Below are 57,671 nucleotides of genomic sequence, written 5' to 3' on the forward strand. Positions count from 1 at the left end.
CATAACCTGAAGGCCGCAGGTTCAAATCCTGCCCCCGCAACCAAAAGCAATTCCTAAAACGCCCAGTGATAAAATCACTGGGCGTTTTTGCGTTCCGGAAAATGCTCCCACCGGCAAGGCGGCGGAAACAGCAGCCGCCGTTTTGGCGCATCTGTTGGTTTCCCAATGAAGGTTTTCGGACCCGACTGTCCTGCCAACAGGCGCAAGCGCCCCTCGGCGATCACATTGCCACGTTCAATATTTCTTCTTGCGAACTATCTTGTTGCCGCGCGCCCCGCTGATGGTCGGGGTTCTTGCTCGATTCTCAGACACGAGGCTTTGCCACCGTTCGACGCGATCGGCGGCGATAGCGCCGCTTTTTACGGCCGCCTGAACTGCGCAGTCCGGCTCATGCGCATGGGTGCAATCGCGAAATCGGCAAAGCGGCGCAAGCTCCACGATGTCGGCGAACAGCGTGTCGATGCCATCGGTGACATCGCTGACATAGAGCGATCTGATCCCGGGCGTGTCGATGACCCAGCCGCCGCCGGGAGTGGCATGCAGGGATCGCGCGGTCGTGGTGTGACGGCCTTGCGCATCATATTCGCGGATTGTACCGGTTTTCTGCTTTGCGTCGGCCGCCGCGCCGGTCAGCGTGTTCACCAGCGTCGATTTTCCTACCCCGGAGGATCCGACGAGCGCGACCGTTTGGCCCGCGCCGCACCACGGGCTTAACAGAGTATTTGCATCGCTGGAGCGTCCGTTCAGGGCAATGACCGGCAGATCACGCTGCAGCGCCTCCGCCTGGGACTGAAACAGGCCTACGTCTTCGGCAATGTCGGCCTTCGTCAGCACGATGACCGGGTTGCTCCCAGCCTGGTTGGCCATGATCAGGTAGCGTTCCAGTCTTTCACTGTTGAAATCAGCATTGCAGGACGTCACGATTAACAGCGTATCGACGTTGGCGGCGACGAGTTGGAGACCCCGTCCTGTCTCTGGACGTCGCTGCAGAATGGTTTTTCGCTCGAGCCGGCGGACAAACATATTGGAGTGCGGATCTGCAAGCAGCCAATCGCCCACCGCGAATTCCGCCGTGTTGGCATTGGCTGGAAGCTCCAGTTCGACTGGCCCCGCGACACTGATGGCTTCGATGCGCGCCCGGTGAACCGATGCGACGCGCCGCGGCGCGAGGTCTGCTTCGTCAGGCTCGATCTGATCTTCGAAGAAGTCGGACCAACCGAGCAGTTCCAAGGCTGTGGGAAGACGGGAGTTTGTCAAATTCTGCGTCGCATTCGCTGAAGGAGTTGCAGATGGTTTTCGAAGGTTTCGCGCCTAGTTGCGCCGCGCCTCTCGCTTTGGCAAAGTATTCGCATAAGCGGCAGCCTCGCCGGGATAGGGGAAAGGCTCCAGCACCTGTCGGTCGCCGTCATAGACCTGAAAGGCGGGTCCATCGAGTTCCACGATCTTATACCCGTTCACATATTCAAACTTTGGCGTTTTCCAGCCCATAAGGGATCTCCGGTTTCGGCCCAATGTTTCAAACCTCCTGAGATGAGGTCCGATCTTCACACTCGGCAGGCTCTTGCTCTATCAGGTGTTTGCGCAAAAGACGAATTTATCTCTGCCAATCCGCTCTCCGCTGCCGATCTCAGGCAAAGCGAGGCGCGAGCCGCCGACGTGACGTGTGAGATAAAGACAATGCCGTGCAAACACCCGAAGATTGCCAATCACTGCCCCGGCCGCCGGCTTTCGCGCGCCTGCGCTATGCCCTACGATAGACGTCAGCCTGGCGCCGCGACAGGTCTTCCCAAACGGCGTGAGCGCCAAGATCCGGTTCTGTCGCCTCGGCCTGATGAGACATGGCTTTCGCAGCGGCCCTAAAATCGTCAAACCAGCCGGCCCCGACGGCGGCTGAAATGCCTGCGCCGAGCGCCGACGCCTCATCCGAAAGGCTGCGCCGTACGGGAAATCCGGTGGCGTCCGCCACCATCTTGCGCCACAGCGGGCTCGCCGCGCCGCCGCCGATGACATAGATCTCTTCAGCGCCGGGAGCGGCGGCTTGCATCAGTTTGAGCGCGCGGGCGAATTCGAGCGTGATGGCTTCAAGCGCGGCGCGATAGAGATGGCTCATCCGGTGGTTCGGCCCCAAGCCGACAAAAGAGGCGCGGGCTTCTTCGTCCCAATGCGGATCCATGCAGCCCATCAGATAGGTGCAGGCCAAAACGCCGTCGGCGCCGATTGGAATGTCCATCGCTTCGCGTTCGAGCCGCTGGAAGATCGCCGGATCGCTGCGTCCGCCGGCGAAATTGTCGATCAGCCAGTTGACGAAAAACGCGCCGGCCCGCTGTACGGCTTCCAGAAGATAACCCTCGCCCGTCGGGGAAATCAGCGTGCGCCAATAGGAACTTATCGCCGGGGTGGGCGACCAGACACCGCCGACCACAGCGGTTCCCAGATTGAGATAGACGGTTCGCGGGTCAATGGCGCTGACGCCGAGGCCAGCGCAATGGCCGTCGCCACCGGCAGCGTAGACGGCAAGACCTGAGGGAAGGCCGGTGGCCGCCGCTGCTTCTGGCGTAATCCGGCCGAGCAGCGCGCCGGGCCGATGCGCGACCGGCAGTTTTTCGAGCCCGATGCCGAGATGATCGAGGATCGGCCGCGACCATTCCTTCTTCTCGATATCGAAAATGCCGAACGGGTCGGCGCTCGTCCATGTCGCCGCCGGTTCCCCGGTCAGATGCATCACTAGAAAGTCGTGAACCGAAAGAATGTAGCGGGCTTGCTCGAGAAGCGCGGGCTCATGGGCGCGGTAGTGCCTGAGGCGAAAGACGCAGGGAATGACATCAACGGGTTTGCCTGAAACGCGATGGAGATAGTCGCGTCCAAGTTCATCCGAAAGCACATGCGTCATGTCGCGGGCGCGGCGATCCAGCCAGACGGTCGCCGGCGCCAGAGGCTTTCGATTCTCGTCCAACAGCGCCATTGTTTCGCGTTGGTTGGAAATCGCCAGTCCATCGATGCGGCTGGGATCGATCCCGGCGACGCATTTTCGCAGCGCTGTGCAGGCCGCAATCCACCACTCGCTGGAATCCTGCTCGGCGCGATAGGCGTCGGGCGTCAGCAATATGTGCGGCGCGCGGCCTTCGCTGCGTGGTTCCCCAGTTTGAGTCCAGGCGATGGCCTTGACCGACTGGGTCGACGAATCCATGCCGATGACATAGCGTTCGTTCGGATTCATGCGGCTCCTCCTTCCGCTAGACTTCCGTATGGTCGCCGACGCGGAGGCCGCGGCGGTCATCTCTCGAGCAAGGCTTCTCCCGTGGCCATGTCCGTGACCAGATGCGTTGCGTAACCGCCGGTGAGCGTGGCGAGAATCGCGTCGATCTTGCTCAATCCCCCGGCGACGCAGATGCGGTTCGGCGTCTGCTTCAGTTCATCCAGCGCAATGCCGACCATGCGGGCGTCATGCTGGCCGCCGACGCCGTCTCCCGCAGCGTTGATGAACCGGCCGATGATGACCGCCACCGCGCCGTCGCGCACATAGTCGTCGATCTCCTGCTGGCTGGCGATGCCAGATATGCGAACCGTGCTCTTTGCGCCAACATCGCCGACGCCAAACAGAATGCGGTTGGTCGAATGGATCAGGTCGAACTGTTTCTTGAGCACCGGCTCTTCCAGCAGCATGTCGCGCAATTCGCGGGTCGACAGCACGGCCGGGGCGAGCAGGTTGACGCAGCGCGCGCGGATGCGGCTCGACAACAGCGAGGTGCAGAGTTCCGGCGAAAAATCCGGTTCGCCTGTCGAACTGCCAGACACCTGCACCACGGTGAGATCATTGACGGGGTCGGGCAGGGTGATCTGGTTGGCGACCGACAACACGGTTCTCCCCCATGCGACGCCGATGACGTCTCCCTGCTTGATCTGGTCGGCCAGCACGCGGGCGCCCGCATCGCCGAGGCGGCGCACGAGGTCCCGATCTTCCCCGGTGGGAATGACCAGCGCGCCGTCGAGCCCGAAGCGGTCCATCAGCCGACGCGCGATTTCGGTGCGTCCGCTCGCCTGCGTATTGAGACGGATCGAGACGATGCCGCGTTCCCGCGCCTCTTGCAGATAGTTCACGATCGTCGCCCTGGACACGTTGAGCGCCTTGGCGATTTCGCTCTGGGTCATTTCATCCGCGTAATAGAGCCACGCCGCCCAGGTGACGGCGTCCTCGAATTCGGTCGGCTTTTCGGCCACGCCTTCCAGCATGTGTTTCCTCTAGCAGTCTTTTCATCTCCATCTGATGGCATTGGAAGACAAATGTCAATGTCGCCTGTCATCTGTGTTGACAAGTGTCACGAACTGGTGTCACTTGTATCCAAGCAATAAAAATTGGATGACGGGAATGGAAACGCTGAGGAACCGGGGCGCCGCAGATGGCGCGCCCATGGGCGGCTGGACCGCGCTTATCGATGACATCGTCGCAGGCGAATGGACCAATCCGGAAACGGGCGAACGTCCGTCCGTGCCCTATGACTCGATCGTCATCGCCGAAAGCCTTGATGGCCGGGAAGCCGAGCTGGTGAAGAGCCTCGAACTCGGCAAATCCTTCACTGTCGTTGCCGATCACGCGACCTGGGAAGCGATGGGCAGCCGCGTCGCCAAGGCCTTGGAAACGCTTGGCCCGGTCAAGACGGTCTTGCTCGATCACCCGCATGCCGACATGGCGACGGTCGCGGACTTGACGGAGCGGCTCAAGGGGGCCGAAGGGCTGGTGGCTGTTGGATCCGGCACCATCAATGACCTGGTGAAATATGTGACGGGGCTCGATGGCCGTCGTTATTGCGTGTTCGGCACGGCCGCGTCGATGAATGGCTACACGTCCACCACCGCCTCCATCACGCTGGACAGCGGGCTCAAGGTTTCCTTGCCGTCACATGCGCCGGCGGGTTTCTTTGTCGATTTGTCAGTGTCGGCTGCGGCGCCGACCTATCTGTCGGCGGCAGGATTTGCCGATTGCATCTGCCGGTCGGTGGCGCAGGTCGATTGGTGGATGTCGCACCGCTTGCTGGGTTCGGTCTACGCCAATTCGCCCTATCTGATTCAGGCCAATGACGAGATCGAACTCAATCGTCGCGCCGCCGGGATCGGCCAGGGCGATGTCGAGGCGAATGGCTATCTCTACCGCGTGCTGACGCTGTGCGGCCTCGGCGTGTCCTTCACCGGCATGTCCCATCATGGTTCGATGGGCGAGCACCAGATCTCGCATTACATCGATTGTTTTGCCGGCGACCGGCATCCGGGCACTTTGCATGGACAGCAGGTTGGCGTCGCATCCTTGACCATGGCGCGCATCCAGCGGCGCTTTCTCGACAGCGCGACGCCGCCGAGGATCGGACCGACGCGGATTGATCGCGACGACATGGTCAGGCGGATGGGCGCGGATGTGGCAAGCCAATGCCTGGCGGATATCGCCCCCAAGATCTACGATCAGCGCGCGGCGGACGAGATCAATGAACGTCTGGCCGACCTCTGGCCGACCCTGCGTCGCGAGCTTCAGGCCTTCGTCATTCCCGTCGACGAGATGACGCGCCTGCTGAAGGATGCGGGCGGCCCGACAACGGCGGCTGAGCTCGGCGTTCCCGTCGACTTTTATCGCGAAGCGGTGATCCATTGCCGGGAAATGCGCAATCGCTATTCGTTCCTCGATATCGCCGCCGACAGCGGCGTGCTCGAAGATCTCGCCGCAGCGGAGGTCTGAGCCATGCGCGCGGTCGCCGATATGCCCATCGAGACGGCCAGAAGCGTGACGACGCTGTTCGCCGATATCGACGACACCTTGACGACAGACGGACGACTGCCGGCCGCCGCCTATGCGGCGCTGGAAGCTCTTTCGGAAGCAGGCGTTTCGGTAGCGCCGATCACGGGTCGGCCAGCCGGCTGGTGCGACATGATCGCCAGAATGTGGCCCGTCGCGGGCGTAGTGGGCGAAAACGGCGCTTTCTATTTTTCCTATCATGCGAGCGATCGGCGCATGCGCCGAGTTTTCGCCACGCCCGACCAGCAACGCGCGGAAAATCGTCTGCGGCTGGAGCGGGTGCGCGCCCGGATTCTCGCCGAGGTCCCGGGGGCCGCGATCTCGGCCGATCAGCATTATCGGGAAGCCGATCTCGCCATCGATTTCTGCGAGGACGTGCCGCCGCTCGGCGCCGGCGAGGTCGATCGCATCAAGCGCATTTTCGAGGAGGAGGGCGCCGTCGCCAAAGTGTCTTCGATCCATGTCAATGGCTGGTTCGGCTCCTATGACAAGCTGACCATGACCCGGCGCTTCGCCATCGATGTGCTGGGCCTCGATATCGACGGCGCCAAGGACAGGATCGTCTTCGTCGGCGACAGCCCCAACGATGCGCCGATGTTCTCCTTCTTCCCGAATGCCTGCGGCGTCGCAAATGTGCTGAAATTCCTGGGGCGTATCGACGCCGAGCCGGCCTATGTAGCCAGCGCCGAGGGCGGGCAGGGTTTTGTCGAAGTCGCCGAACGCATTCTCGCGGCGCGATCGGGGAGGGCGGCGGCATGACGGCTCCTCTCTACGACATCGCGATTATTGGCGGCGGCATCAATGGCGCGGGCATCGCCCGTGACGCGGCGGGCCGTGGCCTCAAAGTGTTTCTTTGCGAGAAGTCCGATCTCGGCTCGGCCACATCTTCGGCCTCGACCAAGCTCATTCATGGCGGTCTGCGCTATCTCGAACATTACGAGTTCCGTCTGGTGCGGCATGCGCTGGCCGAACGTGAAGTGCTCTGGAGCATCGCCCCGCATATCATCTGGCCGCTTCGTTTCGTGCTGCCGCATCGCAAGGGGCTGCGCCCCGCATGGCTCTTGAGGCTGGGTCTCTTTCTCTACGACCATATCGGCGGTCGGAAGAAATTACCGGGGACGAAGACGCTACGCTTGAACCGCCATGAAGCGGGCGCGCCGTTGCGGGATGTCTCGTCGATCGGCTTCGAATATTCCGATTGCTGGGTGCAGGACAACCGGCTCGTCGTGCTCAACGCCCGCGACGCCGAAGAGCGGGGCGCTGAGATCCGCACCCGCACACGCTGCACCCGCGCATTCCGCGATAACGACATCTGGAAACTGTCGCTGGAAAATCTTGGCGACGGAACGGTGGAAACCATCAGGGCGAAAGCCGTGGTGAATGCCGCCGGCCCCTGGGTCGACCGAGTGCTGGCAACGGCCATCGGCCGCAATGCGCCGGGCTCCGTGCGCCTGGTTCAGGGCTCCCACATCGTCGTGCCCCGGCTCTACGACCACGACCGGTGCTACATTTTCCAGAATCCGGACGGGCGCATCATTTTCGCCATCCCTTATGAGGACGACTTCACGCTGATCGGCACCACCGATGTCGATTTCTCCGGCGATCCCTCGGCGGTGACCATCACGCAGAAGGAAATCGATTATCTCTGCGCGGCAGCCTCGTCCTATTTCAACCGCACGGTCGCTCCCGGCGATGTTGTCTGGACCTATTCCGGCGTCCGCCCGCTCTATGACGACGGCAAGGCCAATGCTCAGGAGACGACGCGGGACTATGTTCTGACGCTGGATGCCGAAGAGGGCCAGCCGCCGCTCCTCAACATTTTCGGCGGCAAGATCACCACCTATCGCTGCCTGGCGGAAGACGCCTTGGCGCGGCTTGCGGAGACGTTTCCGGAATGGAGCCGCGGTCACGGCTGGACGCGCCGACAGACTTTGCCGGGCGGCGATTTTCCCGCCGGCGAAGCCGGTCGCCTCGCTGTCGATCTCCAGCGCGACTACCCGTTCCTGACCGAGAAGCCGGCGCGACGGCTCGTCCGTCATTACGGCACGGAGGCGCGTCTCATTCTCGGCGGCGCACGGGCGGCGTCCGACCTCGGAAGAATGTTCGGTCCCGAACTGACCGAGGCCGAATGCCGCTTTCTGATGGAGCGGGAATATGCGCGGGACGCCGAAGACATCGCCTTTCGCCGCACCAAGGCAGGCATTCGCATGAGCCGCGAGGAGCTTGCCGCGCTCGGCGAATGGATGGCGACGGTAGACGACCGAATGTCGGCGCGAAAAGGCGTAGCTAATGGCTGAGACGGCGTCGCCATAGAGGGCGGCGCGCGCATGACCGGCGGACGAGGAGCCGCCGGGGTTTGAGAGGATGGGACGCGGCCTGTTTCCGCGTCCGGTCGGCATTCGCTCTTGGGAGGAGTACGGAATGTCCGTATTGCAGGTGAAACGCATCGCGATCTCGGATTCGCCATGGCCTTGGCTGGCGCCGCTTGTCGCGTTGCTCGTCGTCTTCACGATCTATCCGTTGCTCTACAATATCTGGCTGAGCTTTCACGAGTTCCTGCCGCGCAAACGCACGCTCGCTTTTGTCGGCTTCGACAATTGGATCCAGCTCTGGAACGATACGCGATTCTGGAGCGCGCTCGGCGTCACTTTCGTCTATTTCTTCATCGCCCTGATTTTCGAACTCGTGCTGGGCATGGCGATCGCTCTCTTGCTGGATGCTGAACTGCCGGGGTTCGGGGCGCTGCGCGCGGTGCTGTCGATGACGCTTGTCATCCCCCCCGCCATCGCCGGCATGATGTTCCTTCTCATGGAAGACCCGCAATTCGGCGTGATCACCTATTTCCTCAACCAACTCGGCCTTCTGGACAAGACGACGCCTATTCTCGCCACGTCCTCTTTGGCGTTGACCGGGGTGCTGGTCGCGGAGATCTGGCAATGGACGCCGTTCATGGTGCTGATTTTCATGGCCGGCCTGCGCTCGCTGCCCGCCGAGCCCTATGAGGCCGCGATGATCGACGGCGCTTCCGCCGTACAGATGTTCCGTCGCCTGACGCTGCCGATGATGAGCCGCGTCATCGCCGTCGCCATTCTGCTGCGCGGCATCGATCTGTTCCGCGTCTTCGACTATGTCTTCGTCATGACCTCGGGCGGTCCCGGCACCGCTACCTATACGGTCAGCCTGTATGCCTGGCAGCAGACCTTCAGCAATCTCAAATGGGGTTATGGCGCGACCCTCAGCCTGGTCAGCCTGCTGATCGTCATGGTCATGGCCAATCTGTTCATCAAGATCTTCAAGGTGAGGTGGTGACCATGCGCCAGAGCAGAACCGCAAGCACCGTTCGAACCATCGCCGGCTGGCTCGTTGTCGCGATCTTCTTTTTTCCGATTTTCTTCTGGACATCGGTCGCTTTCCGCGACGCTCGGGACATTTTCAGCTGGCCGCCGAAATTCATCGATTTCGACCCGACCGTGCGCAATTTCGAGAAGGTTTTCGGCATTTCGCTTGGTTTCGGCTACGGCACCCAGGAAACCGTCGATCCCGGCGGCGGCAATTTCTATATGGCCCCGCGTCTTCTCGATTCCATCATCGTGGCGACGTTTTCGACGATTCTGGCCATCGTGGTCGCCACGCTTGCCGCCTATTGCCTGTCGCGCATGCATTTCCGTGGCCGCCACGAATTCGTCAACTGGGTTTTGTCGACGCGCATGATGCCGCCGGTGGCGGTGGCCATTCCGATGTTCTTCATCTTCAAGCAGTTCAGCCTGCTCGACACCTATCTCGGCGTGATCCTCGTGCACGGGCTGATGAACCTGCCGCTCGCCGTGTTGCTGATGAAGAGTTTTTTCGACGATATCCCGGCGGAAATCGACGAAAGCGCGCTACTCGACGGCGCCTCGCGCTGGACCATCTTCCGCCGCATCGTTTTGCCGATGGCAAAGGGGGGCATCGCCGCCTCCGCCGTGCTCTGCTTCATCTTCAGCTGGACGGAGTTCCTGTTCGTCCTGACCCTGACGCAGACCGGCATCAAGACCGTTCCCGTCGTGTCCTCGACCTTTGTGACGTCGATCGGCACGGCATGGGGCAACATGGCCGCCTTGGGAGCGGCGGCCATCGTGCCAGCCTTCATCGTCATCCTGCTGGTTCAGCGGCACCTTGTGCGCGGCCTGACCATGGGATCGCTGAAGCAATGAACCGGCGGCCTGGAGGGGCCAGCCGAAACACCAATCCGGCCGACGCTTTCGTCGTTCGATAGAGGAGGAGAAGAGCATGAAAGACAGTTTGAGAAAATCATATCTGGCTTCGATCACGGACAAGTTCGTCCGCGGCCAGATGGGCCGGCGCGACTTCTTGCGCGCGGCCGGAAAGCTCGGATTGGGCGCCAGCGCGCTCGGCATGGGTTTTGGAAATCGTCCCTTCAGTATGGTTTCGAGCGCCCAGGCCGCCGAAGAACTGACGCCTAACCCGGAAATCCTCGCCTGGCTCAAGGATGTCGCCAAGCCGTTTGCCGGCACGACGCTGAAACTCGCGACGGAATCGACGCCGCCGTCCAACGCGATCAATGGCCAGCTGAAGAAGTATTTCGAGGAAGCGACCGGCATCAAGGTCGAAATCGAAGTGCTGCCGCTCGAACAGGTGCTGCAGAAGCTGACGCTCGACGTCGCCTCCTCGCTCGGCACCTATGATCTCTATTATATCGACCAGAGCTGGGCGGCGAGCTTCAGCCAGGATGTGTTCGATCCGCGCGAACAATATTCCGGCAAGGCGGACCTCGCCATGCCCAACTATAATCTCGACGACTTCCTGCCGGCGCTGGTGGACGGCATATCCAAATACGAGGATCGCTGGGTCGGCGTGCCCTATGACATCCCGATCTTCATCATGATTTACCGCAAGGACATCTACGACAAGTTCAGCCTCAAGGCGCCGGAGACGCTGGAAGAGCTGTACAGCAACTCCAAGATCATCACTGAGGAAATGGGGCCGACCGTCTATGGCACCTCCGGCCAGATGAAGTCGGGCCATTACAGTCTCGAATGCGACTGGACGGCCTGGCTCTGGGGGCATGGCGGCTCGATCTTCGGACCTGACGGCCAGTTTACCGGCAATGATGAAAGAGGCATCGCCGCGATGGAATACTGGACCAAGCTCAAGGCAACCATGCCTCCGGGCGTCGATGGTTGGACCTGGGACGGTCAGGGTCAGTCGGTGGCGCAGGGCGTTGCGGCCTCCATGTTGTCCTGGGGCGAGTTCTTCCCCTATTTCGACGATCCGACCCAGACCAAGGTTTCGGGACTCTGCGAAGTCGCGGTGCCGCCGCGCGCCTCGTCGCTGCGAACCGTCAAGGAAACCGGCTATGGCGAAATCCCCGGCGTCGGCCATCAGGGCGGCTCCTCGCTCGCCGTCTCACGGTATTCGAAGAATGTGGACGCGGCCTGGATCTTCATGCAATGGGCGACCTGCGCCGACACCCAGGCGTTGATCACCACGCTCGGCGGCGGCACAGGCCCAACGCGCGCCAGCGTCTATGACGATCCGCGCGTGCTTTCGCATGCGCGAGTCGGCGCCGGCACCACGCGCCATCTGCCGGTGGTGCGCGAAACCATTGCCAAGCATATGGGCTCGGAGCCGGATCTTCCGGAATGGGCGCAGCTGTCGAGCGACACGATCCCGGTTGGGCTCGGCAAGTATTTCGCCGGCAATTACGGTTCTCCCAAGGAAGCCATGGACGACATCGCCAAGCAGGTTGGCGAAGTCCTCAAGGGCTGATCCCGCGAAGCGGGCGCGGGGGAATTATCTCCCGCGCCCGTTCCCAGGTGTTGAACAGCAGCAATCCGAGAGTCTGACATGACAAGCAAACCTCTGATCGCCATCACTGGCGCAAGCTCCGGCATCGGCGAGGCGACCGCCAGGGCCTTCTCCGCAGCAGGCCATCCTCTGCTCCTGATGGCGCGCCGTCTGGATAGGCTGGCAGCGCTCGGTCTGCCGAATGCAGTGCTGAAGAAGGTCGATGTGCGCGACCGAACCGCAATTGCCGACGCCGTGCGCGATGCGGAAGCAATCCACGGCCCTGTCGATATGATGTTCGCCAATGCCGGCATCGCCCGGCTCGGCGACATCGCCAAGCAGCCGCCCGAGGAATGGGACGAGATGATCGACATCAACGCCAAGGGCGTGATGAACAGCGTGCATGCGGTGCTGAACGGCATGATCGCTCGCAAGACCGGCACCTTGATGATGATGAGCTCGATCGCCGGCCGAAAGGTCTATCCTGATCACACCGTCTATTGCGGCACCAAATATTTCGTCCATGCGATTTCCGAGAGCCTGCGCGCCTATCTTGCGCCGCATGACGTGCGGGTGATCGTGCTGTCGCCGGGGATCATCGACACGGAAGTGCTTGATCATGTGAAGGATGAGACGACGCTCGCCAATTACAAGGCCAACAAGGCGGCCATCGGCGGCGGCATCTCCGCCGACATCGTCGCGCAACGGATCCTTGACGCTTACCAACTGCCGCAACGGGCCATCGTGCAGGAAATCGTCATTACGCCGACCCGGCAGACATACTGACGCGCAGACCTTCTCTTTGATTGGAATTCGACATGGCCACCGTGGAATATAAGAACATAGGCAAGTCCTTCGGCGCCTTCACCATCATGCGGGATATTTCCTTCCTGATTGAAGACCACCAGTTCGTGGTGCTGCTCGGTCCCTCGGGATGCGGCAAGACCACGCTGTTGCGGATGACCGCCGGACTTGAAACGGTGACCGCCGGCGATCTGATGATCGGCGGCCGCAGGGTCAACGACGTGCATCCCCGCGACCGCGACATCGCCATGGTGTTTCAGAACTACGCCCTCTATCCGACCATGAAGGTCTATGAGAACATCGCTTTCAGCCTGGAAGTGGCCAAATTGCCGCCCGCCGAGATCAAGAAGCGGGTGGAGCGGGCGGCGGAAATCCTCAACCTGACGCCCTATCTGCAGCGCTATCCCAAGGAACTGTCCGGCGGCCAGCGCCAGCGCGTCGCCATGGGCCGCGCCATGGTGCGCGAAGCGGCCGTTTTCCTGTTCGACGAGCCGCTCTCCAATCTCGACGCCAAGCTGCGCGCACATATGCGCACCGAGATCCGCCAGCTGCACAACCGGCTCAAGACCACGACGATCTATGTGACCCACGACCAGATCGAGGCCATGACCATGGCCGACAAGATTGTGGTGATGCGCGCCGGCAAGATCGAGCAGATCGGCACGCCCGATGATGTCTATGATCGGCCGGCCAGCAAATATGTCGCCGACTTCATCGGCTCCTCGGCGATCAATTTCCTGACCGGCGTCGTGGTCTCGGACAATGGCGCGCCCGCCGTCGACACCAAAGCGGGGAGGGTGCGGATTGCGTCTTCTCATGCCGTCGAGCCCGGACGGCGCGTGGTGATCGGCATGCGACCGACCGATGTGACCGTTGACGAGGCAGGCGGGATCGCGGCGCGCTCGTTGCTCATCGAGCGCATGGGGCATGACGCGCAGCTCTGCTGCGAAGGCCCGGAGGGTCAGTTCCTCGCCATCGTCGACAAGGGCGCCCGTTTTGCCGGCGGACAGGATATGCGCTTTTCGATTGCGCCGGAGAAAGTGCACGTCTTCGACGCGGAAACCGAAAACCGGCTCTGAAGAGCCAGAAAACTGACAGTGATCCCGCCGGTCGCCGCGCGGGCAGGAAGGATATTGCCATGAAATCGAGATGGAACGACGGCGATTTCGCCTCCGTGGTGCAGGCCTATGTCGACAAGGGCGTCAATCGGGATCTCGCCATCCGCACTTATACGACGCGGCTGCTCGGCCAGGATCCTGAGCTCGTGCTGCATGGCGGCGGCAACACCTCCGTCAAGACGGTCATCGCCGATCGCGACGGCTCCGATGTCGATGTGCTCTGCGTCAAGGGCAGCGGCTGGGACATGGGCGTGATCGAACCGCAGGGGCTGCCGGCGGTTCGGCTCAAGCCGCTTCAGGACCTGGTGAAATTCGACAGTCTCTCGGATGAAGACATGGTGATGCTGCAGCGGCGGCTTCTGCTGGATCCCGCCGCGCCCAATCCCTCGGTCGAAGCCATTCTTCACGCCATCCTGCCGTTCAAGCATATCGACCACACCCATGCCAACGCCATCGTCTCTCTGACCAATCAGCCGCATGGCGAAGAGCTGGTGCGGGAGCTTTTCCCCGACAGCATCATCGTGCCCTATGTCATGCCCGGCTTCGTGCTGGCGAAAGTCTGCGACGAGGCGTTCCGCGCCCAGCCGCGCGGCGACAGCATGATCTTGCTCAAGCATGGGATTTTCACCTGGTCTGAAGATCCGCGCGAGGCCTATGAGGACATGATCGCCAAGATCGACACGGCGGAGCGCGGGCTGGCGCGCGGACGTGCGCGACCGTTCAAATCCTCTCCGGTCGTGAAACCTGTTGCGACTGCCGAGGACATTGCGCCCATTCTGCGGGGCGCTATCGCCATCGATACCGGGCAGGAAGGGGCGCCGAAGCGGTTCATCCTCGAGCACCGGGCAAACGACAGGATCCTCGACTTCTGTAACGCGGACAATGCCGGCGATCTCGTGCGGCGCGGCAACGCGACGCCCGAGCATGTGCTGCATATCAAGCGCTACGGCGTCGCGCTTCCCGCGCCGGATCCTGAAAAGCTGGACGATTGGGCGCGGGACGTCCGCGCCGCCGTCGCCCGCTATGCGGAGGAGTACAAGGCCTATTTCGAGCGCAACAATGTGCGGGTCGGCGGCATCAAGACCATGCTCGATCCGATGCCGCGCGTCTTCTATGTCCAGGGCGTCGGCCTGTTCGCCGCCGGTCAGACGGCCAAGAACGCCCGCATCGCCGCCGACGTCGCCGAAGCGACCATCGACGTGATCACCAAGGCCGAGGGCATCGAGGCGTTCGAAGCTCTGTCCGAAGAAGATCTGTTCGACATCGAATACTGGTCGCTGGAGCAGGCCAAGCTCGCGAAATCCGTCGAAAAACCATTGACCCGGCAAGTGGCGGTCGTCACGGGCGGCGCCGGCGGCCTGGGTCTTGCGATCGCCAAGGCGCTGAAAGCCGATGGCGCGGAAGTGGTTCTCGTCGACATCGCCGAGGAGGCGGTGAAAGCCGAGGCCAAAAAGCTGGGTGGGCTCGGCGTTGTGTGCGACGTGACGGACCCGGTTTCGGTGAGCACGGCGATCGGCAAGGCGGTAACCGCCTTCGGCGGCGTCGACATCGTCATTTCCAATGCCGGCGCCGCCTTCCAGGGCAAGCTCCTGGATGTCGCGGACGACATCTTCCGCAAGTCGATGGACCTCAATTTCTGGAGCCATCAACTCGTGTCGCGGGAAGCGGCGAAAGTGATGCGCAAGCAGCGCACGGGCGGCGCGATTGTCTTCAATATCTCCAAGCAGGCCGTCAATCCCGGTGCAGAATTTGCGCCTTACGGTGCGGCCAAGGCTGCGGCGCTGGCGTTGATGCGCCATTCGGCCATCGAATACGGGCCGATGGGCGTGACCTGCAACGCCGTCAATGCCGACCGCATCCGCACCGGCCTGATGACGGACGCCATGGTCGAGGAGCGCAGCCGCGCGCGCGGCGTCACGCCGCATGATTATATGCGTGGCAATCTTCTCGGACGTGAGGTGACGGGCGAGGATGTGGCGGAGGCCTTTTTGCATCTCATCAAGGCCCGCGCCACCACTGGCGCCGTCCTGACGGTTGACGGCGGCAATGTCGCCGCGATGATGCGGTGAGGCGATCATGGCGAAGATCGTAATCATCGGCGCCGGCGTCATGGGCTCGGCGCTTTCGGTCCCGGCGGCCGACAATGACCATAGTGTGACTCTTGTCGGTTCGCCCCTTGATGACGGGATCATTGACGTCCTGCGGACGCCCGGCGGCGTACATCCCAAGCTGGATGCGCGCCTGCCGGATGGGGTTCGACCGATCACGCATGCGCAACTCCAGGCGGCAGAGCTGGAAGACGCCGATGTGATCGTCGCCGGCGTCAGCAGCCCCGGCATCGGCTGGTTCGTCGATTATGTGGGACAGAGGTTGAACCGCCCCAAGCCGATCGCCTTCGTCACCAAGGGGCTTGATCTTGTCGGTGACACACTTGCGACCTATGCCGACACGTTGCCGCATCGCATGCCGTCCATGCGGACATTTATCGGCATCGGCGGGCCGTGCATCGCTCGTGAACTCGCCAATCGCCTGCCGACCTTGTCGATCTATGGCAGTGCGGATCACGAGGCGGCCAAATGGCTCCGCAGTCTGATGCAAACACCCTATTATCGGCTGGCGACAAGCGCTGACGCTACTGGTCTCGAAGCCTGCGCCGCCCTGAAAAACTTCTACGCCATCGGCGTCAGCGCCATGCAGACCCGGTATCCGGATGACAAGCGCGCGGATGGGCAGTCGAAGAACCCATGCGCCGGCGCTTTTTCCGTGGCCGTGCGGGAAATGACCGAAATTGCCGCTGCGCTGGGCGGCGACAGCGACACAGCTGTCGGTCTGGCGGGCCTAGGCGATTTGCATGTCACCGTCGGCGGCGGGCGCAACAGCAGGCTAGGACACGGTCTCGGTTCTGGCCGGACCGTCGCGGACGTTGTCGGCGCCGAATTGTCTGGAGAAACGGTCGAAGGAGTCGACACCGCCTGCTTACTGGCCCGTTGGCTGGAGAAACAGGACCGTTCGGCCGAGCGATTTCCTCTCGCCTCGGCGATCATAATGGCTGTGCTGGAAGAGCGCGCTTTCAGTTTCGATTTCGCGACGCTCCACTTGTCCGGTCCTGAGTTGTCGCCTGAAGGCTTGCTCCATGAACCGCAGGCGCCCTTGGCCAACAACTCCGGAAAATAGCCAGGATCATTGGACGTGTGGGACACAGGCATTTGCTCAGGCCCTGTTGGAACCTCGCCGGCATTATTTTCCCGATGCGTTGGCAAGCTGTTGACAAAATACGGCACATGATCAACAAATGTCAAAGTGACTGGTTGAGGAACCGCTAAAGTCACGCGTCGCCGCCGCGGGAGGAGCCGAGGGCGGCATTTCGGGAGGAGATCTCAATGACTGTGGATTCCGGTGACAAGACCGGCGCGCGTTTCGTCGTGCCGAGAAGAACGATACTGAAAGGCGCGGCGGTTGCCGGTCTTTCCGGCGCGATGTCCGCGCCGTTCATCAACCGCCTGATGGCTGCCGAAAGCCATCCGCTGGCGGGCAAGAAGATCGAGATGAACATTCTCGGCATCGCCGGCTGGTTGCCGTCTTCGCTCGGCGTGAAGATGTCGCCGCTGTTTGCCGATTATGTGAAGGAAAGATACGGTTACGACGTCAGTTTCGGCTTTGCCGAGGCGCCGTTCTCGGACCTGTTCCAGAAGGCGGCGACGTCGCTGGCGACCAAGAGCCAGGAATACAACATCATCATTTCCGACAGCCAATGGCTCGGCGCGCTCGCCAAGCCCGGCTGGATCCTGCAGCTCAACGACATCATCGCCAAGAACAAGAACCTGCAGCTCGACTGGTATTCCGACACCGTCGTCAACACCTATATGAAATATCCCGATGGCAGCGACCAGATCTGGGGCCTGCCGCAGGAAGGCGACACCAAGGCGCTTTACGTCCGCAAGGACCTCGTCGAGGATCCCAAGGAACAGGCTGCCTTCCAGGCCAAATACAATATGAAGCTCCCCTCGACCTTCGAGGAATATGAGAACCTCAACGCCGAAGACTATGAAAAGATCATGGAGTTCTTCACGCGTCCGGATCAGGGTCTCTGGGGCGCCGCCTGGCAATATAGCCGCGTCTACGATTTCTGCACCTGCCCGCAGCTCTCGATCATGTGGAGCCGAGGCGGCGACATCTGGGATCCGAACACCGGACAGGTCGAAGGCATTCTCAACACAGATGAGAACGCCAAGGCCATGGAGCTCTACAAATCCTGGCTCAAATACATGCCGCCTGGCGCGACGAACTTCGGCATCGCCGAGGAAATCGATGTCTGGACCCAGGGCAAGGTTGCGACCTGCCTGCAATGGGCGGCCGTCGGTCTCGCGATGATCACGCCCGAGAACAAGGACAAGGTGCTCGTCGTGCCGCCGCCGAAATTCGGCAAGGGCGACCAGGCCAAGCGCATCTATTGCATGGGCGGCCAGCCCTGGGTGCTCAACGCCTTCAATGACGACGAGAAGATGCGCGTCGCCATCGACTTCATGAACTGGTGGTATCTGCCCGAGACCACGCTGGAATTCGCCAAGCGCGGCGGCAACCCCACCGACAAGGCGACGCTCTCCAATCCGGATTTCGACAAGATCAATCCGTGGAACCGGGCCTACAAGTTCATGCTGGAAACCGGCCGGTCGCGCGACTTCTGGCACCATCCGCGCTATTCGGAAATGCTCGCTGTGCAGCAGGAAGGCTTCACCTCCTACATGACCGGCTCGACGGCCTCGGCCAAGCAGGCGCTCGACTATATCGCCTGCCAGCAGCAGCAGATCCTTTATGACGACGGCTTCGCCAAGGAAGGTCCCTCCGACGCCTGCTCGGCCGCAAGCCTCTGAGGTCTCGCGATCTCTGGGCATCCGCCGGTCGTCGATAGGGCGACCGGCGGACCTGGCTCTCGTTCAAGCGTCTCTCCCGGCGGCGGTCGGCATGACCTTACCGGCCGCCGCCAACCCCAACTATGAGCGCGCGCCGCGTCCTTTTCGGATCAGCGGGCGCTTGCCGCAATGGATGGAACATCATGGCGTCAACGAAATCGCCCCAGGCGTTCAAGGACGACAGGCGCGTCATCATCTTCGCGCTCCTGGCTCCGGTGCTCGCCTTCTTTATCGTGTTCAACACGATCCCGACGCTCTGGCTGCTGGGGCTTTCGTTTCACAAATTCTCGCTGCTGAATGGCACGCCGCCTGAATATTTTGGGTTTCGGAACTTTCAGGACATCTTCCGCAACAAGAACGGCATCTGGGGCGATCTCGGCCGGACATTCCTGTTCGTCGGCGTGGGCGTTGGAATACAGACCCTGCTTGGCATTCTGCTCGGTTTTCTGTTCTGGGGCTCCAAGAGCATGCCGGGCCGTCGATTGGCGCTCACTCTGCTCTTTACGCCGATGGTGCTGACCCCGGTCGCCACCGGCACCTTCTTTCGTTTCATCTATGATCCGACCTTCGGCGTCCTGAATGCGCTTGTCGGCTGGATGTCGCCGACCGGGACGATCGATTTCCTCGGCAATCCGCAGATCGCCTTTTGGGCGGTGCTCGCCGTCGACTGCTGGATGTGGACGCCGTTCATGACGCTGATGACATTGGCTGCGCTCGGCTCGGTGCCCAAGGCCGAACTTGAGGCTGCCGAAATCGACCGTCTGTCCTGGCCTAAGCGCGTCTCGCTCGTCATATGGCATCACGGCAAGTTCATTCTGATGCTCGGCGTCCTCTTGCGCACCATCGACAGCTTCAAGACGCTCGACTTGGTCATCCCTATGACCAAGGGCGGTCCCGGCCAGACGACGCGGCTTGTGGCGGTTGAGCTTAACAAGCAATCCTTCGAAAGCTTCAATATGGGCTGGTCATCCGCCTATTCGGTGCTGTTGCTGCTGATTTCGATCGCAATGACCTCGATGTTCATCTTCATACTCAATCGCCGCCGCAGAGGACGCTGACATGTCGGAAACTCTTCGCGCTCGTCTGTATCACGTCACGCTCTGGATCGTGTCGCTGCTGTTCTTCTCGCCGGTGGCCTGGATCATCCTGTCATCGTTCAAGACGCGGGAGGATATCCTTGCGACGCCGCCCAAGCTGTTTTTCTCGCCGACGCTCGCCAATTACGGCGACCTGTTCGTCACCAACACATCCTTTCTGCTGCAGCTCGGCAATTCGGTGCTGCTGTCGGCGGCGGCGGTGGTGATCGCGGTCTTCGTGTCGTTTCTCGCCGCCTTCTGCTTCTCGCGCTTCAAGCCGAAAGGCACCGATTTCCTGATGTTCCTGCTGTTGTCCATCCGCATGCTGCCGGGCCCGGCGGTCATTCTGCCGGTCTATCTCATGTATGTGGCCTTCGGCTGGAAGGACAATCATCTGGCGATGATCCTGTTCTATGCGATGTTTTCCATTCCCTTCTCGGTCTGGATTCTCAAGGGATTCCTCGACGGCGTGTCCACCCGCTTCGACGAAACAGGCCGTGTGAATGGCGGCTCCTGGGCGCATATCATCTTCCGGGTCGTGCTGCCGCAGGTGAAGCCGGGGCTCATCGCCGCCTTCATTTTCAACATGATCTTTGTCTGGAACGAGTTCCTGTTCAATTTCATCATCGGCGGCGTCTCGACGCAGAACATTCCCTATGCGCTCGCGGTCGGCGCCTATTCCGATGGCGGCCTCAACTGGACCTTCATCTCGGCGCTGACGTCGATCTACATTCTGCCGCCGGTGCTGTTCATCTACTTCTTCCAGAAATATCTGCTGGTCGGCATGACCTTCGGCACCGTGCGCGGGGAGGTGTGAGATGGAGCGCGAGGACATGAAACCCGCCAGCAGCTTTATCGATCGGCTCGAGACCGTGTTGATGGCGCTCATCCTTCTCGGCATCCTGCTGGTGGCCCAGCAATATTCGGTGCTGGTCTTCCGCATCGGCCTTGGCATCCTGGTCAGCGCGACCCTTCTGCAAATCGCGGTGGGCAACACCCCGCGCGACCTCACCGTCGCGAAAAGCCTGCTGCGCATCGTCATGCTGCTCGCGGTCGTCGCCCTCATCTTCGGTTTGGGCATTCTGCTTGCCCCCTATTTCGCTACGATCGGACGTTGACATGCATGCAGTGGAGTATCAGTCCGTCAGCAAGGCCTATCGCGGCGCATACGCGATCGACCAGGTGACGCTCGCGGTCGAGGAAGGCAGTTTCACGGTCGTTTGCGGCCCGCCCAAGTCCGGCAAATCCACCCTGTTTCGCCTGCTGGTCGGGCTGGAGCAGGTGGATGCGGGGCGCATCTTTCTCGGCGGCCGCGACATCACCCATGCGCCGCCTTCCGAGCGCAATGTCGGCTATGTGCCGCAAAGCTTCGCGCTCTATCCGCATCTCAATGTCTACGACAACATCGCCTATCCGCTTCATCTCTCGGGCGCGCCGCGCGAGGAGATCGCCCGCAAGGTGGATGCGACGGCCGGCATGCTCTCCATCACGCATCTGATGAAGAAGACGCCCGATCAGCTTTCGGGCGGTGAAAAGCAGCGCGTCGCTGTCGCGCGCGGGCTTGTGAGAGACGCAAAGGTCTTCGTGCTCGACGATCCGCTGGTCGGTCTCGACTATAAGCTCCGCGAGCGGCTGATGGATGATCTCAAGCAGCTTTGCGCGGAGCTTCGCACCACATTCTTCTACGCCACCTCGGATTCGCTCGAAGCGTTGACGCTCGCCCAATCGCTCGCCGTTCTCGACGCTGGCCGACTGGTGGAACACGCGCCCGCCGTCGATCTCTATCTCGAGCCGCAGCAGGCGCGCAGCCTGGAGATTGTCGGCTTTCCGCGCGCCAACCGGATCGATTGCGTCGCGCGAGACGGGCGCATCGATTTCGCCGGATTTTCCTTCGGCTTGCCCGCAGGCGTCTCAACATCAGAACTTCTGCTCGGCTTGCGGCCCGAACATGTGCTCGTGGGCGCGGCGGACGGTCGGGAGGGGAGGGTGACTATTGTCGAACATCTCGGCTCTGAAATCGTTCTCTATGCGGAGCTCGCCGGCGTGTCGCTGACTGCGGCCTATCCGGCTTCGGGCCAGCGCGCGCCCGAGATCGACAGCGCCGTCAGCATCGGCATCCGCGCCGAGGCCGTGATGATCTTCGATAAAAACTCCGGCCGCTTCCTCGGCCGTTGTCAGCCCCTTGCATGAGGAGAGGACCATGGCCCGCATCGTCATCGAGAACCTGACCAAAAAATTCGGCGCTTTCACCGCCATCCGCGACATGGACGCCGTCTTTGCCGATGGGCAGGTGACCTGCCTTCTCGGCCCGTCCGGCTGTGGCAAGACGACGCTCATGCGGATGATCGTCGGTCTGGAAAAGCCGACCTCCGGTCGCATCCTGTTCGACGACCGCGATATGGGCTCGCTGCCGCCGCGCAAGCGCAATGTCGGCATGGTCTTTCAATATCCGGTCATGTACCAGACCTTGTCGGTGGAAGAGAATATCTCCCTGCCGCTCGAACAGGACAAGACGCTGTCGGCGTCCGAGCGCACCCGCCGTATCGACGAGGTTCTCGACATTCTCGACATGCGCGACAAGCGCAAGCTGTTCATCGGCGATCTCGACGCCGGCAGCCGGCAGAAGGTCGCGGTCGGTCGGGCCGTGGCGCGGCGCTCCGATATCGTGCTGTTTGATGAACCCACCACCAATGTCGAAGTGCATGCCAAGCTTCTGCTGATCAGGGCGTTCAAGCTCGTGACCCAGCGGCTCAGGCAAACCATCGTCTATGTCACCCATGACCAGACCGAAGCGATGACGCTGGCGGATCGCGTGGCCCTGATGCGCGATGGCCGGATCATCCAGTATGACGCGCCGGCTCAGCTTTACGAGACGCCCGCCACCGAATTCGCCGGCTGGTTCCTGGGCAATCCCGGCATGAATTTTCCGCCGGCGCGGGTGAGGGGAGGGTGGTTGGAAACGCCGCTGGCGTCACTCCCGCTCAAGGCCGGCGAGGCGGCACCAATCGATGGCGAACTTCGGATCGGCGTCCGGCCCGAGCATGTGACCCTGTCGGGGGAGCCGAAAGCCGGCAGCGTGCCGGCGGTGATCCGCGACATGAATGTGACGATCGCCGGACGGTTCATCGTCACCCTCGATGTCGGGGGCGTGACGGTCAAGGCCAAGACCGACGGACGCCCTGATTTCGGGCGCGGCGCGACCGCCCATCTGCATGTCGATCCTGTTCATATGAGCCTTTACAGGGACGGAGTGCGGGTCGGCGCCCTGCCAGGCTATGCAGCATGACAATGAGGGCAAAACGGCGCCGGTTCGAAGCGTCGCCCGAGAGGAGGAAGCAACATGCATGATGTGTCGGTCATAGGCCTTTATATTCTGGATATTCTCGGGCGTCCCGTCGACGCTATCCCGCCGGGCGGGCAGGTCGATTTCATCGATGAAATCAGGCTGACGGTCGCCGGCACGGCCGGGGGAACCGTTGTCGACATCGCCAAGATGGGCCTAAACTGCCTGGCGGTCGGCGCTGTCGGCGACGACGAGAAAGCCGATTTCATGCTGGCGACCATGGAGAAATTCGGGATCGACATCGGCGGCATGCAGCGGCTGTCCAGCGTCCCATCCTCGGCGACCATCCTCAATGTCCGCCGCAACGGCGAGCGGCCGGCCCTTCACCAACGCGGCGCCTCCGATCATTTCGACGTGCCCGAAAGCGCGTATGACACGGTGCTGGCGCCGCCGATCATCCATCTCGGCGGCACCGGCCTGTTGCGCAAGCTGGATGGCGAGCCCAGCCGAAAGCTGCTCGCCGAAGCCAAGAAGCGCGGCCGGACCACGACTTTCGATCTCATCGCCGCCAATGCCGCGACGATTGCGGTGGTCGAGCCGCTTCTGCCCTATATCGACTATTTCATGCCGTCGATCGAAGAAGCCTGCGCCATGTCGGGCCAGAATACGGTCGAAGACGCCGCGCGCTTCTTTCTCGACAAGGGCGTGAACGCCTGCGTCTTCACCCTTGGCGGAGACGGCGCCTTCTATGCCGATCAGGCGGGCGCCCGGCTGACGCGTCCGGCCTATGCGATCGATGTCGTCGACACCACCGGCTGCGGCGACGCCTTCGACGCGGGCTATGTCGTGGCGTTGCATCACGGCATGGATCTGGAGACGCGGCTATCCTTCGCCCAGGCCTCGGCGGCGCTGGTGGCCACCGGGCTCGGCTCGGACGCTGGCATCCGTTCCTTCGACCAGGTGATGGATTTCATGAAAACTCAGCCGGTCCGCAGCGGCCGGTAGCGTGAAGGGGGCTCCCATGCAGACCAAGAAGATCATCAATGACGGCGCGAACGCGGTCGATGAAATGGTGGACGGCATTCTGGCCGCCCATCCCGAGATCCTGACCTGCGCCGAGGATAACCGACGCGCCATCGTTGCGCGCCAGGCACCGCGCAAGGGCAAGGTCGGCATCCTCATCGGCGGCGGATCGGGCCATGAGCCCACGTTTCTTGGCTTCGTGGGCAAGGGGCTGGCCGACGCCTGCGCGGTTGGCAATGTCTTCGCTTCGCCGCCGCCGGACCCGATCATGGCTTGCACCCGCGCGATCGATGGCGGCGCCGGCGTGATTTACCTCTATGGCAACTACGCCGGCGATGTCATGAATTTCGACATGGCTGCCGAAATGATGGCGCTCGACGATATCGAGGTGCGCACGGTGCTGACCACCGACGACATCGCCTCGGCGCCGCGCGATCAACGCGAAAAGCGCAGGGGCGTCGCCGGAAATTTCTTCATCTTCAAGCTTGCCGGCGCTGCAGCCGACAAGATGCTATCGCTGGACGAATGCGAGCGCATCGCGCGAAAAGCCAATGACTGCACCTTCACCATGGGGGTGGCGCTGTCGCCCTGCTCGCTGCCGCAGACGCGGAAATGGAATTTCTCCATAGGCGACGACGAAATGGAAGTGGGCATGGGCATCCATGGCGAGCCCGGCATTTCCCGCGAAACGCTCGCAAGCGCAGATGTCATCGTTGACGCCATCATGGACCGCATTCTTGCGGAAATGGGCGCTGCTTCAGGTGAAAAAGTCGCGGTGCTGATCAATTCGCTCGGCTCGACGCCGTTGATGGAGCTTTATATCATGAACCGGCGGGTCAGCCAGCGGCTCGCCGAGGCCGGACTAGAAGTCTACAAGACCTGGGTCGGACCCTATTGCACATCGCTGGAAATGGCGGGCGCTTCGGTGACGGTTCTGCATCTTGATGCCGAACTGACGGAAATGCTGGACCAGCCCTGCGACTGCGCGATGTTTCAGGTGAAGTGAGGAGTGCATGATGCAACTGACCGCCGCGGATTTCAAAGCCATGTTCCGCAAGATTTCGGCCCGCATCGAAGGCGAGCGAAATCATCTTTGCGAGCTCGACGGCCATATCGGCGACGCCGATCACGGCATCGCCATGGAGCAGGGCTTCGGCGCGATCGTCAAGGCGCTTGATACGCTCGCCGTCGACGCGGCGACGCCGACCGATGTGTTCAACACTGCCGCGAAATCCTTTCTGAACGCGGTTGGCGCCTCCTCCGGACCGCTTTACGCGACGGCCTTTCTGCGCGCCGGCGCGGCCTACAAGGGCAAGGATGCGTTGACGCTTGAAGAGGCGGCGTCGATGATCGAGGCGATGGCGCGCGGCATCGAGGAACGCGGCAAGGCCGAACTGGGCGACAAAACGATGATCGACGCCTGGAAGCCGGCCGCCATTGCGGTGGCGCAGGCGCGCGAGGCGGCGAAGCCGGTCACCGAAGCGCTGTCGGCGGCGCGCAAGGCGGCGGAGGATGGCGCGGAAGCGACGAAGGCGATGGTTGCGAGCAAAGGGAGGTCCTCGCGTCTTGGGGAGCGCTCCCTCGGTCATGTCGATCCGGGCGCGGCTTCGGCGGCCATCATCGTGGCTGAAATTTGCGAATTTCTCGATCGATAGGACCGCGCCGTCCTTGCAGGGGCTTCCATCAGGCTGCGTTTCCACGCATAGGCTTGCCGTGCAAGCGTGGGGCGGGCGCGGTTCTTTTCGGCCTGCTACTGGGAATAGAGCCTTGATGGCGGGCAGGGCAAAGGGGCGTCAAAGATAAACGGACATATATATGGCCAGGGAAAAGCCGACCGAGAGTAGCGCCTCAACAGCAATGGACATTCCGCTCCGCTTCGGGGCCGATCCCTATATCTGGGCTTGCTGGCTCTATTACGAGGAAGGGCTGACCCAAGGCGACATCGCGGCCACGATGGGCATCTCGCGCGCGACGGTCAACGCCTACCTCGCCGATGCGCGGGAGCGTGGCATCATCCAGATCAGTCTTGATCCCGCACAGCTGGCCTCCCTGCATCTCGCCCAGGAACTCAAGCGGCATTTCGGGCTGCATGACTGCATTGTCGCCCCGACGCGCGATGATGGAGATGCCCTGATCGACCGTCTCGGCGCGGTCGGCGCTCAGGCGCTCGAAAAAATCATCCGATCCGGGGATCGTCTGGCGGTCGTCTGGGGGCGTACCGTACTGGCGGTCGGCGAGCGATTAAAACTCTCGGGGCTTCAAGACGTCACGGTCTATCAGGCGACGGGCGGCACCGCCTCGACCTTGAACTCGACGCCGCAGCAATGCGCCTGGACGTTTGCCGCCGCCGTGGGCGGCCGGTGCGAAAATATCCTCGCCCCCATTCTCGTCTCCTCGGCGGAGGTTCGTCGATTGCTAGAGGAGGAGACCTTACTGAGCCAGCAACTGGCCCGGCTCTCCACCGTCAACAAGGCCATTTTCTCCATCGCCTCGCTGCGTCCGAATTCCACCGTGCATCAAAGCGGACTTCTCGACGCTCCCGGCGCGCTCCAGCATTATCTCGGCAACAAGGCGATCGGGGTTGTGGCGGGTCATTTCATCGACGAGCGGGGTCGTCGCGTCGCCGGTCCGCTGGACGAGAGGGTTATCGGCGTCTCCTTCGATCAGCTCAAATCCATTCCTGCCCGGATTGGGGTGGCAGGCGGGGCTGACAAGGTGCCGGCGATCCTCGGCGCCTTGCGGGGCCAACTCGTTACCGTCCTGATCACCGATGCGGTGACGGCCCGGGGAATTCTGCGCGCCGACGGCGTGACCGATATCGACTCCAAAATCGCGCCTCGCCAACGGATCGAGACGGGTCATGACTCGTCGCGCCGTGACAAGGTCAAGAAATTCATCAACGATCCGCAGGACGTGATCGATGAAATGGTCGCGGGCGCAATCAGCGCGCATGCCCGGCATCTGCGCCCGCTGCTCGACTATCCGCGCGCGCTGATCGCGCGCGAGGGGCCGCGCCCGGGCAAGGTAGGCATCGTGATCGGCGGTGGATCGGGCCACGAACCCTGCTTTTTCGGCTATGTCGGCAGGGGGCTCGCCGATGCGGTGGCGGTCGGAAACGTGTTCTCGTCGCCGCCTCCGGACCCCATTTTCGAATGCGTCAAGGCAGTCGATGGCGGCGCGGGCGTTCTGTTCGTCTATGGCAACTACCATGGCGACGTCATGAATTTCGACATGGCCGCCGAAATGGCGGCCGAGCATGGCGTCCCCGTCCGCACCGTCATCACCACCGACGACATCGCCTCCGCCAATGTGGAGGATCGCGAGGGCCGCCGCGGCGTGGCCGGAAATCTCTTTGCCTTCAAGGTTGCGGGCGCCGCCGCCGATCGCGGCATGGATCTCGACGCCTGCGCCGCGATTACCCGGCGTTCCAATCAACGCACTTTCACGCTGGGGGTCGCGCTTGAGCCCTGTTCGCTTCCGCAAACCCGGCGCTATAATTTCGAAATCGGCGCGGACGAGATGGAAATCGGCATGGGGATCCATGGCGAACCCGGCGTGATGCGCGAGAAGCTGAAGTCGGCCGATGACATCGTTGACATGGTGATGGACAAGATTTTCGCCGAAATGAAGCCCGGCTCAGGCGATCGCGTCGCCGTGCTGGTCAATTCCTTCGGCGCGACGCCGCTGATGGAGCTCTACATCCTCCATCGCCGCATCGAAGAGCGCCTGTCTGCCAAACAGGTGTCCATCGCGGTGAACTGGATCGGCCATTACTGCACCTCGATCGATATGGTCGGGGCCTCGATTTCCGTGTTGCATCTCGATGCGGAACTTGAGGAACTGCTGGCGCATCCTTGCGATGGCGCTGCGCTGCGTGTTTGAGATCGGCGTTCCAACATGCTGGCAGCACGCGCGGATTGCGCATGCGAAGTTCCGCCCGTCGATGACGCCTTGCGGAAATGGGCGCGATTCTAGGTTTCCGCGAGAACGAACGGCGCCACGCCGTATCATTCAAGCGCCGTCGTCGACGGATGTGACTACATCGACGCGTCGCCGATGACTGGCGCTCTCGGCTTATCGCCTTTCAACACACCGTCAATTTGACGCCGCCCAACCGCAGACTCTCCTGCAAGGCCTCTCCGGGCTGCTGGTCGGTAACGACTTCGTCGATATCGCGCCACGGCGCATAGCGGGCCGGAAACAAGCGATCCTGCTTCGAGTGGTCTGCCACGACCAGTGTGCGGGCAGCGCGCGACACCATGGCGGTATAAACCGCCCCACATTCCAGCAGGGCGTCCGAGGGGCCGTCCGGTCCCAACCCGCTGGCGCCGAGAATGGCGAAGTCCGCATAGAAGCCATTGAGAAATGAGACCGCGTAAGCCCCTACCGTCGCTCCCTCTGCGGCATGGTAATTGCCGGGCGACATCACCACTTTAATAGTGGGATTGATGGCGAGAACAGTGGCGACGCCGAAGGAATGGGTCAAAACGGTGATGTTCTTCATGTCCACTGCGATGCGTCTGGCCGTATGCACTGTCGTCGCGCCAGAGCCGATCATCAGCACCTGAGCGCCTTTGATGATTTGAACGGCGGCCCGCGCAATCCTTTCGCGTTCGGCGACGAACAGCGTGTGGCGTTCGGCGACTGCGGGTTCTGTCGACAGCGAGCGCACGGCGCCGCCATAGGTGCGGTTGAGCAATCCCTGTTCGGTTAACTCGTCCAGATCGCGACGAATGGTTTCCGTCGAAACGTCGAGGCGGCGCGCAAGTTCGGCGACGCGCAAGCTCGGGGCCTGGTTGAGTTCGGTGAGGATACGATCCTGGCGGATAGTTTTTGGTTTTTTCATTGTTGATCGCCCGCCTGCCATTTGCCGATGTTCTCGGCCACCCATTCCTGTCCGCCAGCCAGTACCGCATCATAAACCACCGCGCCGATCGCGCGACCGATATCGGTGTGGAGCCCCGCATAGGTCTGTCTTGGGCCAACGGAGGGGCAGGCGACCACAATACAGTCCGTGCCGGTTCCCGTCACCAGCAGTCCATCCCTCTTCAAGCCGAGATCGATAACCGCTGCGGTGCGCGCCTGGGCGGCGATGGACATGGCTTCGAGCAATCCGGCGTCATCGAGCGCTTGGTCGATTTGCGCGACCAGGTTGATCGTGCCGGCCTGCTCATGGCTCCTTTGGGCCGCGCCGACACGCCCCGCATTGGCCAGACCGACGGTCGCGAGGCAAAAGGCCTTTGCGGCGCCAAAGGCATGTCGCGCCTGATGGTGTTTGCGCACGTCCCGCGATGTCATCAATTGCACGGCGTCGGCGTGGCCGGCCGCTTCGAGCCGTTTTCGCAGCACGGTCGCGGGGTTGACGTCGATCGGTAGGTCGGCGTCGTCGACCTTGAGCCAGGCGACGGTGTGCGTCGTCACAGCGCCCGGTCGGGTCAGGGACCAACTCAGCATGCGCTGCCTGTCGGAAAAACGAACGGAGAGAACCCGCTCTGCAAGGGTGATTATCGGCGCGGTCATGGACGATGTTCTGTCAGGAAGGTCTCCTTGCGGCAAGTCTCTGTCTTGGGCGCTTTTCTTTATTTGCACGCATTGCAAAGTCTTCGCGGAAAGCCCGGAGATTTCTGGCGCAGCGGCCAGAGAGCGCGGAGTTTTGCAAGGCCTTGGCTTCGCACGTGGCGTCGCCGCAATTTGTTCCGATCAGGTTTCGGATCGTCTCCGGCGCAGGATCGCAATCGCCAGCCCCCCCGCCAGCAGCAAAGTCGCGGCCGACAAGGTGCTCATCGTGCCGAGCGCCGGCACCATCGGGGAGTAGCCGGCGACCATTTTCGAATAGAGCCATTTCGGAATCGTGGAATCGACGCCGGCTGTATAGAGGGACAGTGGAAAGTTGCCCCACGACAACAGGAAGGCGAACAGGGCTCCCGACCAGATCCCTGGCCACAGAATTGGGAGCGTGATCTCGCGAAGAATGAACCAGCGGCTTGCGCCGAGATCTCGGGCCGCCTCTTCGAGAGTGGGATCGAAAGAGTAAACCTGGATGGCGATTACGAGCGTCACCACTGGCGCGATCCAGACGAGATGCGCGATGACGGCCGTCTGCCAGCTCGGATTGATGCCGAGCGCGTTGAACCATAGCAACAGGGCCAGTCCCAATACGGGCTGCGGGAAGAAGACCGGCAACAAGATCGCCTTCTGGAAAAGCTTGCGTCCTTTCCAGTCATAGCGCGCGAAGGCCAGCGCGCCGAAGAAGGCGAGGACCACAGACGCCAGCGTCACGATGAAAGCAATCAGCAGGGAATTTTGAACGAGAGCCTGAATTTCGAGCGAAGACAGGGTCTTCGCCCACCATTCGGTCGAGATGACGCGGATTGGGAAGCCGAAGTAGCGGCCTTTCGACAAGCCTGCCATGGCGCCGCAAACAATGGGCAAATAAATCGCGGTGATCACAAACGCGGTCCAGAGCTTGATAAAGGCGCGCGTGCGGATCTGCGAGCGGGTTTCCATGCGCCTTACTTTCTTCCGAGAATGCGATCGAGATCGAGTTTTGACAGGACGAAAAGCGCAAGTCCGCTGACAATGGCCACGAGCAACAGCGCCAGCGCTGAACCCATCGGCCAATTCTGCGCATAGGTGAAGGCGACCTCGATATCCTGGGAAATCGGGATCACTGACTGTCCGCCGAGAATCTTGAATTCCGCAATCGCGCCGGCCGCCAACACGAAGGTCAACAGCATGCCGATCAGGATTCCGGGCATCGCAAGCGGAAGCTCGATCTCCCGCCAGATCATGATCCGGCCCGCGCCGAGATCGCGTGCGGCGTCGACCAGATCCCGCGGGATCATCGCGATCCCCAGTGACATCGGAAACAGCATGAACGGCAAATAGACATACAGCATGCCAAACAGGATCGCGCCGGGTGTATAGAGAATTTCCGGCCCGCCAGAAAAACCCAGCCATTTGAGGCCGCCGTCGAGGACGCCGTTCTTGATGAAGAACAGGACCCAGCCGTAAAGCCTGACATTTTCGGACACAAAAAGCGGAAAGACGAAGAAAACACTGACCAGGCCCGACCATTTGCCAAACAGCCGGTTCAAGCCATAGGCGATCGGATAGGCGATGACGGCAAGCAGCGCGACCGTGACCAGCGCATAGGCCAGCGACCAGGCGAAGGACATCCAAACCGTATTGGCGGGATCGAAGATGGCCGCGAAATTGGCGAGTGTGAAGGACCGAAACACATCGAAGCTTTTCGGCGCTGCAAAAGCATAGGCGGCGACGGTCAGGAGCGGCGCCAGAAATCCGAGACCGAGCAGTGTGGCGATCGGCAAGGCGGCGCGCAATCCGACCGGGAGTGACACCGGTTTCGGCTTTTCTTGCCCGGCCGAGATGGAGGCGACATCTGTCATTTCAGTCGCCCACTACGATCGCGTCACGGGCGTCCCATCCGATCGTCACCAGATCGCCGGCCGAAAGACCGGCGGACGCCGCCCGTGTGACCTCGACCAGGTAAACCCTTTGGCCTGAATGGACCTGATACTGGACGCGTGAGCCCAGGGAATATTCGTTGTAGATTTTTCCTGAAATCAGATTGTCCGCGCTGGAAGGACCGGTGACGAAGCGCATGGTTTCCGGCCGGACAATAACAGTGGCCTTGTCGCCGATGGCGTCACTCGTCCGAGTAACGACGATCGGCGCGCCATCCGCCAGGGACCAGTCGCCGCCAGGGTTGCGCCGCACCTCGAAACTGTTCACTTCGCCGAAGAATTCCGCGACGAAGCGCGTGGCGGGACGGGTGTATATTTCCTCCGGCGTTCCGATCTGCACGATGCGGCCGCGACTCATGACGCCAACGCGATCAGACATGACCATCGCTTCCTCAAGCGAATGGGTGATGTAGACAAATGTTTTGCCGCTTTCGCGATGCAAGTCCTTCAGTTCTTTCTCCAGGACTTTTTTGAGCTTGTAGTCGAGCGCCGACAACGGTTCGTCGAAGAACAGCACGTCGGGATCATAGGCGAAGGCTCGGGCGAGGGCGACACGCTGCTTTTCTCCGCCCGAGCAGCGCATGACATTCTTTGAATAGTAATGCTCCGGCAGGCGGACCATCCGCATCAGTTCGAGCGCGCGCGCCTTGCGTTCCGCCGGCGGCATCTTTCGCACCTTGAGCGGGAACTCGATATTTTCGCCAACCGTCTTGTGCGGAAACAGGGCGAGCGACTGGAAGACCAGGCATGTCGGCCGCTTGTCGGCGGGGACATGGTTGATCAGTTCGCCCCGCAGAGTGATATAGCCGTTCGACGGCGCCTCCATGCCGGCGAGCATGCGCAGAAGCGTCGTCTTCCCAGAACCGGACGGGCCGACGATGGTGACGAATTCTCCCTCCTTGATATCGACATTGACGCCGTCAACTGCGGCGAAATCGCCGAATGTCTTGCGCACGTCGACCAATTGCAGCACCGGCGCTGAAATCGTCGGCTTGAGGGCCTCCGTTTCGCGCGGCATGTCAGTCGATGTCGATGAAATCATGGCTGGGCTCATTTTCGCACTTTCCGAACAGAGTTGCGCTCAGCCGCGCAGGCGCTTGGCTGCGGTCATCAACTCGAGAGCCTTGTCGTAGTCGGGCACGATGTCGTATTCGGCTGACCGCGCCATATCTTCTTCCAGCGTGTCCCACTGAATGGCGTCCAGCTCATCCTTGGTGAACAGTTCGAAACATTTCGGATTGCCCATCTGGCTGACCGGATTGAAGGTGCCTTCCGCAAAGGCGACGGTATGAGCGATCTCGGGCGCCTGCACATATTTCAGAAACTCGATGGCAAGCGGCGACAGATTGGGATTGTTGACCGTCGAGGTGATTTCGATCCACGAAATTCCGCCCTTGCCGTCGATCGGCCCTTTCAGCGGGGTGATCGCGCGCAGGTTGGGATAGCCGTCCGCTCGGGCGGGCGATACGGAATAGGTGCCGCCGGTCATGTAGAGATCGATTTCGCCGGATACCAGGGCCTGGTTCAGCGAGGCCATGTCGCCCACCATCTTGGCGCCTTTGAACACCTTCTCCGCTGTGGTCGAGAAAAGCTTGAACTCGTCTTCGCTGTGGGACTTGAACGGGTTGATCCCCGCGATCAGGAAGATGTTGAACACATTCCAGTCGTCGGATTCCTGAATCCCGTATTTTCCCGCGATCGCCGGATCGTTGAACAGATCCCAGCCTTGTTCCTCCGCCGTCGCTTTGCTGACCTTGTCCATATTGACGACGAAACTATAGGGCCCGAAGCGCTGCGCCATGCCCAGAAGGTCGTTGCCGTCATCGCTCATCGCCCATCGATAGGGCGCCTTGAACTCCGGCAGCATGGTGTCGAAATAGGGTTCGAACTCTGCTCGCGGCAATGGCTTGATCAGTCCGGCGGGCGCCATCACCTTGCGCGCCCAGGGGTTGTTGACGTTGATCAGGTCCCAAATCTTGGTTTCGCCGGCGCGCAGGCGGTTGATCATGGTCGGATCATTGGTGAGGCTTTCCGCCTTAACCGTGGCCGTCTGGCTGGAGCGGAATGGATCGAGCACTTGGGCGGAATTGTAGCCTTCCCAGCACAGGATGTTCAACTCCTTCTCCCGAGCCGCAAAGGCGTTGGCTGCGTTGAAAAGCGGCCCGGAAAAAGCCGCCGCGCCCATCGCCTGGATCAGGTTTCGTCTCGAAATGCTCATCATCGTCGTTCCCCTGTCGTGGGGCCATCGATCCGGCCCGTGAAAAGTGATGTTGGAAGTGTGTCGCAATAATGTGTGATTTACAACATGAATTTTGTTCTTCATTGTGCATTGCGCGAAGGAGGCGCATTTTTTTCTTGGAAGAGGCTGGCGCGTCAATTGATGGGAATGTTCTGGCTAAATATCTGCAATATATGTGCATTTCTTTTGGGCAAAATCATCCGGAAGCTTGGCTACCTTTTGTGCTGAAGGTGAAAATTGGTGCATTGCCAAAAGGAAATGGTTGAAACTCCAACAATAAAGTGAGCGAAAATGTTGAAGTCACTACAAGGCAAAACGGTCATCGTCACCGGCGGCAGTCGCGGAATTGGCAAGGGTATCGCTCTCCGGTTTGGCGAGGCGGGATTGAACGTTCTCGTCGTATCGCGCAGCCAGTCCCATGCGGACACGGTCGCTGAAGACATTGGCGCCAACGCCTCCGGCTTCGCGGCCGATGTCAGCACCGAAGAAGGATGCCGGTTGATGGCCGAGGCTGCCATTGACCGGTTTGGCGGCATCGATGTTCTTTGCGCCAATGCCGGAATTTTCCCTGCGGCAAGACTCGGTGAAATGACCGCAGCCGACTTCGACCATGTGATATCGACCAACCTCAAGAGCACATTTCTGAGCGTCTCGGCGGTTCTGCCGGCTATGACGCGCGCGGGTTCTGGCCGAATTATCATCACCTCGTCGATCACGGGTCCGATCACCGGATATCCCGGTTGGGCGCATTACGGGGCAAGCAAGGCTGGCCAGCTTGGTTTCATGCGCACCGCCGCCATCGAGCTTGCGCCGAAGAACATCACCGTCAATGCGGTGATGCCCGGCAACATCATGACCGAGGGGCTGGAAGGGAACGGACCGGACTATATCGCGGCGATGGAGGCATCGGTGCCGTTGCGCCGTCTGGGGACGCCGGCGGATATCGCCAATGCAGCGCTGTTTTTTGCGTCAGAGGAGGCTGCCTATATTACGGGGCAGTCGATCGTCGTCGATGGAGGTCAGATTCTGCCGGAATCGCTGGGCGCGCTCGAGGCGATGGGCTGAGAAAGTGGGAGGGGCGGGCAAGTCTGCGCCCGACCTCCCGCAGTAGTCCAGCTTCCTCAGCGACCCCCGAGGATGTTGTCGAGGGTCGCTGTGAACAGATCGACATCGTTTCGGGCGAAACAGAGCGGCGGACGGATTTTCAGCGTCGCGCCAAATTTTCCGGCGGCGCCGATCAGGATGCCGTTCAGCTTCAACTGATTGATAACATGGGTCGCGAATACGGCGTCAGGCGCGCCGTGGACCGGCTCGACGAAATCGAGACCGAGAAACAGGCCCGCGCCTCTTATGTCGCCGATACAGGGATGTCGTTGCATCAGAGATCTGAGCGAATTGAGAAGATAGCCGCCGACATCATGGGCGCGGCCGATCAGATCTTCGTCGTCGATCACGTCCAGCACGGCCTTGCCCGCCGCAGCAGCCACGGGATTTCCGCCGAACGTGTTGAAATAGCCGGTTTGCTCGCAGAATTGCTCCAGATAATCGGGACGGGTGACCACGCCGCCCATCGGGAACCCATTGCCCATCGGCTTGCCCATGGTCACAATATCAGGCGTTAGGCCGTGGCGTTCGAAGCCCCAGAGCCCGCCACCGGTGCGACCGAAGCCAGGCTGCACTTCGTCCGCGATCAGCAGGCCGCCCGCGCGTCGGACCAGACCGACAGCTTTGGTCAAAAAGCCTGGCGGATCCGCGTAGATGCCGTCGCTCGAGAAGATCGTGTCGACGATAAGGGCAGCAAGTCCGATTCCTCGCTCCGCAAGCGCTGTGATCGCGGCATCCACCGACGCGGCGAAACTGTCTGCGACGTCGCCATCGGCGGGTGCGGCAGGCGCGGGAATGACGGCTACAAAAGGAGCGGGCTTGCGTTTGCGCAGCGACGATGGCGAGATTTCCGTCACCAGCGCCGTATTGCCGTGATAGGCCGTCTCGGTGACGATAAAGCCCTCCGCGCCCGTCACGATCCTGGCGATCCGCATGGCCAGATCATTGCTTTCGCTGCCGGTGCAAGTGAGCACTGCATTGTCGAGTCCCACTGGAAAGCGCGACAGCAGGTTTTCCGTATAGGCTTCGACGGTGCGATTGAGATAGCGTGTGTGTATGTTCAGTTGGGCGACCTGGCGGCTGATCGCCTCGACCACGCGCGGGTGGCAATGCCCGACCGACGGCACATTGTTGTAGACGTCGAGATAACGGCGTCCATCCTTGTCGTAGAGATAGGCGCCTTCGGCGCGCGCCATCTCGATGGGTTGCTCATAGAAGAGCACGGAGGACGCGCCGAAGCTCTTTTGGCGGCGTGCGACGCGTTCGGCGAGATCCGGCGGAAAGCCTTCCGCGCGTGACGCGTCGAAACGGTTGAGATCGAGTATTTCCTTGGTCGCGACGCTCATGGTCGTCCTTCAGCTTTGTGCGGCAAGATATCGCTCTGCGAGCGCCACCGTGCCATCCGTATACGCGGTCCCCATGGATTGGGCGGTCGGTGTCTCGGCATGAGAAGCGATCCAGGCCGTTAACTGCATGCGGCGCAGCATGATGAGCATCGGAAGAGCTTCTTCCTGATCTTTGTCGAACGGTGCTGTGCGCCGGTAGCCCTCCAGCCAGGCCGCCATCAAGTCGGGCACATAGGGTTCATGCTCGATGAAGCTGATGGACGCGGCGAAATCATAGGCAAACCAGGAGAGGCCGCAATCGTCGAAATCGATGACGCCGAGCCGATCGCCTTCGACCAGAAGGTTCGCCGCCCGCATGTCGCAATGAACGAGGCCGAAGCGGTCCGGTTGGTAGCCGTAGGACGATGTCTGTCGTTCAAGCAGCGCCACCGTTCGTTCCAGTGTCGCCTTGCCGTCATGCGTCAGCCCGAGCGCTTGACGCCAGTCTCCCCAATAGGCATGCGGCCCGATGATATGGTCGAAATTCCAGATTTTGCGCGCGAAAGAAGCCGGACGGATCCAGGCTCGGCTATGCACATGCAGACGCGCATTGATTTCGCCAAGCGCGCCGTACCATTTCACCAGGTCCGATTCCGCATCGGGCTCCTTGCCCGCCATATGGTCGAACGCCACCGCGTAACGTTGGGTGGCTCCATCCGAAAAGCTCTGAAGCAGACTGCCGTCGAGGGCTGTTATCGGTCTCGGCGTCTCGACCACAGCGTCTTGGCGCAGGGCGTCAATCCAGGCCAGTTCAGACAGGATTTCCTGTCGGCTGTGATAATCCGGCCTGTGGACGCGCACGATGATCTTGCGTCCCGCCTGGCTGTCCTCGACGAGAAAAGTTGCGTTTTCCGAGATTGTCAGCAGGCGCAGATCCGCTTCCCTGGAATAGCCCCATACCGGAGCCAAGCTTTTCACGCCTTCGGCGAGCCGGGAGAGAAAATCTGCATCATACAACAATTTGAGTGCCTCAATGATCCGCTTCGTGGCAAATCCAACAATATATATGTTGGAATTGCAACATGAAATCGAACCTTATGGAATATTTGGTGTGGGGATCCGGACGGAAGGCGGTAGCCAAAGTTCGTGAGCCGCCGGTCAAAGCCCTGTTGTGGGTTGCGAAAAGCCGATACGCCGCCCCGTCAAAGGAGAAGCGTCTTATGCTTTTCCTTTATGGTGACGGCGAATTTTTCCGGGCCGAGCTTCTGGAAAAAAGATCGGAACACGTCGATGAAGACCCTCAGGAATAGGGGTTTCATCGATCCGTACATATCGGCGATGATCAATGTGGGAGGCGGCAGGTCGTCGAGTATCGGCTTTCTCAGGATCGCGGGGCCATCGGCCGTGGCCCGACCGATCGGACGCATGTTCAGGATGGACATTCCGAGATTGGAGGCGACCGCCGAACGCACGGTTTCGTAAGAGCGCGTCCGGAACTTGACCTCGGGCCGCGTCGCCAGCACATCGAACAATGTGAGGAGATATGTGGATGTCTGGGGCAGGTCGAGCAGCACCAGGCGATGGTCGGCGAGATCGGAAATCCACAGAGCTTCCCGAGAAGCGAGGGGGCTGTCGGAATTGATCACCGCGTGAGCGGGCACTTTGCAGATGCGCGTGACCGAACCGATGATATCGGGACCAATGTCGTAGAGGACAACGAGGTCGACTTCGCCGCTGGCGAGCCATTCCTTCATTTGAACCTGATCGCCTTCCTGCAGAACGATGTCGACCTGGTCGCCCACCTCGTCGAGATAGACGCGCAGCATCTCTGGCATGAAGAGAGCGCCGAATGGCTCGAAACAGCCAATCCGGATCGCGCGCGGCACGCGCCCGCTGAGATCGCCCACGGCCCGACCAAATTCGGTTGCCGCGCCCAGCATGACCCGTGCCGCCTGGATATAGCGTTCACCCGAGGGTGTCACCACCACGCCGCGCGCCGGCTTGCGGTCGAAGATCTTGGATCCCAACTCGGCCTCGGCGATTGAAATGGCCGCGAGGATAGAGGATTGCGAAATGTTCAATGCTTTCGATGCGGCTTGCACGCTTCCGAGCCGGGCGACTTCGCTGACGTAACGCAACTGTCGAATGGTGAGATTCACAGAATGCACCTTACATAAAATAGATTATATTCTCTGATATTATACAGTTTATGCATTTCAGGAAAGTATGCAGACTGTCTCTATTCCAAAGCCAGCCGGCGGCCGCGGACCAGTCCAACTCGGTCAAGGTATCCCGCATGCAGTCAGTGAAATTGCCTGAGCGTGAAGGAGACGATCTGTGCCTCATGGGCGCGGAAAGCCTCGCCTCCGCTTACCGCCGGAAAGATCTGTCTCCCGTTGAGGTGGCCGCAGCCTGCCTGCGTCGCGCCGAAGAAACCAACCCTGCTCTCAACGCCTTCACCTTCATCGATCACGAAGGCGCTTTGCGCGCAGCACGGCAGTCGGAAGAGCGTTGGCTGCGCGGCGAACCGCTGTCCGAAAGCGATGGCGCGCCCACCACCCTCAAGGATATCGTCTGGGTCAGGGATTGGGTGGTCCGCTACGGCAGCGCCGTCACCTCCGCAAAACCTTACGAACAGGACGCGCCGTCGGTGACGCGGCTTCGCGACGCCGGCGCGGTGTTCATCGCGCAGACGACGACGCCCGAATTCGGCTGGAAAGCCGTGACCGACAGCAAGGCCTGCGGCGTCACCCGCAACCCCTATGATCCGACCAAGACGTCAGGCGGCTCATCCGGCGGCGCCGCAGTCGCGGCGGCCGTGGGGGCAGGGGTCTTCCATTTGGGCACCGATGGCGGCGGGTCTATCCGCATTCCCTCCGCCTTTTGCGGCGTCACGGGCCTGAAGCCGACCTTTTCTCGCGTTCCCGCCTATCCAGCCAGCGCCTTTGGCACGGTCGCCCATATCGGGCCGATGACGCGCACCGCGTCGGACGCTCTGGCGATGCTGGAGGTCATGTCGGGCCGGGATCTGCGCGACTGGAGCCAGGGCGTGGGACAGCTTCCCGAGATCGAACGCCGCCCGATCGCCCTCAAGGGTTTGAGGATCGGATACTGGACCAAACCGCCGGCTGGGCAGCTTGATCTGGAGGTCGGCGCCATCGTCGATAAAACGGTCGAGCTCCTGGTCGAACTGGGCGCCGTCGTCGAGCCCTTCGACCTTCCGAGCGTTGATCTGCTCGATCTTTTTCATCACCATTGGTTCACAGGCGCGGCCGCGAGGCTGGCGCTGATCCCGGAAGGGGAACGGCGCGACATTGATCCCGGCTTTCTCGACATTGCCGAGCAGGGGGCCCGTATGGATGCGCGCGCGCTCGTCGCCGCCCAGGTGCGTCGCGCCGAATTCGGCGCGCTGATGGATCAGGCGCTCGAAAAATTCGATTTCATCCTGTCTCCCGGCGTCACGGTTCCCGCCTTCGACGCCGGCCTCGAAGTTCCCGCTGGCTCCGGCCTGTCGCGGTGGACCGAATGGGCGAGTTTCAGCTTTCCCATCAATCTCACGCAGCAACCGGCGGCGGTGACGCCGATCGGTCTTACCAGCGCCGGGTTGCCTGTCGCTTTGCAGGTGGTCGGCGCGCGCGGCGCAGACGCTGCTGTTCTGTCATTCCTTTCCGCTCTTGAGGAGGTGCGCTGACGCCAAACGCCTTCTCGCATCCATTCATCTGAGACAACCAAATTCAAAAAAAGAGGGGTAACAAGCATGATGAATAGACGATCAGTTCTCCAGGGTTTCATGGGCGCCGGCGCTGCTGGCGCAGCGCTGCTCGCAGACATGAACAGCGAGGCGCGCGCCGCAGAAGGTGAGCCCATCGCCATCGGCTCAGCTTTGCCGATGTCTGGCATCGCTGCGGCTGACGGCATCGAGTTCAAGAACGGTCTCGATCTCGCCATCGAGGAAATCAACGCAGCCGGCGGCGTACTGGGACGTCCGCTCGAACTGCATGTCGAAGACACCAAGGAAATGGGCGCAGACCTGGTCAGCCAGGCCATGCAGCGCCTCATCGACCGGCATTCCGCGCCGCTGATCATCAATGGTTACAATCTCGGCACCAACATGATCGAGATGGACGTCGCCGCCGACAACGACGTCATCATGATGCACTACAACACGCTGATCTCGCATAACGAGAAGTTCAAGACGGATCCCGAGCGCTATTATGGCTCGTTCCAGGGCGATCCGCCGGAATATTGGTATGGTCCGGGCTGCCTGAACTTCCTGAAGACGCTTGCCGACGACGGCAAGTGGAAGGCTCCGAACAAGAAGATCGCCATCATCCCCTCGGCCAACGAATATTCCATCGTGATCGCCAACGCCATTCGCGACAAGGCCAAGGAATTCGGCTTCGAGGTCAGCCTGTTTGAGACGGTGCCGTTTCCAACCAATCAATGGGGACCGACGCTTGCGAAAATCCGCCAGGATCCGCCGGCTGCGATCATCGTCACGCATTTCCTGCCGCAGGATCTCGCGCAGTTCATGACGCAGTTTCTCACCGAGCCGACCAACAGCCTGATCTATATGCAATATGGACCGTCGCTGCCTGCCTTCCGGGAGATCGGCGGCGAGGCTGTCAACGGAGTCATCTATTCGACGGTGATCGGTTGCCTGCCGGACGAGTTCTCCAAGCCCTATCGCGAAACTTATCGCAAGAAGTTCGGTCCCAGCGCCGCCTATATCACGGGGTCGCAGACCTATGACGGCCTTTGGATGTGGGCTCTGTCCGCCGCCATTGCCGGCGGCCCCAGCGAACCCTTCAACAAGGAGCAGACGAAAAAGGTCGCGGGCGCCATGCGCAGGCTGGTCTATCGCGGCGTCAACGGCACCTATCGCGCCGATCCCGCCGGCCAGTCCTCCTATTGCTATCCGACGCAGGTGGCTGACCCCTCGCTGGGCATGCCGCACCAGTTCCTGCAGCATCAGGATTACAAGACCGATCCCAAACTGATTTCGCCTCCGCTTTACGCCACCGACAGCTTCCTTCTTCCACCCTGGATCAAGTGAGCCGAAGCGCCGCCTTCGGGCGGCGCACCAGCCTCGTTCTCAAGCGGGTCCGGTTTTTGCATCGGATCTCGACGAAGCGTTAGTGGAGTGAAATCATGGCTGAGCGAACCGCTCTGCTTGCCTGCGACACGATCGTGAAACGCTACGGTTCCCTGGCGGCCGTCGATGGGGTGTCTCTCACCGTCGCCGCCGGGGAGGTCGTCGGGATCGGCGGTCCGAATGGCGCGGGCAAGACCACCTTTTTCGACGTCGTAACCGGCGTCACGCCGGCGACGTCGGGGCAGGTCCTGTTCGAAGGCGCCGACGTGTCGCAACTAGATGCCGATCGCCTGTGCCAGATGGGCATGGCCCGGACCTTCCAGTTGAATGCGGCGTTTGAAAGCCTGACGGTCCGCGAAAATGTCGAGGTGGCCGCCTATTTCGGACGGCAACAGCGACGTTTTCCGGGGTTTCGGCTGGGGCGCGCCGCGCGCGCCGTCACGGACGAAGCGCTGGATTTCGTGGGACTGGCGGACAAGGCGGACGAGAAGGTCGGGCTGCTTCCGGTTCTCGACCGGAAACTGCTGATGATCGCCGGGGCCATGGCCACCAAACCCAAGATTCTTTTTCTCGATGAACCCGTGGGCGGATTGAATGCCTCCGAGATCGATCTGATCATCGGGCTTGTCCTGCGCATGCGCGAAACCGGCATGACCATCGTGCTCATCGAGCATGTCATGCGCTTTCTCCTCGCTTTGTCGACCCGCGTCGTCATCATGCATCATGGCAAACTGATCTTCGAAGGGCTTCCCAGCCAGGTGGCCGACGACGAAACCGTTGTCGAGACTTATCTGGGACAGGGCGCCAGAGCGCGTCTGAAGAAGTATTTCGATGCGACGCCTGCGGAGGTTCAGGCATGACGGCTGCCCCCTTGTTGCATCTCGACAATGTCAGGTCCGGCTATGATGGCGTCACGGTGCTGAAAGGCGTCGGATTTGAGATCAGGCGCGGCGAATTCGTCACCGTTGTCGGTCCCAATGGCCATGGCAAATCCACGCTGCTCAAGACCATTTCCGGTCTCGTGCCGCTGCGCGGCGGTTCGATCGAGCTGAACGGCGCGCCGCTTCCCGGCGAGGCGAGCCGCATTGCCGCATTGGGCGTGGCGCATGTTCCACAAGGCGACATGCTGTTTCCGGAAATGAGCGTCATCGAGAACCTGTTGATGGGCGCTTATCTTTCGCCGGGCCGCGCTGAGACCAACCGCAGGCTGGAGGAGGTTTTCGAGCTTCTCCCAAAACTTCGCGAGCGGCGACGGCAATTGGCCTCCACGCTTTCGGGCGGCGAGCGGCGCATGGTCGGCATCGGTCGCGGTCTGATGATGGGCGGCGAATTGATGTTGATCGACGAGCCCTCGCTCGGTCTCGCGCCGCTGATCATCGAGCAGATCTACGAGGTGATTTCGCGCCTCAGCAAATCGGGTCGCACCGTGCTTCTGGTGGAGGAGAACCCGGCCCGCGTTGCGGATCTCGCCGACCGTCTGCATCTGCTCGACGACGGCGAAATCGTCTGGTCGGGGCCGCCAGCGGAATTGCTCGAACGCGAAGAACTTCTCGCAACCTATCTGGGAGGCTGACCGTGGTCGACATTCTCTTGTCTGTTCTCGTTGCCGGCCTGACCTCAGGCGCACTGTATGCGCTGGCCACCATAGGCCTGTCGCTGGTCTGGGGCTCGATGGGCATGCTGAACATGGCGCATGCGGCGCTGCTGACGCTCGGCGGCTATGCTGCCTTTTCCGTGGTTTCCAGCCTTGGACTGCCGCCTGCGCTCGGCCTTGCCGCAGCGATTGTCGCGGGGGGCATAGCCGGCGCCGCGCTTTATTTCCTGCTGGTGCGGTTCCTGCTGAAAGCCGGAAAGGCCGAGTTTGAATCCAATGTGATGATCGCCACGGTGGGCGTCGGCATCGCCTTGGAGAACGCGATCCTGATGATCTATGGCGGCCAGCCGCTCAAGCAGCCGCTGTCTCTTTCGGGATCGCTGCGGTGGGGCGCTTTGAACATGCCCTATCAGAATATGCTGATCATCGTCGTCTCCCTCGTCGCCATGGGGGTGATCGCGCTCGCTCTCAATCACACCAGGCTCGGCCGCGCCATCCGCGCGACTGCGCAGAATAGGGACGCCGCCAGGCTGATGGGGGTTGCCGTCGATCGCGTCTATCTTCTGGTGCTGATGATCTCAGGGGCGGTCGCTGCGCTGTGCGGCGTGATGGTCAGTTCAATGACGCAGCTTTCGCCGCCGCTTGGTAATGACCCGATGCTCAAGGCCTTTATCATGTGCGTGATCGCCGGGCTCGGCAATCTCCCCGGCGCAGTCGCGGCGTCTTTCGGCCTGGCGCTCCTGGAAGCCTTTGTTCAATACGCCGCTGGCGCGCGCTGGGGCTTTCCCTCGCTGCTCTTCGTGGTGATCGCGGTGCTGATCTGGCGTCCCTCCGGACTGTTCGGACGCGCCCAGATCCGGAGGCTTTAGTTTGGCCATGACCAGCAACCTCACATTTTCGGGGAATTTAGGATGACGCGTTTATCGAACTCCGCCCGCGCCGATCTGTTGATTGCCTTGCTTCTCGTGATCGCGGCTGTGGCGCTGCCTTTCCTCGTCGACAGCCGCTATGTGATGGGGCAGGTCATTCTCGCCCTTTTCTATGCCATCATCGCCTCGCAATGGAATTTGCTGTTCGGCTTTGCGGGCGTCTTCTCGCTGGCGCAAATGGCCATCTTCGCCTTCGGCGGCTATGCCACCGCCATGCTCTGCTTTTATTTCGGCTGGAATGTCTGGGGCGCGCTTGTACCCGGCGCCCTCGGCGCTGTTGTCTTCTCGCTCGTCGTCGGCCTGGCCTGCCTGCGGTTGACCGGAGTCTATGTGGCGCTGCTGACGCTGGCGATCGCCCAGACCATGTATCTGCTGATCGTCACCGACACGGAATGCTTCGTCATGGTCGGCTCCACCTGCCGGCAGTTTACCGGCGGGGCGGTGGGCTTCGCCCGGTTCGGCGATCTCGGCACGCGGGCGCTGCTCAGGGCGCACTGGCTGGTCGGCAATTACGCCATCGTCGCGGCCCTGTTCTTCGCCACCATGGCCTTCACCTATGCGGTGGTGAAAAGCCCGATCGGGCTGGCGTTTCGGGCGCTCAAGGACAATCCGGCCTATGCAGTGGCCCGCGGCGTCAATCGCTTCCAGGCGCAATTGCTGGTGTTCGGCATTTCCGCCTTTTTCACCGGCCTTGCCGGCGGCCTCTACGCCGCGCATTTCCAGGCCATCGGGCCCGGCATCCTGTCCTTATCGCAACTGATGTTCATCATCGCCATCGCCGTGGTCGGCGGCGTCGGATCTTTCTGGGGACCGCTCGTCGGCACGATCGTGCTGGTCGCGGCCGATGAACTGATGCGCGAAGCCGGCGAATTCCGCACGCTTGGCCTCGGCCTCATCATCACCATCTCCATCCTTCTCATGCCCAAGGGCCTTACCGGACGGATCGCCGATCTCGTCCGCTGGGCGGCGCGCCGTCGAACATCGGCGCCCGCCGACCAAACGAAATCTCGGCCGGCCGAAGCCGGCGCATAATCAAGGGGAATGTCCATGTATGACACGATCATCGTCGGGGCCGGTTCCGCCGGCTGCGTGGCCGCCTATCGGCTGAGCGCCGATCCCAACCGCAAGGTTCTCATCCTCGAAGCCGGGCAAAGCGCGCCCATCGCCTCCGACATCCCGTCCGATTGGGTGACCATGTTCAACACCCGCGCCGATTGGGGTTACTACACCGAGCCTCAGGCAGGCTGCCGCGGCCGGCGCATTTTCTGGCCGCGCGGCAAGATGGTCGGCGGCTCGGGCGCGCTCAACGCCATGATCTATATTCGCGGATTGCCGTCGGATTATGACGCCTGGGAGGCGATGGGCTGCGAAGGCTGGGGCTGGAAGGACGTGTTTCCGGTGTTCCTCGCCTCAGAGAACAACGCCCATTTCCACAACAGCCCCTATCACGGCAATGATGGCCCTCTCTATATCGGCAATGTGCCCTATGTGGACAAACATGAGCGGATGTGGATCGAGGCGGCTGAAGCCGCCGGCTACGCTTTCAACCCTGATTACAATGCGGAAAAGCAGGAGGGCGTCGGCCTCTTCCAGTTCACCATCAAGGATGGCGAGCGCTGGGGCACCGGCAAGGCCTATCTCCGTCCCGCATTGGAGCGCCCCAATCTGACGCTCAAGAAGGGCGTGCTGGTGACCGGACTGATCATCGAACAAGGCCGAGTGACCGGCGTCAAATACCTCGTCAACGGCGTCCCCGAATCCGCCTATGCCAGCAGCGAGGTGGTCATGGCGGCCGGCGCCATCGGTTCCTGCCAGATCATGATGCTCTCTGGCATAGGGCCGGCGGCGGAACTGGAAGAGGCCGGCGTGAAGCCCGTTCATGATCTTCCGGGCGTCGGCAAGGATCTGCAGGACCATCTCAATATCCCGATTTCCTTCTACGCCAAGGAGCGGATGGGCATCGGGGCCTGGACGGCGGAGACGATTGAGGACAGTTTTGCGGAGTGGCGAGATTTCAAGACCGGCGTCCGAACCTCGCCCTGGGTTGCTTCAAGCGGCCATGTCTGCAGCCGCGACGGCGTCGAGCCCGACCTGCAACTTTATGGCGCCATGAGCCCGCATCGCGACTATGCGCGCTTCCTGGGCGGCCGTTCCGGCGTCACCGCGCATTGCACGCTGCAGAGGCCTAACAGTCGCGGAGAGATCAGGCTGCGCTCCGCCGATCCGACCGAACATCCCGCTATCGATCCCAGATATTTCATCTCCGATCCCGAGGGCGTCGATCTGGCGACGATGGTGGAAGGCGTCAAGATCAATCGCCGCATCCTCCAGCAGGCGCCGATCAAGGACCTGATCGATTACGAATTGTCGCCGAGCGCCGAATGCCAGACGGATGCGGAGATCGCCGATTACGTCCGTGGCCATATGACGACGCTCTACCATCCGTCGAGCACCTGCCGGATGGGCGTCGACCCGATGGCGGTCACCGACCCCGCCACGATGAAGGTGCACGGGCTCGAAGGTCTGCGCATTGCCGACGCCTCGGCGATCCCGAAAATGGTGTCCGGCAATCTCAATGCGCCCACCATCATGGTGGCCGAACGCGCCTGCCAGAAGATCCTTGCAGCCTGAGGAGCCAGTGATGACCATTGCACAAACTGCTGAGTACTGGCGCAACCAAGCCGAGGCGCTGAAATTTGAAGGACGATTGTTCATTGACGGCGATTTTGCTCCAGCCAAATCGGGCGCCGTGTTCGAAAGCATCAATCCCGCAAACGGCGGGGTGATTGCCGAAGTGTCGCGCGGCGACGCCGACGATATCGACCGCGCCGTCGCCTCCGGCCAGAAGGCGTATAAATCCGGTATATGGGCGCGCATGCCGCCTCGGCAGCGCATGGCTGTTTTGTTGCGTTTCGCCGATCTCATTGAAGCGCATGCCGGCGAATTCGCGATGATCGACACGATCGACATGGGCAAGCCGATCTCGGAGATGCTGACTGTCGATGTGCCGCTGGCGGTGCTGTGCTTCCGCTTCACCGGTGAATGCATCGACAAGGTGCAGGGCTCCGTCGGAGCGACGTCGCCGGATGTCCTGTCCTATGTTCTCAGGCAGCCGCTCGGCGTGGTCGGATGCATCGTTCCCTGGAATTACCCGCTGCTGATGACAGCGTGGAAGATCGCGCCGGCGCTGGCGGCGGGCAATTCCGTGGTGCTGAAGCCGGCCGAGCAATCGCCTTTGTCGGCCGTGTTGCTCGCCCGGCTGTTTATCGAAGCTGGCGGGCCGGCAGGCGTGCTGAATGTCGTCAACGGTTTCGGGCCGGAGGCCGGCAAAGCGCTGGCCCTCCACCCTGACGTCGAGAAAATCGCCTTCACGGGGTCGGTGGAAATCGGCAAGCTGATGATGGTCTATTCCGGCCAGTCCAATCTCAAGAAGGTTTCCACCGAATGCGGCGGCAAGTCCCCGCATGTGATCATGGCCGACGCCGCCAATCTGGAAACGGCCGCGACCTGGGCGGCGATGGGCATTTTCGGCAATCAGGGCGAAGTCTGCTGCGCGGGCTCGCGCATTCTCGTGCAGAAAAAGATCCTCGACGAGTTCGTCGATATCTTCCGGACAAAGGCTACAACGGGCTATGTTCCCGGTGATCCGCTCGATCCCTCAACCAGCATGGGGCCGATGGTTGATGTCAGCCAGCAGAAGCGCGTGCTGAATTACATCGACATCGGCAAACAGGCTGGCGCGCGATGCATTCTCGGCGGCGATGCGCCCTCGGGGCTCGAGCGTGGGGCCTTCGTAGCGCCGACCATCTTCACCGGCGTCGACAACACGATGACCATTGCGCGCGAGGAGATTTTCGGGCCGGTCGCTTCCATCATCGCCTTCGATGACTATGGCGAAGCGGTTCGGATCGCCAATGATACGAGTTTCGGTCTCGCCGCCGGCATCTGGACGTCCGATCTCGGCACGGCCCATCGTTTCGCCCGGGATGTCGAGGCCGGCATGGTCTATATCAACAGCTACATGAATGGCGACATGCAGTTTCCGTTCGGCGGCTGGAAGCAAAGCGGCAATGGCCGCGACAAATGCATGGACGCCTTGTTGTCCTATACCCAGACGAAAAGCGTATGGGCCACGATCGAGTGAGGAGAGAGCCGATGGCGACGGGTTGGAATTTCCACGAACTCTATCTGTGGCACGAGACGGGCAATGCGGCGATGTTCTTCCAGCCGTCTCTGACCATCGAGCCCGGCGAACATGCGGAAAACGCCTCGACCAAGCGGCGCTTCAAAAACCTGATGGAAGTGTCCGGTCTGACCGAAAAGCTCACCTCGGTGAAATCCGATCCGGTCAGCGATGACGATCTCGCGCGTTTTCACACCCGCGATTACATTGCGCGCATCAAGGCGCTGTCGGCGGATCGGGGCGGAGACGCCAGCTATCTCACCCCCTTCGGTCACGGCTCCTATGACATCGCCTGCCTTGCCGCAGGCGGAACCTATCAGGTCTTGGCCTCGGTGCTCTCGGGCGCGATCGCCAATGGCTATGCGCTGGTGCGACCGCCCGGCCATCACGCCGAAGCTGACAAGGGCATGGGCTTCTGCCTGTTCGGCAATGTCCCGGTCGCCATCCTCAAGGCCCGGGCGGAGCACGGCCAGGCGCGTGTCGCCACGGTGGATTGGGACGTCCATCACGGCAACGGCACCCAGGCCGCCTTCTACGCCGACCCTTCGGTGCTGACGATTTCGCTGCATCAGGAAGGGCTTTATCCGCATGACAGCGGAACCCTGGCGGAGCGCGGCGAGGGCAAGGGGGATGGCTTCAACATCAACATACCTCTCCCGGCAGGATCTGGTCACGGCGCCTATATCGCCGCATTTGAGCAGGTGGTGATCCCGGCTCTTTATCGCCACAAGCCTGATCTCATCGTCGTGCCCTCCGGTTTCGACGGCTCGGCGGCCGATCCTCTCGGGCGCATGATGCTGCATTCGGGGACCTATCGCGCCATGACGGCGATGCTGATGGCGGCGGCGGACGATCTCTGCGGAGGTCGCTTGGTGATGTCGCATGAAGGCGGATATTCCGCCGCCTATGTGCCCTATTGCGGACTTGCGGTCATGGAGCAGCTCTCAGGCGTCAAGACTGCTATCGATGATCCGTTCCTGCCGGTCTTCCAAAACTATCCCGGTCAGGAGCTTCGGCCCTGGCAGCAGAATGCGATCGACGAGGCGAGGCGCGCGGCTGGCTTGTGACGCCCGAGCTTTTTTGCAGGCGACATGCCGTTTTGGCTCCGTGCGACGAGGAAATATTCGGTCGGCGCCGCGTGCCGGCCCGGTCAATTGCCCCACACCACAGCTTCTTCATGCCGCTTGATGAGGTGTTTCAGGTTGTCGAAGCTCGCCTGAATGAAGGTTGAGAATTGTTCGACGGCGGGAGCGCGCAAAGCGTCGACGCGGCGGAGGATCGCCAAAGCGCGATCCGGATGCGGAATGCTGATCGGAAGCGCGGTGATGGTCTTTTCCTTGCGCTGGGCGAAGACGACGCTGTGCGGCATGACGGTCAGCGCATCGGCCGCCTTCAGATAGTTGACGACGCTCGCCAGCGAGCCGCCGGAATAGCGGATGCGGATTTCCGTTGCGCCGAAGGACAGCAGCAGCGCCCTGAGATCGGCCAGAAGCGGGCTGCCCGGCGGCGGCGCCACCCAGGGATAGTCCAGAAGATGGGCGGGTTGCAGACGGCGCTTCAAGAGTAGCGGATGCGTAACCCGGCAGGCGATGACATTCCTTCCCGGCAGGATCTGCTGAAAGGCGAGGCCCGAGCCTTCGTCCAGAATGTCGATCGGGCAGATAGCGAGGTCGATCTGGTCTGCTTTCAGCGCCGCGCGCAAATCTGGAAAATAGCCGTAGGACTGATCGATGCGCACTTCCGGATGGGTCGCCTGGAATTCCGCGCACATGCCGGCAATCAGCGAATCCATGAAAAACGGCGTGCCGCCGATCCTGACAACGCCGCTCTTGCCGACCCGGAAGCTCTCCATCAGATCGGACGCCTTGCGTGAGGCGGCGAGCATGACCTGGCCATGTTCGGCAAGCGCCAAGCCGAGCGGCGTTGGCTGCAATGGCCGACGGCCCCGGATGAACAGCGGTTCGCCGATACGCTTTTCGAGCATCGACAGCGTGCGCGACACCGCCGGCTGAGCCAGCCCCAAAAGGGCGGCGCCTTCGGTCACGCCGCCCGTCTTGACAACGGCGGCCAACTGTATCAGGTGCCTTTCATCGAACTTCATAACAAATCGTTATATTGATGCCGAAACAAATCATCAATCCTGCAATTCAGGCCTGCTAGTGTCTTCTCGACCAGCAATGCGGATTTGGGAGGAGATGCATGTCGCGGGCCGTCGAACTCATCACCTTCAACGAGACGACCTCGGCCGAGGCCTTCGCCAGCCGCTTCGCGGCGCCCGATGACGCCACCGCGCGTCTGCTGGCCGCCGTCGTTTCCCATGTGCATCTGTTGATCAAGGAATTCCGCCCGTCACAGGATCAGTGGCGCAAGGTGATCGAATTCCTGACCGATGTCGGCCATGCCGCCGACGAACGCCGCCAGGAATGGGTGCTATTTTCGGACCTGATCGGGGCCTCCGCCCTGGTCGAGGACATCAATACGCGTCGTCCCAAGGGAGCCACGCCGAATACGATCCGCGGGCCTTTCTTCCGGTCTGACACCCCTGAACGCGCCCCAGGCAATTCGATTTCGCTGGATGGGATCGGCGAGCAGCTTCTGGTCGAGGGCAGTGTCGAGGATCTCGACGGTCTGCCTGTTTCAGCCGCCGAAATCATCACCTGGCAGGCCAATGCCGAAGGTTTTTACGAGAACCAGCAGCCGGATCTTCAGCCAGAATTCAATCTGCGCGGACTGTTTCGCGTTGATGAGACCGGCCGCTTCCATTACCGAACCGTTCGGCCGGCCGGCTATGGCGTGCCCGATGACGGTCCCGTGGGGCGGCTTCTGACGCAGGCCGGCTATCCCCTGCGTCGGCCGGCGCATCTGCATTTCCTCGTGCGCGCGCCGGGCTTCGAGACCATCACCACGCATATCTATGATGCTGATGATCCCCGGCTTGGAGAGGACGCCCTGTTTGGCGTCCGTCCCGAGCTTGTCAAAACTTTCGAGCCGACCGAGATCGACGGACGCGCCGCATCGCGCGTCACGATCAAATTCGTCATGGTCAGGGCTCGGCCGGGGAGGGGAAAATGAAGGATTTCAGCTATCGCGGCAGTTCCGCTTGTATCGTGTTCGGCGCTGGCCGAAGCGCCGATGTGGCGATGTTTGTCGAGGCTTTGGACTGCAAGCGGGCGCTGGTGCTTGCCACCCCGCATCAGAAACAGGATGCGGAAGCGCTCTCCGTGCGGCTCGGCGCCCTGTCCGTCGGCGTCTTCGCCGGCGCCGTTATGCATACGCCGGTGGAGGTCACCGAGGCTGCGTTGCAGGTTGTTGCGGACACTGGCGCGGATTGCGTCGTCTCACTCGGCGGCGGCTCGACGACCGGCCTCGGCAAGGCGATCGCCTATCGGACGGACCTGCCGCAGATCGTGATCCCAACGACCTATGCCGGATCCGAGGTCACGCCCATCCTGGGTCAGACTGAAGCCGGCCGCAAGACAACGGTGCGACATGACCGCATCCTGCCCGAAGTGGTGATCTACGATCCCGACCTGACGCTCGGCCTGCCCACGGCCATGAGCGTGACCAGCGGCCTCAACGCCATGGCGCATGCGCTGGAAGGGCTCTATGCACAGGATCGCAATCCTGTCTCGACGCTGATGGCGGTCGAAGGCCTGCGCGCCTTTGCCGACAGCCTGCCCGTTTTCGTGAAAAGCCCCGGAGACGCCAAGGCGCGGGCCGAAGCGCTGTACGGCGCCTGGCTGTGCGGCACGGTGCTTGGCGCTGTCGGCATGGCGCTGCATCACAAGATCTGCCACACGCTGGGCGGCTCCTTCGACACGCCGCATGCCGAGACGCATGCGGTGATGTTGCCGCACACCGCCGCCTTCAATGCCGAGGCTGCGCGCGAGGAGCTTGCGCCGGCGGCGGCTATTTTTGGCGGCTCCATCGGCGGCGGTCTCTGGGATTTCGCCAAATCGATTGGCGCGCCGCTATCGCTTCGGGATTTCGGGCTCACCGAGGCCGATCTCGACCGCGCAGCCCTGATCGCCACTGAAAATCCCTACTGGAATCCGCGCCCGATCGACCGGACATCGATCCGGACGCTGCTGCAGCAGGCCTGGGAGGGCGTGAGGCCCGACTGATCGAGACATCTGACGCGCGAGGCGCGCTCTTTGGGAGGAGAGACGATGATGGGAGGAAACATGTTTACCAGACGCAAGTTCCTGAAAACGACGGCAGCCGGCGGCGCCGTTCTGGCCACATCGGGTTTGGCGGCGCCAGCGATTGCCCAGCAGGCGGCAGTCAAGCTCGGTTATGTCAGCCCGCAGACCGGTCCGCTCGCCGGCTTCGGCGAGGCTGACAAATTCGTGATCGACAGCTTTCTGGCTGCCACCAAGAAGATGGGCCTGAACTACGAGGTCGTCGTCAAGGACAGCCAGTCCAACCCCAACCGCGCCGCCGAAGTCGCCAAGGAACTGATCGTCGACGACGAGATCAATCTGATGCTGGTGTCGTCGACGCCGGAAACCACCAATCCGGTCTCGACCACCTGCGAGGCGGAGCAGGTACCGTGCTTGTCGACAGTCGCGCCCTGGCAACCCTGGTTCATCGGCCAGCAGGGCAATCCTGGCGATCCCGCCAGCTGGAAGCCGTTCAACTACGCCTATCACTTCTTCTGGGGGCTGGAAGACATCATTGCCGTGTTCACCGGCATGTGGAGCCAGATCGACACCAACAAGAAGGTTGGCGGCCTCTTCCCCAATGACGGCGACGGCAATGCCTGGGGAGACAAGGTCGTCGGCTTCCCGCCGGTTCTCGAAAAGCTCGGCTATGGCCTTACCGACACCGGCCGCTACCAGAATCTGACGGACGATTTCTCGGCCCAGATCAACGCATTCAAGCAGGCGGAAACGGAGATCCTGACCGGCGTGATGATCCCGCCGGATCTCACCACCTTCTGGAATCAGGCCAAGCAGCAAGGTTTGAAGCCGAAAATCGCCTCGATCGGCAAGGCGCTGCTGTTCCCGCAGACTGTCGAGGCGCTGGGCGACGCCGGTCACAATCTCTCGACGGAAGTGTGGTGGACGCCCTCGCATCCCTTCAAGTCGTCGTTGACGGGCGAGAGCGCCGCTGATGTCGCGAGCGCCTTCACCAAGGCGACAGGCCGGCCCTGGACGCAGCCGATCGGCTTTGCCCATGCGCTGTTCGAACTCGCCGTGGACGTCATGAAGCGGGTCGAGGATGTGGCTGATGGCGACGCCGTCGCCAAGGCCATCGGCGAAACCAAGCTCGACACGCTTGTTGGCCCGATTGCCTGGAACAGCGACAAGCTGCCGCCCTTCGCCCAGAAAAACGTTGCCAAGACCCCGCTCGTCGGCGGCCAGTGGCGGCTGAAGTCCGGCGGCGGCTACGATCTCGTCGTGGTCGAAAACGGGCTGGCTCCGAATGTGCCGCTCGGCGGCAAGATGGAAGCGCTGGGGTGATGATGGGTGGGGTCTCTGCGGATGCAGCACCCCCCTCTGTCCTGCCGGACATCTCCCCCTCAAGGGGGGAGATTGGCTGGCGGCGCCAGCTTCACTTACTCTCGACGCCAGTTGCTGGGCGTTCGTCTCGCCTCTCTGCAATCTCCCCCTTGAGGGGGAGATGTCCGGCAGGACAGAGGGGGGTGAACTCCAAAGCGCCCACACCAATCTTCTAACTGAGAAAGCCGACCATGCCGATCCTTGAACTCAACGGTGTTTCCAAATCCTTCGGGGCCCTGGTGGTCGCCGAGGATATCGGTTTTGCCGTCGAGCCCGGCGAGGCGCTGGGGGTGATCGGGCCGAACGGGGCGGGCAAGTCGACGCTGTTCAACCTGATCACCGGCAATCTGTCGGTCGCCAAGGGCGTCATTCACTTCGACGGCCGCGACGTGACCACACTGCCGCCGATGCAACGCTGCTTTGCCGGCATGGGCCGCACTTTCCAGATCCCGCAGCCATTCGAACGGTTGACAGTCTATGAGAATCTGCTGGTTGCCGGCGCCTTCGGCAGCGAGAAGACCGAGGCGGAAGTTGCCGATCTCTGCGCGGAAATTCTGGTCGAGACCGGGCTGATTGGCAAGGCGAACAAGCCGGCTGGCAGCCTGTCTCTGCTCGGGCGCAAGCGGCTGGAGCTGGCGCGCGCGCTGGCCACCCAGCCCAAGCTTCTGCTGCTCGATGAAATCGCCGGCGGCCTGACCGAAGGCGAATGCCGGCAGTTGGTCTCCACCATCAAGCGGGTGCATGAGCGGGGCATGACGATCATCTGGATCGAGCATGTGCTGCATGCACTGACCGCGGTGGCGGAGAAAATCCTGGTGCTCAATTTCGGCCGGGTGATCGGTCATGGCGATCCGCAAGCCATCATGAATTCGCGCGAGGTGCGCGAGATCTATCTGGGCATGGAGGTCTGAGCGATGAGCCTGATCGAGACGAAGAACCTCATGGCTTTTTATGGCGACTTCCAGGCCCTGTTCGGCGTGAACATCATCCTTCATCCCGGCGAAACCATCGCCGTGATCGGCGCAAATGGCGCAGGAAAATCGACATTGATGCGCTCGATCGCCGGCGTGCTGCGCAACGAGCCGGGCGCGATCCTGCATCGCGGCGAGACGATCGGCGCGCTTTCCGCGCCGGATGTGATGGCGCGCGGCGTGGCGCTGGTGCCGGAAGGGCGGCGGCTGTTTCCATCGCTGACCGTCGAGGAAAACCTGCTCGTGGGGCGTCATGGCCGCAAGGTCGATGGCCCCTGGACGTTGGACGGCGTCTACCAGTTGTTTCCGATCCTGAAGGAAAGGCGATGCAAACCCTCGACGGCGCTGTCGGGCGGGCAGCAGCAGATGGTGGCGATCGGTCGTGCGCTGATGTCCAATCCGGAAGTGCTGCTCTGCGACGAACTCAGCCTCGGGCTGGCGCCGGTGGTGATCAAGGACATCTACGCCGCCTTTCCGCGCATCCGCGAGACGGGAGCGGCCATCGTCATCGTCGAACAAGATATCGCCCAGGCGCTGAAAGTCGCCGATCGCGTCTATTGCATGATGGAGGGTCGGGTGACCCTTGAAGGGCGGCCGGGCGAGCTCGATCGCGCCGACATTCACGCGGCCTATTTCGGAGCGGACACCCATGAACTGGCTTGACACCATTCTCCAGGGCATTCTGCTCGGCGGGCTTTATGCGTTGTTTGCGGCTGGGCTTTCGCTCGTCTTCGGCATCATGCGGCTCGTCAATCTCGCCCATGGCGATCTGATCGTGCTGGCGGCCTTCCTCATCCTCGTGCTCGTTTCGACGCTCGGGCTCAATCCGTTTCTGGCGGCGCTGATCGCCGCGCCCTTGATGTTCGGCGCCGGCTATCTCCTGCAATATCATCTGCTCAATCGCACGCTTGGCAAGGACATCCTGCCGCCGCTGCTCGTGACCTTCGGTCTATCCATCGTCATCCAGAACGGCTTGCTGGAAAGCTTCACCGCTGACAGCCGGCGCATTTCAGCCGGCGCCCTCGAACAGGCGTCGATCTCGCTCGGTGGTATCAATGCCGGCGTCATGCCGCTCATGACCTTCGCCTCTGCGATCCTGGTAATCGTCGGCCTCAATCAGCTTATCTACAAGACGGCGCTCGGTCGGGCCTTCCGCGCCACCTCCGACGATGTGGTGACGGCGGGGCTGATGGGCATCCGGCCCAACCAGATCTTCGCCATTGCCACCGGGCTCGCCATGGTCATCGTCACCATCGCCGCACTCTATCTCGGCACGCGCGCCAATTTCGATCCGACCTCGGGTCCCGCACGGCTGATCTACGCTTTCGAGGCGGTGATTATCGGCGGGCTCGGTTCGCTCTGGGGAACGCTGGCTGGCGGCGTCATTCTCGGCGTGGCGCAGACGCTCGGCGCCGCGATCAATCCGGAATGGCAGATCCTGTCAGGCCATATCGCCTTCCTGCTCGTTCTGTTGTTCCGCCCCCGGGGTCTCTTCCCCCGAGCCGTCGATTGAGGCTGAGATGACCGTCCAGACCGAAACCCTCCCGAAGATGACGAGCCGACCGCAAGCCTGGCGGGTCGAGACACGCACCCGCGTCTCCCTGCTGTTTTCGATCGCCGCGATCCTTTTCGTGCTGTTGCTTGCGCTGGCGCCGTTCCTCGTGTCGCGCGGCGTGGTCCAGGATCTGTTCTTTATTTTCACCATGCTGGCGCTCGCCCAATGCTGGAACCTGCTGGCTGGCTATGCCGGTCTGATCTCCGTGGGACAGCAGCTTTTCGTGGGCTGCGGCGCCTATGCCTTGTTCGGCTTCGTGATCCTGTTGGGCCTTGATCCCATCCTGGCGATCCCCCTTGCTGGCCTGTTCGCCATGCTCATCGCGCTGCCAACCGCCTTCTTCGCCTTCCGGCTCTATGGTCCCTATTTCGCCATCGGCACCTGGGTCATAGCCGAGGTCGGCCGGCTGCTTTTTGCGCAATGGAAAGCGCTTGGCGGCGGCACCGGCACGTCGCTGCCGCGCGAGGCGACGCGAGACATGTTTGGTGTGTCGCTGCTCAAGGATTGGTTTAGCATGCGGCCTGCCGCTGCCTCAGACGCGATCGCCTTCTGGCTGGCGCTTCTTGTGCTCGTGCTGACGATTGGCTTTGCCTATCGGCTGCTGCGCTCAAAGCAGGGCCTGGGGCTCGCAGCCGTGCGCGACAATGAGACGGCGGCGCGCGCGCTGGGCGTCGACGCCCGCCGGCTGAAGCTCGCGATCTACCTTTCGACCGCTTTCATCACTGGTCTCGTCGGCGCGCTGATCTATCTTCAGAAGGCGCGGATCTCGCCGGATGCAGCCTTCTCGCTCACCGACTGGACGGCCTATGTCGTGTTCATCGTGGTGATCGGCGGCATCGGCGCGATCGAAGGACCGATCCTTGGGGTGATCCTGTTTTTCCTGCTGCAGAATGCGCTGTCGAGCTACGGCTCCTGGTATCTGCTGCTGCTCGGCGCCATCGCCATCATCACAATGCTGTTTGCGCCCAAGGGCATCTGGGGTCTGATCACCGACCGCACCGGCATCGAACTCTTTCCGGTCCGCCGCACCTTGCGGGGCGGGTCGCTCGAACACATGGAAAAGGGAGGGCCTCATGGCTGACATCAACACCGACGTTCTGATCATCGGCACCGGGCCGGCTGGCTCCGCCACCGCCGCATTGCTTGCGAGCTACGGCCTGGAGCCGATGGTGATCAATCGCTACCGCTGGCTCGCCACGACGCCGCGCGCCCACATCACCAATCAGCGCACGATGGAAGTGCTACGCGATCTCGGCCGCGACGTAGAGGATGAGGCCTATATGTATGCGACCGAACAGGATCTGATGGGCCAGAACGTGTTCTGCACGGCGGTCGCCGGTGAGGAAATCGGCCGCATGCAGAGCTGGGGCAACCATCCGCTGTCGCGCGCTGAGCATCTTCTCTCTTCCCCCGGCCGGATGAACGATCTCCCTCAGACCTATATGGAGCCGCTGCTCTTCAAGACCGCCTGCTCGCGCGGCGCGCAGGCGCGCATGTCGACGGAATATGTGAGCCATGTGCAGGACGCCGAAGGTGTGACCACCACCTGCCTCGACCGTCTCACGGGCAAGGAATTCACCGTCCGCTCGAAATTCCTCGTCGGCGCCGATGGCGGCAATTCCAAGGTCGCCGAACATGCCGGTCTCTCTTTCGAGGGCAAGATGGGCGTGGCCGGCTCGATGAACATCCTGTTCGAATGCGATCTGTCGCGCTATGTCGCCCATCGCCCCTCGGTGCTCTACTGGGTGTTGCAGCCCGGCGCCGATGTCGGCGGCATCGGCATGGGTCTGGTGCGCATGGTGCGCCCGTGGAACGAGTGGCTGATCGTCTGGGGCTATGACATCAACCAGCCGGCGCCGGCTGTTGACGACGCCTTCGCCACCAAGGTGGTTCGCGATCTCGTCG

53 protein-coding genes (1 of these 53 running past the window's edge) are annotated in these 57,671 nt (G+C 61.7%); 39 read left to right on the forward strand and 14 right to left on the reverse strand.

The genetic code is table 11. The annotated features are described in order from the left end of the window. Positions 1-234 precede the first annotated feature (234 nt). The 4 genes from rsgA to M2360_RS07540 all read right to left on the reverse strand — a co-directional run bounded on the left by rsgA (position 235) and on the right by M2360_RS07540 (position 4,230). On the reverse strand, positions 235-1,257 hold the full coding sequence (rsgA, locus tag M2360_RS07525; RefSeq protein ID WP_280774092.1) for a ribosome small subunit-dependent GTPase A: 1,023 nt from the start codon (positions 1,255-1,257) through the stop codon (positions 235-237). A gap of 54 nt (positions 1,258-1,311) precedes the next feature. Next, positions 1,312-1,488 carry a hypothetical protein gene (locus M2360_RS07530; protein WP_280774093.1) on the reverse strand — a complete coding sequence of 59 codons (177 nt, stop codon included), beginning with the start codon at positions 1,486-1,488 and terminating at the stop codon, positions 1,312-1,314. A gap of 253 nt (positions 1,489-1,741) precedes the next feature. Then, positions 1,742-3,217, reverse strand: coding sequence for an FGGY-family carbohydrate kinase (locus tag M2360_RS07535; RefSeq protein ID WP_280774094.1), 1,476 nt, complete (start codon positions 3,215-3,217; stop codon positions 1,742-1,744). 56 nt (positions 3,218-3,273) lie between these two features. Then, a complete protein-coding gene (locus M2360_RS07540; protein ID WP_280774095.1) occupies positions 3,274-4,230 on the reverse strand; it encodes a sugar-binding transcriptional regulator in 957 nt (318 codons plus the stop codon). A gap of 136 nt (positions 4,231-4,366) precedes the next feature. On the opposite strand from M2360_RS07540, the gene M2360_RS07545 reads away from it, so the two are divergent. The 20 genes from M2360_RS07545 (at position 4,367) to M2360_RS07640 (ending at position 27,662) form a co-directional block, all read left to right on the forward strand. Beyond that, positions 4,367-5,722 (forward strand): sn-glycerol-1-phosphate dehydrogenase, encoded by a 1,356-nt coding sequence (locus M2360_RS07545; RefSeq protein WP_280774096.1) that lies wholly within the window; start codon positions 4,367-4,369, stop codon positions 5,720-5,722. Between the two features lie 3 nt (positions 5,723-5,725). Then, complete coding sequence (locus M2360_RS07550) at positions 5,726-6,538, forward strand: HAD-IIB family hydrolase (protein WP_280774097.1); 813 nt, start codon at positions 5,726-5,728, stop codon at positions 6,536-6,538. Continuing rightward, positions 6,535-8,076: a glycerol-3-phosphate dehydrogenase gene (gene glpD / locus M2360_RS07555; protein ID WP_280774098.1), complete on the forward strand. Its 1,542-nt coding sequence runs from the start codon at positions 6,535-6,537 to the stop codon at positions 8,074-8,076. Before M2360_RS07550 ends, glpD begins: the two co-directional genes overlap by 4 nt. 124 nt (positions 8,077-8,200) lie before the next feature. After that, positions 8,201-9,088 (forward strand): sugar ABC transporter permease, encoded by an 888-nt coding sequence (locus M2360_RS07560; protein WP_280774099.1) that lies wholly within the window; start codon positions 8,201-8,203, stop codon positions 9,086-9,088. A gap of 2 nt (positions 9,089-9,090) precedes the next feature. After that, a complete protein-coding gene (locus M2360_RS07565) occupies positions 9,091-9,972 on the forward strand; it encodes a carbohydrate ABC transporter permease (protein WP_280774100.1) in 882 nt (293 codons plus the stop codon). Positions 9,973-10,048: 76 nt separating this feature from the next. After that, a complete protein-coding gene (locus tag M2360_RS07570; RefSeq protein WP_280774101.1) occupies positions 10,049-11,548 on the forward strand; it encodes an extracellular solute-binding protein in 1,500 nt (499 codons plus the stop codon). Between the two features lie 78 nt (positions 11,549-11,626). Beyond that, positions 11,627-12,352 (forward strand): SDR family oxidoreductase, encoded by a 726-nt coding sequence (locus tag M2360_RS07575; RefSeq protein WP_280774102.1) that lies wholly within the window; start codon positions 11,627-11,629, stop codon positions 12,350-12,352. A gap of 32 nt (positions 12,353-12,384) precedes the next feature. Further along, positions 12,385-13,449, forward strand: coding sequence for a sn-glycerol-3-phosphate ABC transporter ATP-binding protein UgpC (ugpC, locus tag M2360_RS07580; protein ID WP_280774103.1), 1,065 nt, complete (start codon positions 12,385-12,387; stop codon positions 13,447-13,449). 59 nt (positions 13,450-13,508) lie between these two features. Continuing rightward, positions 13,509-15,557: a bifunctional aldolase/short-chain dehydrogenase gene (locus M2360_RS07585; protein WP_280774104.1), complete on the forward strand. Its 2,049-nt coding sequence runs from the start codon at positions 13,509-13,511 to the stop codon at positions 15,555-15,557. Positions 15,558-15,564: 7 nt separating this feature from the next. Further along, entirely contained in the window at positions 15,565-16,662 is a 1,098-nt protein-coding gene (locus M2360_RS07590; RefSeq protein ID WP_280774105.1) for a glycerol-3-phosphate dehydrogenase, read from the forward strand. 206 nt (positions 16,663-16,868) lie between these two features. Beyond that, a complete protein-coding gene (locus M2360_RS07595; RefSeq protein ID WP_137154192.1) occupies positions 16,869-18,359 on the forward strand; it encodes an extracellular solute-binding protein in 1,491 nt (496 codons plus the stop codon). A gap of 182 nt (positions 18,360-18,541) precedes the next feature. Next, positions 18,542-19,456, forward strand: coding sequence for a sugar ABC transporter permease (locus tag M2360_RS07600; protein ID WP_280774117.1), 915 nt, complete (start codon positions 18,542-18,544; stop codon positions 19,454-19,456). A gap of 1 nt (position 19,457) precedes the next feature. Next, positions 19,458-20,291: a carbohydrate ABC transporter permease gene (locus M2360_RS07605; protein WP_280774119.1), complete on the forward strand. Its 834-nt coding sequence runs from the start codon at positions 19,458-19,460 to the stop codon at positions 20,289-20,291. A 1-nt stretch (position 20,292) separates the two neighbouring features. Next, positions 20,293-20,592: a hypothetical protein gene (locus M2360_RS07610; protein ID WP_280774121.1), complete on the forward strand. Its 300-nt coding sequence runs from the start codon at positions 20,293-20,295 to the stop codon at positions 20,590-20,592. Position 20,593: 1 nt separating this feature from the next. Beyond that, positions 20,594-21,664, forward strand: coding sequence for an ABC transporter ATP-binding protein (locus M2360_RS07615; RefSeq protein ID WP_280774122.1), 1,071 nt, complete (start codon positions 20,594-20,596; stop codon positions 21,662-21,664). A 10-nt stretch (positions 21,665-21,674) separates the two neighbouring features. Continuing rightward, positions 21,675-22,760 carry an ABC transporter ATP-binding protein gene (locus tag M2360_RS07620; protein ID WP_280774124.1) on the forward strand — a complete coding sequence of 362 codons (1,086 nt, stop codon included), beginning with the start codon at positions 21,675-21,677 and terminating at the stop codon, positions 22,758-22,760. A 54-nt stretch (positions 22,761-22,814) separates the two neighbouring features. Continuing rightward, entirely contained in the window at positions 22,815-23,762 is a 948-nt protein-coding gene (locus M2360_RS07625; RefSeq protein ID WP_280774125.1) for a sugar kinase, read from the forward strand. Between the two features lie 16 nt (positions 23,763-23,778). After that, positions 23,779-24,786, forward strand: coding sequence for a dihydroxyacetone kinase subunit DhaK (locus tag M2360_RS07630; RefSeq protein ID WP_280774127.1), 1,008 nt, complete (start codon positions 23,779-23,781; stop codon positions 24,784-24,786). 10 nt (positions 24,787-24,796) lie between these two features. Next, a complete protein-coding gene (gene dhaL, locus M2360_RS07635) occupies positions 24,797-25,435 on the forward strand; it encodes a dihydroxyacetone kinase subunit DhaL (RefSeq protein WP_280774128.1) in 639 nt (212 codons plus the stop codon). A gap of 160 nt (positions 25,436-25,595) precedes the next feature. After that, positions 25,596-27,662, forward strand: coding sequence for a bifunctional sugar-binding transcriptional regulator/dihydroxyacetone kinase subunit DhaK (locus M2360_RS07640; protein ID WP_280774130.1), 2,067 nt, complete (start codon positions 25,596-25,598; stop codon positions 27,660-27,662). 202 nt (positions 27,663-27,864) lie between these two features. On the opposite strand, the gene M2360_RS07645 is transcribed toward M2360_RS07640, so the two are convergent. The 6 genes from M2360_RS07645 to M2360_RS07670 form a co-directional block, all read right to left on the reverse strand. Beyond that, positions 27,865-28,626 (reverse strand): DeoR/GlpR family DNA-binding transcription regulator, encoded by a 762-nt coding sequence (locus M2360_RS07645; protein WP_280774131.1) that lies wholly within the window; start codon positions 28,624-28,626, stop codon positions 27,865-27,867. Next, positions 28,623-29,300, reverse strand: a complete 678-nt coding sequence (locus M2360_RS07650; protein ID WP_280774133.1) for an adenosylcobinamide amidohydrolase — start codon at positions 29,298-29,300, stop codon at positions 28,623-28,625. Before M2360_RS07650 ends, M2360_RS07645 begins: the two co-directional genes overlap by 4 nt. A 180-nt stretch (positions 29,301-29,480) precedes the next feature. Beyond that, the gene (locus M2360_RS07655) at positions 29,481-30,287 is read right to left on the reverse strand and encodes an ABC transporter permease (RefSeq protein ID WP_280774134.1); all 807 of its coding nucleotides are present in this window, start codon (positions 30,285-30,287) and stop codon (positions 29,481-29,483) included. 5 nt (positions 30,288-30,292) lie between these two features. Continuing rightward, positions 30,293-31,189: an ABC transporter permease gene (locus M2360_RS07660; RefSeq protein WP_280774136.1), complete on the reverse strand. Its 897-nt coding sequence runs from the start codon at positions 31,187-31,189 to the stop codon at positions 30,293-30,295. Position 31,190: 1 nt separating this feature from the next. Further along, positions 31,191-32,321, reverse strand: a complete 1,131-nt coding sequence (locus M2360_RS07665) for an ABC transporter ATP-binding protein (protein ID WP_280774137.1) — start codon at positions 32,319-32,321, stop codon at positions 31,191-31,193. A gap of 27 nt (positions 32,322-32,348) precedes the next feature. Further along, a complete protein-coding gene (locus M2360_RS07670; protein ID WP_280774138.1) occupies positions 32,349-33,488 on the reverse strand; it encodes a PotD/PotF family extracellular solute-binding protein in 1,140 nt (379 codons plus the stop codon). A 134-nt stretch (positions 33,489-33,622) separates the two neighbouring features. Here M2360_RS07670 and M2360_RS07675 point away from each other — a divergent pair, with 134 nt between their 5' ends. Together M2360_RS07675 and fabG are read left to right on the forward strand one after the other, a co-directional pair. Next, positions 33,623-33,772, forward strand: a complete 150-nt coding sequence (locus M2360_RS07675; protein ID WP_280774139.1) for a hypothetical protein — start codon at positions 33,623-33,625, stop codon at positions 33,770-33,772. Between the two features lie 25 nt (positions 33,773-33,797). After that, positions 33,798-34,571 carry a 3-oxoacyl-ACP reductase FabG gene (gene fabG / locus M2360_RS07680; RefSeq protein ID WP_280774141.1) on the forward strand — a complete coding sequence of 258 codons (774 nt, stop codon included), beginning with the start codon at positions 33,798-33,800 and terminating at the stop codon, positions 34,569-34,571. A gap of 56 nt (positions 34,572-34,627) precedes the next feature. On the opposite strand, the gene M2360_RS07685 is transcribed toward fabG, so the two are convergent. From M2360_RS07685 to M2360_RS07695, 3 genes are all read right to left on the reverse strand, one after another. Beyond that, on the reverse strand, positions 34,628-35,956 hold the full coding sequence (locus tag M2360_RS07685; protein ID WP_280774142.1) for an aspartate aminotransferase family protein: 1,329 nt from the start codon (positions 35,954-35,956) through the stop codon (positions 34,628-34,630). Positions 35,957-35,965: 9 nt separating this feature from the next. Continuing rightward, positions 35,966-36,955 (reverse strand): phosphotransferase, encoded by a 990-nt coding sequence (locus tag M2360_RS07690; RefSeq protein WP_280774144.1) that lies wholly within the window; start codon positions 36,953-36,955, stop codon positions 35,966-35,968. A gap of 182 nt (positions 36,956-37,137) precedes the next feature. Beyond that, positions 37,138-38,094, reverse strand: coding sequence for a LysR family transcriptional regulator (locus M2360_RS07695; RefSeq protein ID WP_280774145.1), 957 nt, complete (start codon positions 38,092-38,094; stop codon positions 37,138-37,140). A gap of 137 nt (positions 38,095-38,231) precedes the next feature. Here M2360_RS07695 and M2360_RS07700 point away from each other — a divergent pair, with 137 nt between their 5' ends. From M2360_RS07700 to M2360_RS07740, 9 genes are all read left to right on the forward strand, one after another. After that, positions 38,232-39,626, forward strand: a complete 1,395-nt coding sequence (locus M2360_RS07700) for an amidase (RefSeq protein WP_280774147.1) — start codon at positions 38,232-38,234, stop codon at positions 39,624-39,626. A gap of 66 nt (positions 39,627-39,692) precedes the next feature. Further along, positions 39,693-40,991 (forward strand): ABC transporter substrate-binding protein, encoded by a 1,299-nt coding sequence (locus M2360_RS07705; RefSeq protein WP_280774148.1) that lies wholly within the window; start codon positions 39,693-39,695, stop codon positions 40,989-40,991. A gap of 95 nt (positions 40,992-41,086) precedes the next feature. Beyond that, the gene (locus tag M2360_RS07710; RefSeq protein ID WP_280774150.1) at positions 41,087-41,890 is read left to right on the forward strand and encodes an ABC transporter ATP-binding protein; all 804 of its coding nucleotides are present in this window, start codon (positions 41,087-41,089) and stop codon (positions 41,888-41,890) included. After that, entirely contained in the window at positions 41,887-42,603 is a 717-nt protein-coding gene (locus M2360_RS07715) for an ABC transporter ATP-binding protein (RefSeq protein WP_280774151.1), read from the forward strand. The genes M2360_RS07710 and M2360_RS07715 overlap by 4 nt, the downstream gene beginning before the upstream one ends. A gap of 2 nt (positions 42,604-42,605) precedes the next feature. Then, complete coding sequence (locus tag M2360_RS07720; RefSeq protein WP_280774153.1) at positions 42,606-43,493, forward strand: branched-chain amino acid ABC transporter permease; 888 nt, start codon at positions 42,606-42,608, stop codon at positions 43,491-43,493. Between the two features lie 42 nt (positions 43,494-43,535). Further along, positions 43,536-44,585 carry a branched-chain amino acid ABC transporter permease gene (locus tag M2360_RS07725; RefSeq protein WP_280774154.1) on the forward strand — a complete coding sequence of 350 codons (1,050 nt, stop codon included), beginning with the start codon at positions 43,536-43,538 and terminating at the stop codon, positions 44,583-44,585. 15 nt (positions 44,586-44,600) lie between these two features. After that, positions 44,601-46,184, forward strand: coding sequence for a GMC family oxidoreductase N-terminal domain-containing protein (locus M2360_RS07730; RefSeq protein WP_280774157.1), 1,584 nt, complete (start codon positions 44,601-44,603; stop codon positions 46,182-46,184). Between the two features lie 10 nt (positions 46,185-46,194). Beyond that, the gene (locus M2360_RS07735) at positions 46,195-47,697 is read left to right on the forward strand and encodes an aldehyde dehydrogenase (RefSeq protein ID WP_280774158.1); all 1,503 of its coding nucleotides are present in this window, start codon (positions 46,195-46,197) and stop codon (positions 47,695-47,697) included. Positions 47,698-47,708: 11 nt separating this feature from the next. After that, the gene (locus M2360_RS07740; RefSeq protein WP_280774160.1) at positions 47,709-48,803 is read left to right on the forward strand and encodes a class II histone deacetylase; all 1,095 of its coding nucleotides are present in this window, start codon (positions 47,709-47,711) and stop codon (positions 48,801-48,803) included. A gap of 83 nt (positions 48,804-48,886) precedes the next feature. On the opposite strand, the gene M2360_RS07745 is transcribed toward M2360_RS07740, so the two are convergent. Further along, positions 48,887-49,837 (reverse strand): LysR family transcriptional regulator, encoded by a 951-nt coding sequence (locus M2360_RS07745; protein WP_280774161.1) that lies wholly within the window; start codon positions 49,835-49,837, stop codon positions 48,887-48,889. Between the two features lie 98 nt (positions 49,838-49,935). Here M2360_RS07745 and M2360_RS07750 point away from each other — a divergent pair, with 98 nt between their 5' ends. From M2360_RS07750 to M2360_RS07785, 8 genes are all read left to right on the forward strand, one after another. Beyond that, positions 49,936-50,808 (forward strand): dioxygenase, encoded by an 873-nt coding sequence (locus M2360_RS07750; protein WP_280774163.1) that lies wholly within the window; start codon positions 49,936-49,938, stop codon positions 50,806-50,808. Beyond that, on the forward strand, positions 50,805-51,860 hold the full coding sequence (locus M2360_RS07755) for a maleylacetate reductase (protein WP_280774164.1): 1,056 nt from the start codon (positions 50,805-50,807) through the stop codon (positions 51,858-51,860). The genes M2360_RS07750 and M2360_RS07755 overlap by 4 nt, the downstream gene beginning before the upstream one ends. A gap of 60 nt (positions 51,861-51,920) precedes the next feature. Continuing rightward, positions 51,921-53,201 (forward strand): ABC transporter substrate-binding protein, encoded by a 1,281-nt coding sequence (locus M2360_RS07760; protein WP_280774166.1) that lies wholly within the window; start codon positions 51,921-51,923, stop codon positions 53,199-53,201. Positions 53,202-53,431: 230 nt separating this feature from the next. Then, on the forward strand, positions 53,432-54,151 hold the full coding sequence (locus M2360_RS07765; RefSeq protein ID WP_280774167.1) for an ABC transporter ATP-binding protein: 720 nt from the start codon (positions 53,432-53,434) through the stop codon (positions 54,149-54,151). A 3-nt stretch (positions 54,152-54,154) separates the two neighbouring features. Continuing rightward, positions 54,155-54,874 (forward strand): ABC transporter ATP-binding protein, encoded by a 720-nt coding sequence (locus M2360_RS07770; RefSeq protein WP_280774169.1) that lies wholly within the window; start codon positions 54,155-54,157, stop codon positions 54,872-54,874. Continuing rightward, positions 54,861-55,724: a branched-chain amino acid ABC transporter permease gene (locus M2360_RS07775; protein WP_280774171.1), complete on the forward strand. Its 864-nt coding sequence runs from the start codon at positions 54,861-54,863 to the stop codon at positions 55,722-55,724. Before M2360_RS07770 ends, M2360_RS07775 begins: the two co-directional genes overlap by 14 nt. A 7-nt stretch (positions 55,725-55,731) precedes the next feature. After that, a complete protein-coding gene (locus M2360_RS07780) occupies positions 55,732-56,847 on the forward strand; it encodes a branched-chain amino acid ABC transporter permease (protein ID WP_280774173.1) in 1,116 nt (371 codons plus the stop codon). Then, positions 56,840-57,671 carry the beginning of an FAD-dependent monooxygenase gene (locus M2360_RS07785; protein ID WP_280774174.1) on the forward strand. 923 nt of this gene lie beyond the right edge of the window, so the window shows 832 of its 1,755 coding nt (coding positions 1-832); the start codon lies at positions 56,840-56,842; its stop codon lies beyond the right edge, outside the window. Before M2360_RS07780 ends, M2360_RS07785 begins: the two co-directional genes overlap by 8 nt.

The organism is Rhizobium sp. SG_E_25_P2 (genome assembly GCF_029892285.1).
GTDB lineage: Bacteria > Pseudomonadota > Alphaproteobacteria > Rhizobiales > Rhizobiaceae > Rhizobium_E.

What these genes read in the sequence shown, in the direction of transcription:
- M2360_RS07715 (WP_280774151.1), top strand. Translation starts at nt 41,887, where the DNA reads ATGACGGCTGCCCCCTTGTTGCATCTCGACAATGTCAGGTCCGGCTAT.
- M2360_RS07535 (WP_280774094.1), bottom strand. Translation starts at nt 3,217, where the DNA reads ATGAATCCGAACGAACGCTATGTCATCGGCATGGATTCGTCGACCCAG.
- M2360_RS07665 (WP_280774137.1), bottom strand. Translation starts at nt 32,321, where the DNA reads ATGAGCCCAGCCATGATTTCATCGACATCGACTGACATGCCGCGCGAA.
- M2360_RS07595 (WP_137154192.1), top strand. Translation starts at nt 16,869, where the DNA reads ATGACTGTGGATTCCGGTGACAAGACCGGCGCGCGTTTCGTCGTGCCG.
- M2360_RS07585 (WP_280774104.1), top strand. Translation starts at nt 13,509, where the DNA reads ATGAAATCGAGATGGAACGACGGCGATTTCGCCTCCGTGGTGCAGGCC.
- M2360_RS07760 (WP_280774166.1), top strand. Translation starts at nt 51,921, where the DNA reads ATGTTTACCAGACGCAAGTTCCTGAAAACGACGGCAGCCGGCGGCGCC.
- M2360_RS07765 (WP_280774167.1), top strand. Translation starts at nt 53,432, where the DNA reads ATGCCGATCCTTGAACTCAACGGTGTTTCCAAATCCTTCGGGGCCCTG.
- M2360_RS07705 (WP_280774148.1), top strand. Translation starts at nt 39,693, where the DNA reads ATGATGAATAGACGATCAGTTCTCCAGGGTTTCATGGGCGCCGGCGCT.
- M2360_RS07645 (WP_280774131.1), bottom strand. Translation starts at nt 28,626, where the DNA reads ATGAAAAAACCAAAAACTATCCGCCAGGATCGTATCCTCACCGAACTC.
- M2360_RS07610 (WP_280774121.1), top strand. Translation starts at nt 20,293, where the DNA reads ATGGAGCGCGAGGACATGAAACCCGCCAGCAGCTTTATCGATCGGCTC.
- M2360_RS07540 (WP_280774095.1), bottom strand. Translation starts at nt 4,230, where the DNA reads ATGCTGGAAGGCGTGGCCGAAAAGCCGACCGAATTCGAGGACGCCGTC.
- M2360_RS07655 (WP_280774134.1), bottom strand. Translation starts at nt 30,287, where the DNA reads ATGGAAACCCGCTCGCAGATCCGCACGCGCGCCTTTATCAAGCTCTGG.
- M2360_RS07640 (WP_280774130.1), top strand. Translation starts at nt 25,596, where the DNA reads ATGGCCAGGGAAAAGCCGACCGAGAGTAGCGCCTCAACAGCAATGGAC.
- M2360_RS07745 (WP_280774161.1), bottom strand. Translation starts at nt 49,837, where the DNA reads ATGAAGTTCGATGAAAGGCACCTGATACAGTTGGCCGCCGTTGTCAAG.
- M2360_RS07545 (WP_280774096.1), top strand. Translation starts at nt 4,367, where the DNA reads ATGGAAACGCTGAGGAACCGGGGCGCCGCAGATGGCGCGCCCATGGGC.
- M2360_RS07550 (WP_280774097.1), top strand. Translation starts at nt 5,726, where the DNA reads ATGCGCGCGGTCGCCGATATGCCCATCGAGACGGCCAGAAGCGTGACG.
- M2360_RS07710 (WP_280774150.1), top strand. Translation starts at nt 41,087, where the DNA reads ATGGCTGAGCGAACCGCTCTGCTTGCCTGCGACACGATCGTGAAACGC.
- M2360_RS07600 (WP_280774117.1), top strand. Translation starts at nt 18,542, where the DNA reads ATGGCGTCAACGAAATCGCCCCAGGCGTTCAAGGACGACAGGCGCGTC.
- M2360_RS07770 (WP_280774169.1), top strand. Translation starts at nt 54,155, where the DNA reads ATGAGCCTGATCGAGACGAAGAACCTCATGGCTTTTTATGGCGACTTC.
- M2360_RS07755 (WP_280774164.1), top strand. Translation starts at nt 50,805, where the DNA reads ATGAAGGATTTCAGCTATCGCGGCAGTTCCGCTTGTATCGTGTTCGGC.
- M2360_RS07625 (WP_280774125.1), top strand. Translation starts at nt 22,815, where the DNA reads ATGCATGATGTGTCGGTCATAGGCCTTTATATTCTGGATATTCTCGGG.
- M2360_RS07570 (WP_280774101.1), top strand. Translation starts at nt 10,049, where the DNA reads ATGAAAGACAGTTTGAGAAAATCATATCTGGCTTCGATCACGGACAAG.
- dhaL (WP_280774128.1), top strand. Translation starts at nt 24,797, where the DNA reads ATGCAACTGACCGCCGCGGATTTCAAAGCCATGTTCCGCAAGATTTCG.
- M2360_RS07670 (WP_280774138.1), bottom strand. Translation starts at nt 33,488, where the DNA reads ATGATGAGCATTTCGAGACGAAACCTGATCCAGGCGATGGGCGCGGCG.
- fabG (WP_280774141.1), top strand. Translation starts at nt 33,798, where the DNA reads ATGTTGAAGTCACTACAAGGCAAAACGGTCATCGTCACCGGCGGCAGT.
- M2360_RS07565 (WP_280774100.1), top strand. Translation starts at nt 9,091, where the DNA reads ATGCGCCAGAGCAGAACCGCAAGCACCGTTCGAACCATCGCCGGCTGG.
- M2360_RS07685 (WP_280774142.1), bottom strand. Translation starts at nt 35,956, where the DNA reads ATGAGCGTCGCGACCAAGGAAATACTCGATCTCAACCGTTTCGACGCG.
- M2360_RS07660 (WP_280774136.1), bottom strand. Translation starts at nt 31,189, where the DNA reads ATGACAGATGTCGCCTCCATCTCGGCCGGGCAAGAAAAGCCGAAACCG.
- M2360_RS07775 (WP_280774171.1), top strand. Translation starts at nt 54,861, where the DNA reads ATGAACTGGCTTGACACCATTCTCCAGGGCATTCTGCTCGGCGGGCTT.
- M2360_RS07530 (WP_280774093.1), bottom strand. Translation starts at nt 1,488, where the DNA reads ATGGGCTGGAAAACGCCAAAGTTTGAATATGTGAACGGGTATAAGATC.
- M2360_RS07750 (WP_280774163.1), top strand. Translation starts at nt 49,936, where the DNA reads ATGTCGCGGGCCGTCGAACTCATCACCTTCAACGAGACGACCTCGGCC.
- M2360_RS07735 (WP_280774158.1), top strand. Translation starts at nt 46,195, where the DNA reads ATGACCATTGCACAAACTGCTGAGTACTGGCGCAACCAAGCCGAGGCG.
- M2360_RS07615 (WP_280774122.1), top strand. Translation starts at nt 20,594, where the DNA reads ATGCATGCAGTGGAGTATCAGTCCGTCAGCAAGGCCTATCGCGGCGCA.
- M2360_RS07780 (WP_280774173.1), top strand. Translation starts at nt 55,732, where the DNA reads ATGACCGTCCAGACCGAAACCCTCCCGAAGATGACGAGCCGACCGCAA.
- M2360_RS07630 (WP_280774127.1), top strand. Translation starts at nt 23,779, where the DNA reads ATGCAGACCAAGAAGATCATCAATGACGGCGCGAACGCGGTCGATGAA.
- M2360_RS07575 (WP_280774102.1), top strand. Translation starts at nt 11,627, where the DNA reads ATGACAAGCAAACCTCTGATCGCCATCACTGGCGCAAGCTCCGGCATC.
- M2360_RS07560 (WP_280774099.1), top strand. Translation starts at nt 8,201, where the DNA reads ATGTCCGTATTGCAGGTGAAACGCATCGCGATCTCGGATTCGCCATGG.
- ugpC (WP_280774103.1), top strand. Translation starts at nt 12,385, where the DNA reads ATGGCCACCGTGGAATATAAGAACATAGGCAAGTCCTTCGGCGCCTTC.
- M2360_RS07590 (WP_280774105.1), top strand. Translation starts at nt 15,565, where the DNA reads ATGGCGAAGATCGTAATCATCGGCGCCGGCGTCATGGGCTCGGCGCTT.
- glpD (WP_280774098.1), top strand. Translation starts at nt 6,535, where the DNA reads ATGACGGCTCCTCTCTACGACATCGCGATTATTGGCGGCGGCATCAAT.
- M2360_RS07730 (WP_280774157.1), top strand. Translation starts at nt 44,601, where the DNA reads ATGTATGACACGATCATCGTCGGGGCCGGTTCCGCCGGCTGCGTGGCC.
- M2360_RS07700 (WP_280774147.1), top strand. Translation starts at nt 38,232, where the DNA reads ATGCAGTCAGTGAAATTGCCTGAGCGTGAAGGAGACGATCTGTGCCTC.
- M2360_RS07605 (WP_280774119.1), top strand. Translation starts at nt 19,458, where the DNA reads ATGTCGGAAACTCTTCGCGCTCGTCTGTATCACGTCACGCTCTGGATC.
- M2360_RS07620 (WP_280774124.1), top strand. Translation starts at nt 21,675, where the DNA reads ATGGCCCGCATCGTCATCGAGAACCTGACCAAAAAATTCGGCGCTTTC.
- M2360_RS07740 (WP_280774160.1), top strand. Translation starts at nt 47,709, where the DNA reads ATGGCGACGGGTTGGAATTTCCACGAACTCTATCTGTGGCACGAGACG.
- M2360_RS07725 (WP_280774154.1), top strand. Translation starts at nt 43,536, where the DNA reads ATGACGCGTTTATCGAACTCCGCCCGCGCCGATCTGTTGATTGCCTTG.
- M2360_RS07650 (WP_280774133.1), bottom strand. Translation starts at nt 29,300, where the DNA reads ATGACCGCGCCGATAATCACCCTTGCAGAGCGGGTTCTCTCCGTTCGT.